Origin of the sequence: Rhizobium sp. Leaf453 (assembly GCF_001425605.1) — a bacterium.
In the GTDB taxonomy this organism is placed as follows: Bacteria; Pseudomonadota; Alphaproteobacteria; order Rhizobiales; family Rhizobiaceae; genus Pararhizobium.
Window position 1 is genome coordinate 57,672 of record NZ_LMRG01000007.1, and the last position, 56,528, is coordinate 114,199.

The following is a 56,528-nucleotide window of genomic DNA, read 5'->3' on the forward strand; positions in this document are numbered from 1 at the left end:
AGGTACGCCGGCCTATCCGCAGATCGTCTCCACCGAAAAGGACGGCGAACTGATCGGTTTCGGGGCTCTCTCGGGTCTTGCCCCGATCAAGGACAAGCCGGGCATGCTCGTTGCCGTCAACGATAGCTTCTATGCTTCGCAGCCGACGATCTTCACAATCGACGCCACGCAGAAGCCGGCGAAAATCGTCGATGCGCTGCGGATCACCCGCAATGGTGCAGCGGCTCAGAAACTCGACAGCGAAGGCGTGACGCCGGATGGCGAAGGCGGTTACTGGCTCGCCAATGAAGGCGACGCCGACAAGCTCGTCGGCCATGGCATCATCCATGTCAACGAGAAGGGCGAGATCGAGAAGGAAATCGCCATTCCCGCCGAACTGCGCGCCCACGACAAGCGTTTCGGCTTCGAAGGCATCACCAGTGTCGGCGAAGGTGACGACAAGGTGCTCTGGATGGCCGTTCAGCGCGAATGGGGTGACGACGAGAAGGGCTTCGTCAAACTCGTCTCCTACAAGCCGTCTTCCGAAGAATGGGGCGCAGTACGCTACCCGCTTGAAAAGACGGAAAGCGGCTGGGTCGGTCTCTCCGAAATCACCGCTCACGGCGACTACGCCTATATCATCGAGCGCGACAACCTGATCGGCTCCGCTGCCAAGCTCAAGAAGATCTACCGCGTCGCTCTCGCCGACCTGAAGCCGGCCAAGCTCGGCGGCGAACTGCCTGTCGTCAAGAAGGAAGAAGTCCGCGACCTGCTGCCGGAACTCAAGGCGCTCGGTGGCTACGTCGTCGACAAGGTCGAAGGCTTCACGGTCGATGCCGCCGGCAACGGCTATGTCGTCACCGACAATGACGGCGTCGATGATTCCTCGGGCGAAACCCTGTTCTTCTCGATCGGTACGATGAACGCGATGTAAGCGTGAAAGTATCGGAACGGAAAAGGCCGGGACATGATGTCCCGGCCTTTTCTATTTATGGGGATACTAAGAGGAGCCTATTCAGCGGCGGCGTCTTCCGTACTGTCTTCTTTCCGCTTGCGGATTTCTTCGGCCTTCGCCACCAGCCGGCTGACGATGTCGTGCATCTGGTCCAACTGCTGATCGTCCAGCGCCGAGAAGATTTCCTCGATTAACTGCTTGCGGGGATGTTCGGCGGCTTCGAGAACGACGCGGCCGACATCCGTGATCGAGACGATCTTGGCGCGGCGATCCTCCGGATCTGGCTTGCGCACGACCAGCTTGTCCCGCTCCAGCCCGTCGATGGCTTCGGTGACCGTGCGCGGCGCGAAATTCAAGGCGCCGGCAATATCGGTGGACCGACAGGGACCGAGTTTGCTCAAAAAAAACAGAAACTTGCTGCGCGCCAGGGACACGCCTTCCTCGGTCATCGACTCGTTGATGAGGCGGTGAACGCGATGATAGAGCTCAAAGAGCTTGTCCGAGACTTCGAATGTGGATTTCATGGGTTTTATATGGATATTCCGTGCTTCGCTGTCAAATGGCGATGTTAGCGCTGCCATTGTCAAGTACCGACTGCATTTGTTCTGATGTAATATTTCGAATAGCGAAATCCCGCACTGCAAAACCTGAAATCGCCACGTGGAAATAGAGATGGGGTTAGGGCTTCTCCAGCATTGACGGAGGCCCAAACCAAGGGCCATGGTCGGGCATGCCGTTCCGCTTTGTCCACACCGCCGACCTCCATCTCGATTCACCGCTGCGAAGCCTCGCCTTGAAAAATGCCGAGCTTGCAGACCTGGTACGCGGCGCGACCCGCACGGCGCTGACACGGATCATCGATCTGTGCATTGCGGAGAGTGTCGACGCACTGCTCATCGCCGGTGACCTCTATGATGGTTCGCAGACATCGATGAACACGGCCCTTTTCCTTGCGGCCGAGATGCGCCGATTGGAGACGGCCGGCATTCGGGTGTTCATCATTCGCGGCAACCACGATTCGCAATCGACGATGACGCGAGAACTGACCTTCCCGGACAATGTCCATGTCTTTTCCGGCCGGGCAAAATCCGTTCTTGCGAAACATCTGCCGGATGGCCGTGCGGTGCATATCCACGGAATCAGCTTCGCCCATCCGCATGCGCCTGACAGCCTTCTGCCGTCGTTCCAGGCTCCGGTCTCTGATGCCGTCAATATCGGCATGCTGCACACGAGCCTCGCCGGCACGCCCGGCCACGATCCCTATGCGCCGACCAGTGCGGCCGATCTGGCGAGTCATGGTTTCGATTATTGGGCGCTCGGCCATGTGCATCTCAGGCAGGTACACTCACAGAGCCCGCTGATCGTCATGCCCGGCATGCCGCAGGGGCGCGATATCAACGAGGCTGGTCCGAAGACCGTGACACTGGTGACGGTGGGCGACGATGGCGTCCTGACCCCAGTCGAACATGCAATCGGGCAGGCGGTCTTCGAGCGCCTGAACGTTGATCTCGTCGGTATCGAGGATTGGCGGCAGATGCTTGATGCAGTAGGTCACAGCTTGACCTCGTTGCGGAGCGAAGCGGTCGGGGACCATCTGATCGTTCGTCTGAGGCTCACGGGGGCAACACTCCTTGCCTGGAAGCTTCGGCGCGATCCCGATTTCCTGCTGGCGGAATTGAGCAATCTTGCCGCCGGCCTCAATGGCTGCTGGATCGAGAAGATCGACATCGAATGCAGCGGGATCGAGACGAATGCCGCGCTCTCCGGTCCCGACCCCGTCGAGGAACTGGCCAGTTTGATCCGTACGGACGTCCTGACCTCGCACGCCTTTCGTCAGGAAACCGCCGTTATCATGGACGAATTACTGCTGCGATTGCCGCGTGACCTGCGCGACAGCCTGGCCGGTGATGAACAGGCTGCCGAGGTGCTGGCAGAATCGATGGCGCGTGCCGGCAGCGACGATATCCTCGCCTATCTGCATGGCGGCGACGTGGAGGCGGATCGCTGATGCGTCTCAGCCGTCTTGATCTCGTGCGTTATGGCAAGTTCACCGGCCGCAGCCTGGATTTCGGCGAAGCACGCACCGGCAGCCCCGATTTCCACCTCGTCTACGGGCCGAACGAGGCCGGTAAGTCGACGCTGTTTTCGGCTTTCCTCGACCTGCTGTTCGGCATCGAACGGCTGAGCAGTTACGGCTTCCTGCATCCCTATGCGACGATGCGGATCGGCGGCGCCATCGAGACCGGGGGCAGGGTGAATATCGTCTCACGGGTGAAACGCAACCAGAATTCGCTGCTGGACGCCGATGAGCAGGCCTTGCCGGACAATCTCTTTTCCGCAGCGCTCGGCTCTATCGACCGCGCCACCTACCAGATGATGTTCTCGCTCGATGACGACAGCATCGAGAAGGGCGGCGAAAGCATCCTGAAGAGCGAGGGGGAGCTCGGTGCCCTTCTGTTTTCTGCAAGTTCAGGCCTTCCGGACAGTGCCGCGATCCTGTCGGGCCTCAAGGCAAAGGCCGACGCCTTCTACAAGTCGCAGGGCCGCAAGCACCGGCTGTCGGAACTGAAGGCCGAGCTTGATGCTTTGAAGGATGAAAAGGCCGCGATCGACGTCAATGCCCGCGAATTTGCCGGTCTGCGCAAGACGCGGGATGTGGCGACCGAGCGCCATGAGGCGGCGGTCAAAACGCGTGCCGAACTACGCGTGTCCTTCGATCAGACCCGCAGCCGCATCGATGGCTTGCCGCTTCTGGCCAGACTGCGGAGCCTGCGCTCCGATCTTGCCGCCTTCGCGGACCTGCCGGAGCCGCCGGTCGTCTGGCACGGCTTGCTGCCGCAATTGCTGCGGGATGAGACGGACATCGAGGCAAGGCTTGGCCAGTTGCAGGCCGATATCGAGCGCAGGGCGAGCGAACTTGCCAGCGTCGAGCGGGACGGTGTGGTGATCGGCCTTATCGACGATATCCGCGATCTTGAACGATCCGAACTCGAAGCCCGTCACCGGACGGCCGCCCGCGACATGCCGACCCGTCTCGACGAGCGGGCGAAAATTGCTGCCGATATTACGGCGCGTCTGGAGCGGCTCGATCGCGCGGATGTTTCCGATGCTGCGACTCTTATTCTTCCTGCAGCGGTGGCTGGCCGCCTTCAAGAATTGACACAGCAACATTCCGCCCTTCAAGAACGCCTGCAGGCTGCCGCTCAGGAAAAGGCACGGGCGGAGGAGGAGAGCGGCGAGGCTGTCCGAATGCAGGGCACACTGATCGTTACAGACGGCGTGGCCGATCCAGCCTTGCTGGCGAATGTGTTGCAACACCTTCGGCAGAATGACTGCCTGTTGCGCCAGCAGGCGGCCAGGCGGCAGCTATTGATCCTGAATGACCAGCTTACCGACAAACTCGCTGGCTTGGCACCATTCGCAGCCGACGCGGATCGTCTCGCTGCGCTTGCTATCCCTGATGAAACCGAGATCGCAGAGTGGACGACACGGCGGTCGGCCCTGTCGGAACAGTTGAAGCGGCTCGATGACCGGATTGCCGAAGACGTTGCGCTGGTTGCCGCCGACGAGGCAAAGCTGGAAGAGCTGACGCGGACTGGTGGTTTCGCTGCAGATGACGCCGCGCTGACGCTGCGGAAGGAACGCGAAGGCGCCTGGCAGCAACACGTTGAAAAACTCGATGGTGAGTCTGCGCGGGTTTTCGAGACTTTGCTGAGAAAAGACGACGAGGCAGCGGCTTTGCGGTTGGCGCGATCGCAGGATCTTGCGCAGTCGAGGGGGCTGTCGCTCTCCATCGCCGAGCGGAACGGCCGGCTTTCGGCGCATCGAAAGCAGCATGAGGCCGTCATGGCCGAGATTGCTGAACTCAGGAGCGATATCTCGACCGCCGCCGTCCGATGCGGTCTACCTGAAGAGACGAAGCTCAATCAGCTTGTCGCTTGGCTCGCTCGGCGCACGGCGGCGCTGGAGGTTCGCACCCAGCTTCGCACCGTGCAGCAGGACATGCGTCTCGCCGTCGCGGACGAGGAGAAAGCGCTGGAGAGGTTGGCCGGAGTTCTGGCAACCAGCGGCGTGACGGAAACCATGCCGCCGCGACTGGACGATGCGGTCGCCTTTGCCAGCCGGATCACCGAGGAGTTTCAATCGGGTCATCGCGCGCGCGCTGCGGCGGCTGAGGCAGTCGAACGCTCAGAAAAGGCGCTGCGCGCACGAAGCGCCGCATGGACATCGGCCCGGGCGGATATGGACAACTGGACCCTGCGATGGAACGATGCGGTCAGCGGCACATGGTTGGCTGCAGGCGAGGGCGCGGCAGTGTCGCCGCAGGAAATCGGTCCGGTTCTGGCGGTGCTGCAGGATTTGGACAAGCTGATCCAGCGTCAGGCTGACCTTGACCATCGCATTGAGGGCATGCGCAGGGATCAGGCGGCTTTCGCATCCGGTGTCGAAAAACTTGCTGTGCAGTTGGACTTGGCTCCAATTGACGATCCTCTGGCGACCTTCCAGTCGATCCGCGAACGTCTGCTCCGGGCCGAAAGGCAGGAGACGCTGTTCGAGCGCCTCTCCCAGGAAAGAAATGCGCGCCTGTCGGAGAGCCGGGCCTTGATCGACGCGCGCGAACGTCATGAGGCGCAGAAGCGCGGCATGCTCGACCTGTTCGGATGCAACACGTTGCTGGAGGTTGCTTCCCATCTGGAGACGGCAAAGGCGCGCGAGCGGCTGCGGGAACGGATCACCGAAACCGAGGCCGATCTTGCCGGTCGCCTTGGTGTCGAGCGTGCGGACGAGGCCGAAATGCTGCTCAGCGCCGTCGATACGGATGGACTGAAGCTGGACATGGCGGCGCTGCAGTCACGGCTGGAGGAGGCAGACCGCGAGGCGGACGAACTGAATGGCGAGCGTCGGGATGCCGAAAAGGCGCTGGCGGCGATCGGCGGGGGGGATGCGGCGGCTCATATCGACGAGAAGCGCCGTACCGTCTTGGCCGAAATCGAGGAGCGGGCGACCGCGTATCTGCGGCTGCGCATGGGCATTCTGGCCGGCGAAACGGCGCTGCGTCTTTATCGCGAGCGCCATCGCAGCGCCATGATGCGCCGGGCATCCACGGCCTTCAGCGTCATTAGCGGCGGCGAATATAGTGGACTGGCGACGCAGGCGGAGAAAGGCGAGGAATTCCTGATCGCCAATGCTGCAGCCGGCGGATCGAAACTGGCACGCGACCTTTCGAAAGGCACGCGCTTCCAGCTTTATCTGGCACTGCGCATGGCCGGGTATCATGAGATCGCCGCAACCCGCGAATCCCTGCCTTTCATCGCCGATGACATCATGGAGACCTTCGACGACGGCCGTGCCGGGCATGCCTTCTCGCTGATGGCGGACATGGCGCGTGTCGGGCAGGTGATCTACCTGACCCATCACCAGCATCTCTGTGACATCGCCCGTCAGGCTTGCCCGGATGTGACCATCCATACGTTATAGTCGGGTTGGCCGCCGCGAAATCGAGTCACGTCAGGACGAGACATTCGCCGGCATCCCGCTATGTTGTGTTTTCCAATCGAGTTGCTGCCTCGGCAGCTATTGCCGCCATGCCAAGGAGCCAGAACCATGGAAATCAAAGCCTGCGGATCCCGCTCGTCGCTTCGCCCGCCTGCCGATTATTTCACCGGCAGGGTTCGCCAGGATCCGATCTTCGATGCGCCGGAACCCGCCCGTCTTCGCAGCGTGTCCGTGACCTTCGAGCCGGGAGCGCGGACGGCCTGGCATACACATCCGCTCGGCCAGACCCTGATCATCACATCCGGTTGCGGATTGGCGCAGAGCTGGGGAGGTCCGATCCGCGAAATCCGCGCCGGTGATGTCGTCTGGTTTCCGCCGGGCGAAAAGCACTGGCACGGCGCTTCGCCGACTACGGCCATGACCCATATCGCCATTCAGGAAGCGCTTGATGGCAAGGCGGTCGATTGGCTGGAGCAGGTGACCGAGGAACAGTATCAGGGGCAGTGAGGCCGATTGGCCGCTGCCAGATGTCCGGCACCCGTGTTTGCCGGTTGCAATACCGGCGGCAAGACCGCTATCTGATGTTATCGAATTTGCCGGTCTCCGCAAGGCGGAGACTGCTGCCCAGAGGTTTGACTGATGTACAATTTCCATGTCGGACAAAAGGTCGTCTGTATCGACGACAAGTTCAAACATGTCTCGATCGACCAGGGAATCCGCAAAGGCCAAGTTTACACGATCCGCTGGGTAGGGCCTTACAAGCACTACATCGACGGCGAATTCATCGGCGTCAAGCTGGCGGAAATCCATCGCGGCAATGACGATGGTCCGGAAGGCTATGGCGCAGCAGACATGCCGTATCGCGCTACACGCTTTCGGCCACTTCTGAGAGACCGGCTATCGGCCTTAAAGAGCCTGCTGGTGCCGACGCCGAAGGGAGAGAAGTCCGTTATTCCGACGGCTCCGGAAGAGCCGAAACGCGCGGCGCCGGTCCGGAAGAAGGAAGATGTCCGCGAAAAGGAAGACGTCTGATCCTTCCCGCTCAGTTCGGATCAACGATCTGCTCGCGGCGCACCAGCCTCAAAGTCCGGTCGGGCTGGATGATGTAGGTTTCCTCGGCCGGGCGGCCGTATTCGTCGTTCAGGCGGTGATGAAAGGTGCTGCCCGCCGGCGCCTTGACCAGCTTCGTAGTGGGCTGGCCCTTGTAGGTGATGCTGCCCGGAATGGGCTCGATTTCGGGGATGGAACAGGCGGCAAGGCCGGAAGCAACAAGGATTACGGCCAAAATTGCAAGTCTCATGTCTGTCCCCTGTTCCGGTCGATAAGCAGGCACTTTTTTTCGCCTGCATCACATGGCGATGTGGCGGCCGAATGGCAAGAGGCAATGGCCGTCGTCAACACGACTCTCGACTCGCCGATCCGCAAGGCTATGGCGTCTGGCGAACCTTCAGCGGCCCGACCGACTGGCGCACGATCATCTCGCATTCCAGCTTCATCTTGTGATTGTCGTGCCGCGCGCGCGGTGCGGCGATGATTTCCGCGAGCTTTTCGACGGCATAGCGCGCCATGTCGGCGTGGGGCAACTGCATGGTGGTCAGCGGCGGCAGCATGTCGCCGGAATAGGATTCGTTGTCGAAGCCGATCACGGACAGATCCTGCGGGATTTTTAGACCCACTTCCTTCGCTGCCTCATAGACGCCCATGGCGATCCGGTCGCAGAAACAGCAGATCGCCGTCGGCGGTTCTTCCAGCGTCTGCAGCCGCTTGAAGGCGGCATATCCGCCCTGGATGGTCCAGCGTCCCTTGATGATGAGGTGATTGTCCACCGGAATGTCGTGCATCGTCAGCGCCCGGCGATAGCCCTTGATGCGCTCACGCGAGGCCTCGATGGAATCCTCGCCGCCGATATAGGCGATGCGCGTATGTCCGGCTTCGATCAGCGAAAGAGTCGCGTTCATAACCGCCGACAAATCACCGGGCACGACGCTTGGCAGCGGCTTGTCGATGGCATAGCAGTTCAAGAGCACGGTGGGGCGATCACCCAGTTGCGGTGGCGGTGTGACCTGCTGTGTGATCAGTCGCGCGTAGATGACGCCGGCGACCGACAATGTCGCTAGGTTCTCTAAGGCCGATTGTTCCGCCTCTTCGTCCGCAGCGGTCGGCATCACCGAAAGAAGATATCCCAGTTCGTTTGCCGCTTCCGCGGCGCCGTCGATCAGGCCGGCGACATGCGGTGAACTCGTCACCTCGTTGATGATCATGGCCAGAAGCGGCCGCCGGTCGATATGGCGGGCCGGCGTGCTGTAGCCCATTTTCGCGGCAGCGTTCAGTACGGCCTCGCGCGTCGTCGCCGATATCCGCGTCCCCGGCGCATTGTTGAGGACGAGCGACACCGTTGCCTGCGAGACGCCGCAGGCGGTGGCGATGTCGGACATGGTCGGCTTCTTCAACACGCGAACCCCTTGGAAGACTGGGTTTTCCGATTAGCACGAAGTTTTGTGAACGTAAAAGCCCGGATGAGGACTTGCGCGCTAATAATTTTAGTTATAATTGGTAATTTATAACTAATCACTCTGGGAGGAGTGCATGGCAGGGGTATCGCTCGCAGGAGTGTCGAAGAACTATGGTGCGGTGAATGTCATTCGTGACGTGTCGCTGACCATTAATGACGGCGAGTTCGTCGTCTTTGTCGGGCCGTCCGGCTGCGGCAAGTCCACGCTCTTGCGGATGATCGCTGGTTTCGAGGGCATTACCGGCGGCGACGTGCTGATCGGCGGCAACCGCGTCAATGAAATGGCCGCCCGCGACCGCGGCGTCGCCATGGTCTTCCAGAACTATGCGCTCTATCCCCACATGACAGCGCGCGAAAACATGGCGTTCGGCCTGAAGAATATCGGTACGCCCAGGGCAGAAATCACGGCGCGGATCGACAAGGCGGCCGGCATTCTGCAACTCGAACCCTACCTTGATCGCAAGCCGCGCGCCTTGTCCGGCGGCCAGCGTCAGCGCGTCGCCATCGGTCGCGCCATCATGCGGGAGCCGGATGTCTTCCTGTTCGATGAGCCGCTCTCCAATCTCGACGCTGCGCTACGTGTTTCCATGCGCACCGAGATCGCCAAGCTGCATCACCGCCTCGGCGCCACCATGATCTATGTCACCCACGACCAAACGGAGGCCATGACCATGGCCGATCGCATCGTGGTGCTGAGGGCAGGGCAGATCGAGCAGGTCGGTGCGCCGATCGAACTTTACGAGCGGCCGGCCAATGCCTTCGTCGCAGGCTTTCTCGGCGCACCGCGCATCAACCTGATCCCGGCGACCGTCTCTACCGTCGATGGTGAGACTGTCGAATTGGTTTGCCCGGGTGACGCAAGGCTGATGGCGAAGGTTCGCGTAGGCTCCGCCAACGTCGGTGACAAGGTGACGCTCGGTCTCCGACCGGAAATCCTGTCTCCCGCCGACGAGGGCGCGTTGAGCGGCACCGTCGATGTCGTCGAGCAACTGGGCTCGATGCAACTGGTCTACGCGACGCTCGCGGATGGGACGTCGATTGTCTCCGAATTGCGCGGTGGTACGGCACCGGCGATCGGATCGGTCGGCCGTTTCTCCATAGGCAACGGCACGCGCCATGTCTTCAATGCCGAAAAGCTGTCGATCACCCTGCATTCGGGAGGCGGGGCATGAGCGCCAACAGCCTGATCGCCGCCCGCAGGCGCGACGCGCTTGCCGCTTATCTCTTCCTAGCTCCCTTCGGCCTGATCTACATCACCTTTCTCGTCTATCCCCTCTTCAAGGGGCTGTGGATCAGTTTGCATGACTGGGAACTTGCCGGTAGCTACCGCGAATATATCGGCTTTCTGAACTACGAGGATCTTTGGACCGATACGATCTTCTGGAAGGCCGTCGGTAATACGCTGACTTTCGTCGCCATGACCGTGCCGACCATGACAGCCTTGGCACTGGTCCTGGCGCTCGCCGTGTTCGGGCAGGGGCGGCTAAAAGGCGTGCTCCGCTCCATCTTCTTCATGTCGAGCGTGTTTTCGGTCTCGGTGGTGACGCTGGTCTGGTCGATGGTGCTGTCTGCCGACAATGGGCTGCTGGTGCCGTTCTTCCATTTCATCGGCATGAAGCCGGTCAATTTTCTCGGCCATCCCACGCTCGCCATGCCGTCGATCGCGCTCACCACCCTCTGGTGGGGCGTCGGCCTGCCGATGGCCCTGTTCCTCGCGGCACTCAGCCAGATTCCCGGTGAACTGTATGAAGCGGCGGAACTCGACCACGCCAGCCGGTTCACCGTGCTGAGACGCATAACGCTGCCCTCGATCCGGCACACGGTTCTCTTGGTGTTGGTGCTGCAGATCGTCGGCCAGTTCCAGATTTTCGGTCAGGCGCACCTGATGACGCAGGGCGGGCCGGCCAACCGGACGCGCACTCTGGTTCAGTACATCTATGAAACGAGCTTCCGCGACTGGCAGGTGGGTTACGCGACGGCCATGTCCTTCGGTCTCTTCCTCCTGATGCTCGGTTTCACCATGCTGCAGCTCTGGCTCGGCCGGAAGGGAGACGAGTGATGGCAAGCGCACGCACAAGCGGCCTGCGCCGCGTCACCGATCTCCTGATCCTCGGGGCAACCGTCGCCTTCGCGATCCTTTGGCTTCTGCCCGTCATCTGGGTGGTCGCCATGTCCCTGAAGCCGAATGCCGAGCTGATGCGATCGACAGCGGGTTTCCTGCCGGTGCCGTTCACGCTCGACAATTATATCGGGCTTCTGAAGCTCGATACCGTGCCGCGCTGGCTGATGCACAGCCTGATCGTCTCGGTGACCATGACCTGCCTGGTGCTCGTCGTCTCGTCCATGGCGGGCTACGCCTTCGCCCGGCTGGAATTCCCTTTCAAGAAGACGCTGTTCCTGCTGATGGTTGCCGGCCTGATGGTGCCGGAGCAGGCGGTGTTCATCCCGCTGCACACAATGGTGTCGGGCTGGGGACTGCACAATACGCATTTCGCGCTGGTCATGCCACGCGTGGCGGTGCCGATCGGCGTGTTCCTGATGATGCAGTTCTTCCGCAGCGTTCCGAAGGAACTCGAGGAGGCAGCCGCCATCGATCATGCCTCGCGGCTGACGATCTTCCTGAAGATCATGCTGCCGCTGTCTGTTCCGGCGGTGACGACGCTTGGCCTGTTCACCTTCATCTTCGCCTGGAACGACTTTCTCTGGCCGCTCGTCTCGGCGACCAAGGCCGACATGTACACGGTGACGGTCGGCCTTGCCTCGATCCAGAGCAATTTCGCCTTCTCCGAGGGGCTCGGCGCGGTCATGGCATCGGCGGTCTTCGCCAGCCTGCCCATCGTTCTTCTCTTTCTGATCTTCCAGCGTTTCATCGTGGCGGGCGTCGCGATGAGTGCCGGCAAGTAGACGACGACGCCCCGGCGGCAAGCCGGGACGGCATGAGAATACCCGCATCGACAAGGAGGATATGATGCACAAGACGAAAACGTTGCAACGCCTGGCCCTTGCCACGGCTCTGATGACCACGCTCTGGGGAGGTTCCGCCCACGCCGTCGATATTTCGTTCTTCCGCTTCTTCGGCGATTGCAAGACCGAGTTCGGCGATGTGACGGATATGGCCAAGGCCAATGGCGAGTGCGGCATCATCACGGCGCTGACCAACAAGTTCAACGCCGAAAACACGATCGGCGCCAAGGTCGTCACCCAGACGGTGGATTGGGGTGCTTATTATGACCTTCTGACCGCGACCTATTCCACTGGCAATATCCCTGATGTCGCCGTCATGCATGCCTCGGTCATGCCGAACTTTTCCGATCGTGATCTCTTGACCCCGCTGACGAAGCCGATGGCCGATCTGGGCATCGACACAGCCGATTTCGTGCCGGCGGCATTGAAGAATGCTTCCGCCAAGGGCGAGGTCTACGCGCTCCCCTACGACCTTCATGCCTTGTTGTTCCACGTCAATATGGACCTGATGAAGAAGGCCGGTCTCGTTAATGCCGATGGTTCGCCGATCCTGCCGAAGTCGCCCGAGGAACTGCTCGAGCAGGGCAAGAAGTTCAAGGAAGTCACCGGTAAGTATTACATCGGCTCGGAATCGCAGAGTTCCGAAGGCATGATGGTTCGCGTCTTCGATACGCTGACCTGGCAGCAGGGCGTCGACGTCCTGTCCGCCGACGGCAAGACCGCCAGCATCAGCACGCCGGAAGGCCTGAATGCCGCCAAGTTGATCTCGTCGCTCTATTCCGAAGGCCTCGTCAACTCGGCGCTCGACTATCCCGGTTCCGAACAGGCGTTCCTGAATGGTGAAACCGGCATCCTGATCAACGGCACCTGGGGTGTCGACAACTACGACACACAAGCCAAGAGCGGCAAGGTGGCGCTCAAGGACTACCGTGTCGCCAATGTCCCGCAGATTTATTCCAAGCCAGCTGTCTGGGCTGACAGCCATATGTGGGTGATCCCGAAGGATGACGGCCGCAGCGCCGAGAAGACCGAGGCTGCATTGGCGTTCCTGAAGTTCCTCAACGACAACAATTTCCAGTGGTCGCGCACCGGTCACCTTTCGGTCCGTCAGTCGGTCCTGAATTCGGAAGAGTTCAAGGCGCTGCCGCACCGCGCGGAGTTTGCCGACACGACCAAGAATGCCACGGCGCTGCCGCAGATCCAGAACCAGCGTGCCGTTTATAACGCGATGACCACAGACCTCAACGCCATGTGGCTGACCGGCACCGATCCGCAGACGGCGGTCGATGCCATGCAGGCCGGCGTCGAGCGCATTTTGCGTCGCAATCGCTAAGACCTCCACCCAGCCCCTCGGGGCTGGCCTCCCACCGGGATACGCGCTTGGCGGCGCGTATCCCGGACCCTGAAATATTGCCCAATTGATCCATACGAACCGCTCCCATACGAACCGATCCAAGGACGATCCGATGAATGCGCATTCCCGCACGTCAGCCACTTCCAGCACGCCGCTTCGCGCAGCGCATTCTCTCGATGGCCTCTGGCAGTTTCGCCATGAAAGCGACGGGACGTGGCGGGAAGCGAAAGTACCGGCGCACTGGCAATCCTGCTTCGAGGACCTCGCCGTCAGCTTCGGTACCGCGACCTATCGCCGGAATTTTACCCTGCCGGCCGGCTGGAACGACCGGGAAGTCGCCCTCTGCTTCGGCGCAGTCAGCGATTTCGCCATCGTTTCCGTCAACGGCACTGAGCTTGGTCGCCATGACGGCGGTTACCTTCCCTTTGAATTCGTGATTCCTGCCGGCCTGCTCGGGGCGGACAACACGATCGAGGTCGTCGCCATCCTGCCGGATGCGCTTCGCAACGAGCACGATACCGATTTCGCCGAAATCCCCCACGGCAAGCAGAGCTGGTATGGTCCGCAGGGCGGCATCTGGCAGTCGGTGAGGCTGGAGGCGCGGGATCTACGGCATATTTCGTCGCTTCGGCTCGATCCGATCTGGCCCGAAGGCCGGCTGTATGTGAAGGCCGGCTTTGCAACTGCTGTCACAGGCACCTTGCGGATCGAAATCACGGGACCCGGCGATACGCCCGTCTTTTCCGGCACGGTGCCTGTCACCGGCGCAAAACTTGAACATTCCATTCAGTTCGAAACAGTGAAGGCATGGTCGCCGGACAGCCCGAACCTCTATTCGATCCGCGCAACTCTGGTTTCCGATGCGCACGAGACCGACAGCCGCCAGGAGACATTCGGGTTCCGCCGTTTCGAGGCCAAGGACGGCTTCCTGCACCTCAATGGCCAGCCGCTCTATCTGCGCGCAGCACTTGACCAGGATTATTATCCCGACGGTTTTGGCGCGCCGCCCTCGCTCGAACTGCTGGAAGACCAGCTCCTAAAAGGCAAGGCGATGGGGCTGAACTGCCTGCGTTGCCACATCAAGGTTCCGGACCCGCGCTATTACGAGGTCGCCGACCGTCTGGGCATGCTGATCTGGACCGAGATCCCCAATATCGAGACCTTCACCGCAAAATCCGCCGAGCGGCTGCGCACGACGATGGAAGGCATTCTTGCCCGTGACCGCAACCATCCGTCGATCGTTATCTGGACGCTGATCAACGAAGACTGGGGGACACGGCTACGTGAGGCGGCCGAGCAGCGCCAGTGGATTTCCAACATGGTCGACTGGCTCAAGGCGGAAGACCCGTTGCGCCTCGTCGTCGATAATTCCGCGTGCTTCCCGAATGTCCACGTCAAGACGGATATCAACGACTATCACTTCTATCGCACCGCAGTGGATCGCCGCGAGGAGTGGGACACGCTCTGCCGGGAATTCGCCGATAATGCCGACTGGACGTTCTCGACGGAGAAGGAAGCCGTCCGGACCCGCAAGGAGCCGCTGATTCTCTCCGAGTTCGGCGTCTGGGGCTTGCCCGATCCCGCGCGGCTTCGCGATGAAGCCGGTCGTGATCCCTGGTGGATGCCCTATGGCGCGACCTGGGCGGATGGCACGGCCCTGCCGCAGGGCATCGAGGCGCGGTTCCGCGAGCTTGGCCTGGGGCAGGTGTTCGGCACCGTTGGCCAGTTCATCGAGCAGGTGCAGTGGTATCAGTACATGAACCTCAAGTATGAGCTCGAGGTCATCCGCAGCCATGCGCCGATCGGCGGCTATGTCATCACTGAATTCACCGACGTCCATTGGGAAGGTAACGGCCTGATGGACATGGCTCGCAATCCCCGGCCGTTCGCGCAGGCGCTGCCGGCCGTCAATTCCGATATCGTGATCGCGCCCGGTGCCGCCCGCCATTCAGTCTATGGCGGTGAGGAGGTGCGGTTCGATATCAAACTCTCGACAGGTGGCGCGACCGTGCCTAAAGGGAGCCGGCTTGTCTGGGAAATGGGGGATGAGAAGGGCGACATTAGCCTGCCCGCCATCGGGCCAATGCAGGCTCATGACATCGCTGTCACCTCTGCTACAAAAGCGGCGGCCTCGTCTGAAATCCGCAAGGCGGGTTTTAGCCTTCTCGCGCCCGATGGCACCGTGTTGTCAGGCAATTCCGAAAACATCGCCGTCTACGGCAAACGTGATTCCCTGCAGCCCGTCCGATTCGCGTCTGATGACGAGAATCTTTCGCAGCGCCTGACTGTGCTTGGTCACATCAGTGTCGCTCGCAGTGAGGCCGATGTGTTCGTGACGCATGATCTCGACGCCGAGCGAGTCGAAGCGATCCATTCCGGCGAGCGCATCCTGCAGATCGTCGCCAAGGAACCGGGGCGCTTGCGGGATGATACGTCGCCGCGTGACGGTCCGATGTCGATCGAAATCGATCCGGGGGCAGGGGGCATGACGTCCGGCCCCTATTTCAGCTTTCCCGGCTACAATCTCGTCAACCGCCACAAATCGATCTGGCGCGGCGACTGGGTCGGCAATTTCTCCTGGCTCAGGCGCGACGGCGTTTTCGCTCATGTGCCCGGTGGCCCGTTGTTCGATCTGTCGTTTACCGATGTCGTGCCGCTGCAGGTCATGAGTGGCTTCCGGCCATGGGAGTTCCAGGGGCGCGTCCACGCCGGTGTCGTCATCGGCTGGGTTCACAAGCCCGCCGCCTTCATCATCGAGAAGCGGCTTGGTCGGGGCAAGCTGGTCGCGACGACGTTCAGGCTGAATCAGCAGGCGCCCGACGCCGATCCTTTGGCGACAGCCCTCTATGACGGCTTGCTGGCGCTGGCCGAGCGCCCCTGATTCGGCCCTTCTTTTCCGCAATCATAAATGCCGCGCAAAACTTATCTTTTGCGCGGTTTTGGCGCTGCGATGTTGATCGTCGTCGAGCCGCAACCGGCGGTGTCGTTATCAAAAACACTCAATGAAAAACATGAGTTTATGCTTAAAGGCTATTTAACCTTGTGATTGCATCTTCGATTTGAAGGGACTGCGCGGACGAACCTGCGGCGATCCCAACAGGGTATCTCCCGGCCCTGGATATGAAACGACGAACGCAAGGATGACTTCCGTATGCCGACCCTCCCTCAATTTGGCTTTGACGCGAAAGCCGTTCTCTCAGCGCTCGGCCGCTCACAGGCAATCATCGAATTCGATCTGACCGGAAAGATCCTGAGCGCCAACGAGAATTTCTGCAAAGCTGTCGGCTACGAAGCCTCCGAGATCATCGGCCGCCACCACAGCATGTTCGTGCTGCCGGAGCATGTGACAAGCGAAGAATACAAGTCCTTCTGGGCAAGGCTTGCCAAGGGCGAATACGACCAGCGCCAGTACAAGCGTGTCGGCAAGGGCGGCAGGGAAATCTGGATCGAGGCTTCCTACAATCCGGTTTTCCGTCGCGGCAAGCCTTACAAGGTTATCAAGATCGCAACGGACATCACTGCGGCCAAGGCAAAGAGCGCCGAGGATAACGGCAAGCTCGCAGCCCTGTCGCGCGCGCAGGCTGTCATCGAATTCACCCCGGATGGGCGCATTCTTCAGGCCAATGAGAATTTTCTGTCGGTTCTTGGCTACACGATCGAGGAAATTGTCGGCAAGCATCATGCGATGTTCTGCGAGCCCGGCTATGCCAATTCACCGGAATATCAGGCCTTCTGGAAGGACCTGCGCAACGGCAAATTCGTCACGGATCAGTTCATGCGGCTCGGCAAGGGCGGCAAACGCGTATTCATCCAGGCCTCCTACAATCCCATCCTCGACGACAAGGGCACTGTCTTCAAGGTCGTCAAGTTTGCAACCGACGTAACCGAGCGCATGCATGCCGTCGAGGAACTCGGTGCTGCCCTCGAGCGTCTGTCCCAGTGCAACATCCGAATCACGCTCGACCATCCCTTCGTCGGCGAGTTCGAACGGTTGCGGCTCGACTTCAACGCCTCGATCGGTGAATTCCAGAAAACGCTCACCAACGTGCTGGGCCAGACCGGCGACCTGACACAGAGCAGCCAGGATATGCGTCAGGCTTCCCTGCAACTGTCGGAGCGCTCGCAGCAGCAGGCGGCAGCTCTTGAGGAAACCTCGGCGGCGCTCGACGAAATCACCGCGACGGTGAAGTCATCGACGGATAACACCGAGGCGACACGCAAACTGGTCCAGACGGCGCGTACTTCGACAACCACTTCGACAGCGGTTGTCCAGGAAACGGTGGCCGCGATGAACAGCATCGAGGTCGCCTCGCAGGAGATCAGCCAGATCATTGGCGTCATCGACGAGATCGCCTTCCAGACGAACCTGTTGGCACTGAACGCCGGGGTCGAGGCGGCGCGGGCAGGGGAAGCCGGCAAGGGATTTGCCGTCGTTGCCCAGGAGGTTCGTGAACTGGCGCAGCGTTCGGCGACGGCGGCCAAGGAGATCAAGACGCTCATCAGCAATTCCGGCGAGCGTGTCCTCGACGGTGTCCGGCTGGTCGGCAGGACCGGCACGGCGCTCCAGGAGATCGAAACGCTGGTCAAGGCGATCGACGAGAACGTCAACGCCATCGCAACGGCCGCACAGGAGCAGACTGTCGGCTTGCGCGAAATCAGCAAGGCCGTCAATGAACTCGATCGGATGACGCAGGAAAACGCGGCGATGAGCGAACGCACGGCAGAGATCAGCGCGACTCTTGAGCACGGTGCCGACGCACTGGCCGAACTCGTCCATCTGTTCAAGCTCAATCGCCGCCAGACTCAACGCGACGGCTCGTCCTTTCCCACAGGCCAGGCAAACTCGGCGCATCTCGACACGAAGCGGGGTCGTGCCGCTTAAAGTGTACGGATCAAGGCTGTTCAGGTTGCATCGAGCCGAGCGCTGATTCTGCAGCGCTCGGCTCGATGCGTTTGGGACAGCTTATCGGCTTCTGTTCAACGGAATAGAAACTGCGTCCGGCGCAAAGCGCTTCGATGGAAAATGAAACAGTGGGAAAAAAAGGGATGGTGGGCGATGACGGACTCGAACCGCCGACATCCTCGGTGTAAACGAGGCGCTCTACCAACTGAGCTAATCGCCCTTCGCGAAGCAGAAGCAATGTCCGCCGCGTCGGTGGCCGTGATCTATGCGTATCGGTGAAAAACCGCAAGAGCGGAAACTCAGATTTTTTTGATTTTTTTGCAAAGCGCCGGTGGCGCCGATGATGGCGAGTAAAATCGGATGTGGAAAAATGATGTGTGCCGCACGGGAAACTGCCTGTCCTTGAGTCAGGCGAAGCCGGGGTAGGGGAGATGACGCCGAGTCAGCCGTTGGACTTTTCCTCGTGTTCTTTCAGGCCTGTGGAAACAATTCGACGACTGTCACGGTTTTGTCTCCAAACCTGCTTGACACCCAAAGATGAACCTCGTAGTTAGCCGCTCATCGAAGCGGCCAGCCCGGTTCGAACGGATGCCAAGGCATCCGGATCACTTGAAATGCAATGCGCGGGTGTAGCTCAGTCGGTTAGAGTGCCGGCCTGTCACGCCGGAGGTCGCGGGTTCGAGCCCCGTCACTCGCGCCATTTCAAGATGGGCAATTTGCCTAGGTCCGGAGTTTTCGTCCTAGTGCGCGGGTGTAGCTCAGTCGGTTAGAGTGCCGGCCTGTCACGCCGGAGGTCGCGGGTTCGAGCCCCGTCACTCGCGCCATTTCCTTCTCCAGAAAATGTACTCTATCTGTGATGCGTTGCTGCTCAGCCGGGTCGCTGAAGCGGTTATTCTGTTATTTCAATCCGTGGCGTTCGTAGTCATCGCATGCGCAATACGCGATTCGATGCCGCACGAGGTCAGGCGTGGAGAACCTTGTCGAACCGATACCCGGACTGTCCGGAATCATCTCCAAGTTCGCAGCTTCCGGTTTCTTCGACCTGACGACAGACAAAGTCGATCCGGGCCTCATCCGCGTCGAGTGCCAGAATCAGCGTTTCGCGCAAATCGCTCGCTGTCATGTATTGAGGCGGGTATTCGTCACTTCCAGGATGAAGGGTCGAGATGCGCACCATGATAGGCATGAAGGTGATTCCCGTCCCGCCGTGCCAGATATCATCGTGGAGAATGTCCCGCGGGACCGGCGACCGCGTTCGTGAGGGGAGGGCGTGTCGATGGTGAGCGATCCGTTTCATGGCATGCTACCTCTTTGCTGATCTTTTCGCACGGTAACTGCTCGCGGCAAGCTGCGCCGTATCCCGGGTCACTGGCTTTCGCCGTTGGCGGGCATCCTGTCAGTCTTCTGTGTCTGGCATGCGTCAGGTATTGGCGGGTTACACCTTGACGTAGATATGCGCCTCGATCGCAGCTGCGATCAGATCTTGCCGAACGAGTTCGGGCGGCTGTTTTCCTCTGAATGAATCGAGGCAGGTCATGACGGCGAGTTTGTAGCTCGGCCCTCGCTTCTTCGGCCACTGATGCAGCAGCAGATCGGCGGCCTGGAGAGAACTGGAAACGGTCACGACATCTTGGCGACCGTTGAACTCGAGTAGCAGGCTCTCATGCCAGGGAATGTCATCCATCAGTTCGCCCTCTATTAGGCGCACTTTACGTAAGCAAGCTTGCGTCGCGGTTGCGCCTCCGTCAGCCATGCAAATTCCGGATGCTGGCCATGCAGCGATGCGACATCTCGCGGGCTCTGCCCATGTCTCAAGTCCAGGACTTGCCGAGTGCAATTCAATCGATTTGAAAGGGCGCGACCATATGTCCTTGGGTGCGACGATCAGGCGGCTTGCCTGTTGTTCCGCTTGCCTTTGCAACGGTTTCCTGCGATTTGCGCCCGGCTGCCGGAGATGCTAGCTTTTGCCCGGTCTTCATTCCTGCCACACAAGGGGGTGAAAACCGTTCTGAAGGCTTGCACAGCGGCGCTGGCTGCGCTAACCACTTTGGCGTTGCAACATATTTTTCGGCCTGTGAGCCTTGTTTTCTGCGCTTCTCCAGCGCGCCTCGCAGGCAGGGACGGATACAATGACAGACCTTCTCGGTTCCTACATCCCGATCGCGATTTTCATCGGTATCTCGCTGGTTATTGGCCTTGCGCTCCTGATCGCGCCGTTCGCCGTCGCCTACAAGGCGCCCGACGATGAAAAGCTTTCCGCCTACGAGTGCGGCTTTAACGCCTTCGACGACGCCCGCATGAAGTTCGACATCCGATTCTATCTCGTGTCGATTCTCTTCATCATCTTCGACCTCGAAGTGGCGTTCCTGTTCCCATGGGCTGTTTCCTTCAAGGAAATGGGCTGGTTCGGTTTCTGGTCGATGATGGCGTTCCTCGGAGTGCTGACCATCGGCTTCATCTATGAATGGAAGAAGGGAGCGCTCGAATGGGAGTAGCAACCAATATGCCTGCCGTATCCCAGGCGCCGAAGGGGATCATCGATCCCTCGACCGGCAAGCCCATCGGCAGCAACGACAAGTTCTTCGGCGAGATCAACAACGAACTCGCTGACAAGGGTTTTCTGGTCACCTCGACGGATGAACTGATCAACTGGGCTCGTACCGGTTCGCTGATGTGGATGACCTTTGGTCTGGCCTGCTGCGCCGTCGAAATGATGCAGATGTCCATGCCGCGCTATGACGCCGAGCGCTTCGGTTTCGCGCCGCGCGCGTCACCGCGTCAGTCCGACGTGATGATCGTCGCCGGCACGCTGACCAACAAGATGGCACCCGCTCTGCGCAAGGTTTACGACCAGATGCCTGAGCCGCGTTACGTCATCTCGATGGGATCGTGCGCCAATGGCGGCGGTTACTATCACTATTCCTATTCGGTGGTGCGCGGCTGCGACCGCGTCGTGCCGGTTGATATCTATGTGCCGGGCTGTCCTCCCACGGCAGAAGCGCTCCTTTACGGCGTGCTCCTGCTGCAGAAGAAGATCCGCCGCACAGGCACGATCGAACGGTAAGGGCAGGGGACCTGAGCAATGAGTGAAGCCCTGAACGACCTTTCAACCTACCTGCGCGAGACGCGCGGTGCGCTGATTGCCGATGCTGCCGTGAGTTTCGGCGAACTGACATTGACCGCGACCGCCGACAACGTGATCGAACTGCTGACGTTCCTGCGCGACGACGCCCGCTGCGGTTTCGTCAATTTCACCGACATCTGTGGTGTGGACTGGCCCAAGCGCGCCGAGCGCTTCGATGTCGTCTATCACCTGCTGTCGCCGAAGCAGAACCTGCGCATTCGCGTCAAGGTGGCGACGGGCGAAGACCAGCCGGTTCCGTCGGCCTGCGCCGTCTATCCGGGCGCCGACTGGTTCGAGCGCGAAGCCTACGACATGTACGGCATCCTCTTCACCGGCCATCCGGACCTGCGCCGCATTCTGACCGATTACGGTTTCGAAGGTTACCCGCTGCGCAAGGACTTCCCGACGACCGGTTTCGTCGAGGTTCGCTATGACGACGAAGCCAAGCGAGTCGTGTACGAGCCGGTGGAACTGAAGCAGGAATTCCGAAACTTCGATTTCATGTCGCCCTGGGAAGGAACGGACTACGTTCTGCCGGGTGATGAAAAGGCGAAGCAGTAAGAGCAAGGAAGGCCGACACAGTCGCAAGGGCGAAGGTGCTGTCGGCTCGGAGTAAGCGGCATGAACGAACATAACGTCCGGAATTTCAATATCAATTTCGGCCCGCAGCATCCGGCGGCGCACGGGGTTCTCCGTCTTGTGCTTGAACTCGACGGTGAAATCGTCGAGCGCGTCGATCCGCATATCGGTCTGCTGCATCGCGGCACCGAAAAGCTGATCGAGACGAAGACCTATCTGCAGGCCGTGCCCTATTTCGACCGGCTCGACTATGTCGCGCCGATGAACCAGGAGCATGCCTATGCGCTGGCCGTCGAAAAGCTGACGAAGACGGAAGTTCCGATCCGCGGCCAGTTGATCCGTGTGCTCTATTCGGAAATCGGCCGTATCCTGTCGCATCTCTTGAACGTCACTACGCAGGCCATGGACGTCGGTGCGCTGACGCCGCCGCTCTGGGGCTTCGAAGAGCGCGAAAAACTGATGGTGTTTTATGAGCGTGCTTGCGGCGCGCGCATGCACTCGGCCTATTTCCGTCCGGGTGGCGTCCACCAGGACCTGCCGCACGAACTCGTCGAGGATATCGGCAAGTGGATCGACCCGTTCCTCAAGACCGTTGATGATATCGACGAGCTTTTGACTGGTAACCGCATCTTCAAGCAGCGCAACGTCGATATCGGCGTCGTCAGTCTGGCGGATGCCTGGGCCTGGGGTTTCTCCGGTGTCATGGTGCGCGGTTCGGGTGCTGCATGGGATTTGCGCAAGTCGCAGCCTTACGAATGCTACGCCGACATGGATTTCGACATTCCGATCGGCAAGAACGGCGACTGCTACGATCGATACCTGATCCGCATGATCGAGATGCGGGAATCGGCAAAGATCATGCGCCAGTGCGTCAATCGCCTGCTGGGCGATGCCAAGATTGGTCCGGTTTCGTCGCTGGACGGCAAGATCGTGCCGCCGAAGCGAGGCGAGATGAAGCGTTCGATGGAAGCGCTGATTCACCACTTCAAGCTCTACACCGAAGGCTATCACGTGCCGGAAGGCGAAGTGTATGCCGCCGTTGAAGCGCCGAAGGGCGAGTTCGGCGTCTATCTCATCTCCGACGGTACCAACAAGCCTTATCGCTGCAAGATCCGCGCGCCGGGTTATGCGCATCTGCAGGCCATGGACTACATCTGTCGCGGCCATCAGTTGGCGGACGTTTCCGCAATTCTCGGCTCGCTCGATATCGTGTTCGGCGAGGTAGACCGTTGATGCGCGCGACCGCCCTTGCAGTGTTGGGATTGCTGGCAGCGTTCGGGCCGGCTTTGGCGCAGGAAGCCGAGCCGAAGTCCGATGATCAGAATCTCGCGGGCGGTTCGTCGGGCGGTACCTTGGGGCAACTCCTGTCCCGGGGCTATGAAATCAAGGCTGCAGTGCCGAATGGCACGCGCTACATCGTATTTGTGCAAAAAGACCAGTCGGCCTTTGCCTGCGAATTCGTCTCCCTGGCGAAATCGCGGTGCGGGTCGATTAACTGATAAGGTGCGGGAAGAATGTCCGTTCGTCGACTAGCCGATGAAAATGTCCAGCCAGCGGCCTTTGCCTTCAACAAGGACAACGCCGTCTGGGCCAAAGCCACGATCAAGAAATATCCGAAGGGTCGCGAGCAATCCGCGGTCATTCCGCTGTTGATGCGGGCACAGGAGCAGGATGGCTGGGTCACCAAGGCTGCGATCGAATCCGTCGCCGACATGCTGGCCATGCCGTATATCCGCGTATTGGAAGTAGCGACCTTCTACACCCAGTTCCAGCTGAAGCCGGTGGGCACGCGTGCGCACGTCCAGGTTTGCGGCACGACCCCCTGCATGCTGCGCGGTTCGGAAGACTTGATCAGCCTCTGCAAGAAGCGCATCCATCCCGACCCGCTGACGCCGAACGAAGCCGGCACGCTGTCCTGGGAAGAGGTTGAGTGTCAGGGGACCTGCGTCAACGCGCCGATGGTGATGATCTTCAAGGATACCTATGAAGACCTGACGGTTCCGCAGTTGGAATACATCATCGACCGTTTCGACGCAGGCAAGGGTGCCGACGTCAAGCCGGGTCCTCAGATCGACCGTATCTTCTCCGCTCCGGTCGGTGGCCTGACCACGCTGCTGACGCCGGAAAAGAAGCCGGTCGCGCCGCGCGCCAAAAAGGTTGCCGAAGACGCCGCTGTCAGCGTGCCGCCGTCGAATGCCGGCCGACCGAAGACGGATGCTCCGGAAACCGACCCGACCCTGAAGACGCCGGTGACTGCCAAGGCTGCCTCCGCAGCCAACGACAAGGCCGCGGGCGAGACGAAGGCCGAAGGTGGAAATGTCGCGAAGGTCGAGACCGGTGCAGCAACGCCTGCCGCGCTCGTGAGCAAGCCGGCCGCTGCGGCTGCCAAGCCCTCGCTTGAGGACAAGAACCGTCCTGCCGGCATCGAACGCCCGGCTGCACCTGACGATCTCAAGCTGATCTCGGGCGTCGGTCCGAAGATCGAAGGCATTCTGCACGAACTCGGCATCTTCACCTTCGCGCAGGTCGCGGGCTGGAAGAAGGCCGAACGCGAATGGGTCGACGGCTATCTGAATTTCAAGGGCCGCATCGAGCGCGACGACTGGATCAAGCAGGCCAAGGCCTTGGCCAAGGGCGGCGAAGCCGAATACATCAAAGTTTTCGGCAAGAAGCCGCGATAGGACAGATGAACCATGCTGGACGATAAAGACCGCATTTTTACGAATATCTACGGCATTCATGACAAGTCGCTGAAAGGCGCGATGAGCCGTGGCCATTGGGATGGCACCAAGCAGATCCTGGAAAAGGGCCGAGACTGGATCATCAACGAGATGAAGGCTTCGGGTCTTCGTGGTCGTGGCGGCGCAGGCTTCCCAACCGGTCTCAAGTGGTCCTTCATGCCGAAGGAATCGGACGGCCGTCCGCATTACCTCGTCGTCAATGCCGACGAATCCGAGCCCGGTACCTGCAAGGACCGTGACATCATGCGCCACGACCCGCATACGCTGATCGAAGGCTGCCTGATTGCGAGTTTCGCCATGGGCGCGCACACCGCCTATATCTACGTTCGCGGCGAATATATCCGCGAGCGTGAGGCGCTGCAGGCCGCGATCGATGAATGTTACGATGCCGGCCTTCTCGGCGCTAACAACAAGCACGGCTGGGACATGGACATCTTCGTCCATCACGGCGCCGGCGCCTATATCTGCGGCGAGGAAACCGCGCTGCTCGAAAGCCTGGAAGGCAAGAAGGGCCAGCCGCGCCTGAAGCCTCCGTTCCCAGCCAATATGGGCCTCTACGGCTGCCCGACGACTGTCAACAATGTCGAGTCGATCGCCGTTGCCCCGACCATCCTGCGCCGTGGCGCCAGCTGGTTTTCGGCCATCGGCCGTCCGAACAATGTCGGCACCAAGCTGTTCATGGTCTCCGGCCACGTCAATCGCCCTGCCACATTCGAAGACGCGATGGGTACGCCGTTCCGCGAGATGATCGAGCGTCATTGCGGCGGTATCCGTGGCGGTTGGGATAACCTTCTCGCTGTCATCCCGGGCGGCTCGTCCTGCCCGGTCGTGAAGGCGGAACACATCATCGACGCCCCGATGGATTTCGACGGCATGCGCGACGTGAAGTCGTCGTTCGGCACTGCAGCGATCATCGTCATGGACCGCTCGACCGACATCATCAAGGCCATCTGGCGCCTCGCTGCCTTCTACAAGCACGAGAGCTGCGGCCAGTGCACGCCGTGCCGTGAAGGCACCGGCTGGATGATGCGCGTCATGGAGCGCATGGTTCAGGGCCGCGCCCAGAAGCGCGAGATCGACATGCTGTTCGATGTCACCAAGCAGGTCGAAGGTCATACGATCTGCGCGCTCGGTGACGCGGCGGCATGGCCGATCCAGGGCCTGATCCGCAACTTCCGCCCGGAGATGGAGGCGCGGATCGATCAGTACACCCGCAATTCCACCTCGCATGGCGCGGTGCTGCAGGCAGCGGAGTAGCACAATGATCAAGTCCGATCACGGAACGAACAAGGACAAAGAGGCAGGCACTGCCGGTCCGGGCTTCGCTTCCGGGGTTGGCAGCGGTGAAGACCCGTTCGGCATGGCCGAGTGGTTGAAGGAATTGCCGAAGGTGCCGCTGCATCCGCTGATGCAGCATCCGGCGGCGGCGTTTGCGGCAGCCACCGCGATTGGGATCGGCATGACCAGCCATGTGGCGGGCTTCATGCTTGGCGCGATGCAGGGCATGGCGGAACGGGCTCAGGCGGTAGCGCCGGCTGAAGAGGCAAAGGCTGAAACGGCAGGGCAGGCGCCCGCCGAAAAGCCAGAGCCAAAGGCCGCATCGGAGGCTAGGCCAGCTGCGAAGGTCGAGAGACCGAAGCGGCTGAAGGCGGCGGCCCGGGTGGTGGAAGCCAAGGCGGACGACTTGAAGAAGATTTCGGGCATCGGCCCGAAGCTGGAGCAGGTTTTGAACGGAATGGGCATCCACCGTTATGCGGATGTCGCGCTGTGGACCGATAAGGATGTGCAGCGCTTTGACGAGCAGTTGGGTTTTGCCGGACGGATCGTCCGCGATGGCTGGGTCGAGCAGGCAAAGGCCCTGATGAAGGGCAAGAATTGAAAGTTTCGGATGGCGCCGCAAGGGCGTCGTTCAAAGATTGGCGTGCCTAATAATATTGGTCTGCCGCTGATGCTGGCAGACGAAGGACAGGATTGAGACTACGATGGCAAAGCTGAAAGTCGACGGAAAAGAAATCGAAGTTCCGGATCATTTCACGCTGCTTCAAGCATGCGAAGAAGCCGGCGCCGAAGTTCCGCGCTTCTGTTTCCATGAACGGCTGTCGGTCGCCGGCAACTGCCGCATGTGTCTGATCGAGGTGAAGGGCGGACCGCCGAAACCGGCTGCGTCCTGCGCCATGGGCGTGCGCGACCTGCGTCCCGGCCCGAACGGCGAAGCCCCGGAAGTCTTCACGACCACGCCGATGGTCAAGAAGGCCCGCGAAGGCGTCATGGAATTCCTGCTGATCAACCATCCGCTGGACTGCCCGATCTGCGACCAGGGCGGCGAATGCGACCTGCAGGACCAGGCCATGGCCTTCGGTGTCGATTCGACCCGCTACAACGAGAACAAGCGCGCCGTCGAAGACAAATATATCGGCCCGCTGGTCAAGACTGTGATGAACCGCTGCATTCACTGCACGCGCTGCGTCCGCTTCACCACCGAAGTCGCCGGCATTGCCGAACTTGGCCTGATCGGCCGTGGCGAGGACGCCGAGATCACCACCTACCTCGAACAGGCCATGACCTCCGAGCTGCAGGGCAATGTCGTTGACCTCTGCCCGGTCGGTGCGCTGACCTCCAAGCCCTATGCCTTCAATGCCCGTCCTTGGGAACTCGGCAAGACCGAATCCGTCGACGTGATGGACGCTGTCGGCTCGGCCATCCGCGTCGATACCCGTGGCCGCGAAGTCATGCGTGTCATGCCGCGCGTCAATGAGGAGATCAACGAAGAATGGATCTCCGACAAGACCCGCTTCATCTGGGATGGCTTGAAAACCCAACGTCTGGACCGTCCGTATGTGAAGAAGAACGGCCGCCTGCAGCCGGCGACCTGGAACGAGGCCTTCGGCGCCATCAAGGCAGCCGTTGCCAAGACCAGCGCTGACCGGATCGGCGCGATCGCCGGCGATCTCGCTTCCGTCGAAGAAATGTATGCGCTGAAGGAACTGATCACCGCGCTCGGCTCGAAGAATATCGACTGCCGCCAGGATGGCTCAGCTCTCGACCCGTCGCTCGGCCGCTCCAGCTACCTGTTCAACCCCACGATCCAGGGTATTGAAAGTGCCGACGCCCTGCTGATCATTGGCTCGAACCCGCGTTTTGAAGCATCAGTTCTCAACGCCCGTATCCGCAAGCGCTTCCGCATGGCCAACTTCCCGATCGCCGTGATCGGCGAGCAGGCCGAACTGCGTTACTCCTACGAATATCTCGGTGCTGGCACGGATTCGCTGGTCGAACTGGTTGCCGGCAAGGGCAAGTTCCTGAGCGTTCTGAAGAAAGCCGAACGTCCGATGATCATCATCGGTCAGGGGGCAATCTCCGGCGACAACGGCGCTTCGGTTCTGGCTGCTGCTGCGAAGCTTGCAGGTGCTGTCGGCGCTGTCACTGCAGACTGGAACGGCTTTGCCGTTCTTCACACCGCCGCCTCGCGCGTCGGTGGCCTCGATCTCGGCTTCGTGCCGGGCGAGGGGGGCAAGACCGCAACAGAGATGCTGACGGCCACCGACGTCCTCTTCCTGCTCGGCGCGGACGAAATGGACTTCTCCGGCAAGACCGCCGGTTTCACCGTCTATATCGGTTCGCACGGCGATGAAGGCGCGCATGGCGCCGACGTCATCCTGCCGGCTGCGACTTACACCGAAAAGTCGGGCACCTGGGTCAACACCGAAGGCCGCGTCCAGATGGGCAATCGCGCCGGCTTCGCGCCGGGCGATGCACGCGAAGACTGGGCGATCATCCGCGCCTTGTCGGACGTTCTCGGGAAGAAGCTGCCGTTTGATTCGCTTGGCGAACTGCGCGGCAAGCTCTACGCGGCGCACCCGCATTTCGCCGATGTCGATACAATCGCAGCAGGCGCAAGCGGTGAAATTGCCGCACTTGCACAAAAAGCCGGTGAGATGGCCAAATCGGTATTTGCGTCTCCGGTCAAAGACTTCTATTTGACGAACCCGATAGCACGCGCATCCGCCGTCATGGCCGAATGTTCGGCTTTGGCACGCAACAATTTCAAAGCTGCGGCGGAATGAGAGCGAAGGAATAAGACGACAATGGACGCTTTCATTTCGACCTATGTCTGGCCAACGGCCATCATCATCGGCCAGTCGCTGCTGCTTCTGGTCGCGCTCCTGATCTTTATTGCCTACATCCTGCTTGCCGACCGCAAGGTCTGGGCTGCGGTTCAGCTGCGCCGTGGACCGAATGTGGTAGGTCCGTGGGGACTTTTCCAGTCCTTCGCCGACCTTTTGAAGTTCGTCTTCAAGGAGCCGGTCATTCCGGCCGGCGCCAACAAGGCGCTGTTCCTGCTGGCACCACTGGTTTCGGTGACGCTGGCGCTGGCGGCCTGGGCCGTCGTTCCGCTCAACGAAAACTGGGTGATGGCCAATATCAATGTCGGCATCCTCTATGTCCTCGCCATATCTTCACTGGAAGTTTATGGCGTCATCATGGGCGGCTGGGCATCGAACTCGAAATATCCGTTCCTGTCCGCGCTTCGCTCCGCGGCCCAGATGGTCTCGTATGAAGTCTCGATCGGTTTCGTCATCGTCACCGTCCTGCTCTGCGTCGGATCGCTGAACCTGACGGACATCGTCAATTCGCAGAAGGACGGCCTCGGCACGATGATGGGCCTTCCGGGATCTTTCCTGGATTGGTACTGGCTGCCGCTGTTCCCGATGTTCATCGTCTTCTTCATTTCGGCGCTGGCCGAGACCAATCGTCCGCCCTTCGACCTCGTCGAAGCGGAATCGGAACTGGTCGCCGGCTTCATGGTCGAATACGGCTCCACCCCGTACATGATGTTCATGCTCGGCGAATATGCCGCCATCTGCCTGATGTGCGCGCTGACGACGATCCTGTTCCTCGGCGGCTGGCTGCCTCCGGTCGACGTCTGGTTCCTCAACTGGGTCCCGGGCATCATCTGGTTCGTCCTCAAGGCTTCGATGGTGTTCTTCATGTTCGCCATGGTGAAGGCCTTCGTGCCACGCTATCGCTATGACCAACTGATGCGTCTCGGCTGGAAGGTCTTCCTTCCGCTGTCGCTCGCCATGGTCTTCATTGTTGCAATTACGCTGAAACTGGTGGTGTGGGCCTGATGTTCGCAAACCGTTTCACACAGTCAGCCGGCGCCTCCCAGGCCGGCACGTATGGAGGTTGATGATGGCAAGTATCTCGCAAGCCGTCAGTTCGCTGTTCCTCAAGGAATTCGTGGGCGCGTTCTTTCTGTCGATGCGCTATTTCTTCGCGCCGAAGGCGACGCTGAACTATCCGTTCGAGAAGGGGCCGGTTAGCCCGCGCTTCCGTGGCGAGCATGCGCTGCGCCGTTATCCGAATGGCGAGGAGCGTTGCATCGCGTGCAAGCTGTGCGAGGCGATCTGTCCTGCTCAGGCGATCACCATCGAAGCCGGCCCGCGCCGCAACGATGGCACGCGCCGCACGGTGCGTTACGACATCGACATGGTGAAGTGCATCTATTGCGGTTTCTGCCAGGAAGCCTGTCCGGTAGACGCGATCGTCGAAGGTCCGAATTTCGAATTCGCCACCGAGACGCGCGAAGAACTCTACTACGACAAGGAGCGGCTGCTCTCCAACGGCGACCGTTGGGAACGTGAAATCGCCCGCAACATCGCAATCGACTCGCCTTACCGCTGAGACTTTTGCACCGGGACGACGTCCGCCGCCGAGGCGGGCAGTATTCAGATTGAGGCGTTGGCCGGGCACTCCGGTACGCCAGCGGGCAGGGTGGTTCTGGCCATGCCCGCCCGGGGAAGACGAAAAAGGCACCGATCATGGGTCTGCAGGCTCTTTTTTTCTATCTATTTTCGTTCGTCGCGGTCGCGTCGGCGTTCATGGTCATTTCTGCGCGCAACCCGGTTTACTCCGTGCTGTTCCTGATCCTGACCTTCTTCAATTCGGCGGGGCTGTTCCTGCTGACGGGCGCCGAGTTTCTGGCGATGATCCTGCTGGTGGTCTACATCGGCGCGGTTGCCGTTCTCTTCCTCTTCGTCGTCATGATGCTCGACATCGACTTCACGCAGCTGCGGTCGGGCGTGCTTGAATATGCGCCGGTCGGCGCGCTGATCGGCCTCATTCTGGCAGCTGAACTCATCATCGTGATCGGTGGCAGCACGCTTTCGCCTGAGATCGCCAAGACGATCTCGATGCCGATCCCGGCAATCGCCGATCGCACGAACACGGCCGCGCTCGGCGACGTGCTCTACACCCACTATGTCTATTTCTTCCAGATCGCCGGCCTTGTGCTGCTGGTGGCGATGATCGGCGCAATCGTGCTGACGCTGCGCCATCGCGAGAACATCAAGCGCCAGGACATTCCCACGCAGGTTGCCCGTTCGCCCAAGACCGCTGTCGAAGTGGTCAAGGTGAAGTCGGGGCAGGGCTTATAAGACGGACGCGAGGTCAAGGAACATCATCATGGAAATCGGTATTTCCCATTATCTGACCGTCAGCGCCATCCTGTTCACACTGGGCGTCTTCGGCATCTTCCTCAACCGGAAGAACGTCATCGTCATCCTGATGTCGGTGGAACTCATCCTGCTTGCCGTCAACATCAACATGGTCGCCTTCTCGTCGTTCCTGAACGACATCACCGGCCAGGTGTTCGCGCTGTTCATTCTGACCGTCGCGGCTGCGGAAGCCGCCATCGGTCTTGCAATTCTCGTCGTCTTCTACCGCAACCGCGGCTCCATCGCCGTGGAAGACGTCAACATGATGAAGGGCTGATCGGGCTATGAATACGATTATTCAAGCTATCGTTTTCCTGCCGCTGATCGGCTTCCTGATCGCGGGTCTGTTCGGCACCTCGATCGGCGCCAAGGCTTCGGAATACGTTACCAGCGGTTTCATGATCATCGTCGCGGTTCTGTCCTGGATCGTGTTCTTCAACGTCGCGCTCGGCGAGACGGAGATGATCAAGGTCACGGTGATGCGCTGGATCCAGTCCGGCAGCTTCGACACCGAATGGGCCTTCCGCGTCGATACGCTGACGGCTGTCATGTTCGTCGTCGTCAACTCGGTCTCCTGCCTGGTTCACATCTATTCGATCGGGTACATGCACCACGATCCGCATCGGCCGCGCTTCTTCGCCTACCTGTCGCTGTTCACCTTTGCGATGCTGATGCTGATCACCTCCGACAACCTGCTGCAGATGTTCTTCGGCTGGGAAGGCGTGGGTCTGGCGTCCTATCTGCTGATCGGTTTCTGGTACAAGAAGCCGTCCGCGTCGGCCGCTGCCATGAAGGCCTTCATCGTCAACCGCGTCGGCGACTTCGGTTTCGCGCTCGGCATCTTCGGCGTTTTCGTTCTGTTCGGCTCGATCAGCTTCGAGACGATCTTCGCCGCTGCCTCGACCTATCTGCCGGCTGGCGAAGCCCATGGTGCCGCCACGGATGGCGCCCATGCAGCGGCTGAAGCCGTGATCAATCTCTTCGGCATGCATCTCGACAAGGCCCATGCGATCACGGCCGTCTGCCTGCTGCTCTTCATGGGCGCGATGGGCAAGTCTGCGCAGTTCCTGCTGCACACCTGGCTGCCGGACGCGATGGAAGGCCCGACGCCTGTTTCGGCGCTGATCCATGCCGCAACCATGGTCACCGCCGGCGTCTTCCTCGTCGCTCGCATGTCGCCGCTGTTCGAACTGTCGCACACGGCCCTGATCGTCGTGACGCTGGTCGGCGCTATCACCGCCTTCTTCGCGGCGACCGTCGGCCTCGTGCAGAACGACATCAAGCGCGTCATCGCCTATTCGACCTGTTCGCAGCTCGGCTACATGTTCGTGGCGCTCGGCGTCGGCGCCTATGGCGCGGCGATCTTCCACCTGTTCACGCACGCCTTCTTCAAGGCACTGCTGTTCCTTTGCGCCGGCTCGGTCATCCATGCCGTCGATGGCGAGCAGGACATGCGCTACATGGGCGGCCTGCGCTCGCACATCAAGCTGACGTTCTGGATGATGATGATCGGTACACTGGCCATCACCGGTGTTGGTATTCCGTTCCTGGGCTGGGGCTTTGCCGGCTTCATCTCTAAGGACATCATCATCGAAAGCGCCTATGCGGCCCATTCCCCGCTGGCCGGTTTCGCCTTCACGATGCTGGTCATCGGCGCCTGCTTCACCAGCTTCTATTCCTGGCGCCTGATCTTCATGACCTTCTACGGCAAGCCGCGCGCTTCCCATGAAGTCATGCATCACGTCCATGAATCGCCGATGGTCATGCTCGTGCCGCTGTTCATCCTCGGCGTTGGGGCTATTGCGGCCGGTATGGCGTTCGAAAGCCGCTTCTTCGGTCACCACTATGCCGAGTTCTGGCAGGGGGCGCTCTATACGGGACCGGAAAACGAGATTCTCGAGCACTTCCATCACGTTCCCGCACTGGTAAAGCTCAGCCCGTTCATCGCCATGCTGCTTGGTTTTGCGACCGCATGGTACATGTATATCCGGTCGCCTGGCACGCCGCGTTACCTCGCCGAGCAGCATCGAGGTCTCTACCAGTTCCTGCTCAACAAGTGGTACTTTGACGAACTCTACGACTTCCTGTTCGTCCGTCCGGCCAAGCGCATCGGTACCTTCCTGTGGAAGGAAGGTGACGGTCGCGTCATCGATGGCTTCGGCCCGAACGGCATTGCCGCCCGCGTCATGGATGTCACCGACCGCGTCGTTCGCCTGCAGAGCGGTTACCTCTATCACTACGCCTTCGCGATGCTGATCGGCATTGCCGCACTTGTTACCTGGATGATGCTCGGGAGTTCCCTCTGATGACCGACTGGCCTATTCTTTCGTTGGTCACCTTCCTGCCTCTCGCAGGTGTCCTTCTGCTACTCCTGACGCGTGAAGACAGCGCGTCGGGCCGCCGCAACATTCTCAACATTTCGCTTGCTACGACGATCGTGACCTTCTTCGTGTCGGTCTGGGTCTGGGCGAGCTTCGACTATGCCAATCCAGGCTTCCAGATGGTGGAAAAGCATGCCTGGCTCGGCACCGGAATTTCCTATCATCTCGGCGTCGACGGCATTTCGATGCTGTTCGTCGTGCTGTCCGCCTTCCTGATGCCGTTCTGCATTCTGGCAAGCTGGGTGACGATCGAAAAGCGCCTGAAGTCCTACATGATCGCCTTCCTGCTTCTGGAAGTGTTCATGATCGGCGTCTTCGTCTCGCTCGACATCGTTCTGTTCTACGTCTTCTTCGAAGCCGGCCTGATCCCGATGTTCATCATCATCGGCGTCTGGGGTGGCAAGGACCGCGTCTACGCGTCCTACAAGTTCTTCCTCTACACGCTGCTCGGCTCGGTGCTGATGCTGCTCGCCATCATGGCGATGTACTGGCAGGCCGGAACGACCGATATCGCCGAACTGCTGGCCTATCAGTTCCCGCGCCAGATGCAGACTTGGCTATGGCTCGCCTTCTTCGCCTCGTTCGCGGTGAAGATGCCGATGTGGCCGGTCCATACCTGGCTTCCGGATGCGCACGTTCAGGCGCCGACGGCTGGCTCCGTCATCCTGGCGGGCGTTCTCTTGAAGCTCGGCGGTTACGGTTTCCTGCGCTTCTCGCTGCCGATGTTCCCGCTGGCCTCGGATTATTTCGCGCCGTTCGTGTTCACGCTCTCCGTAGTCGCTATCATCTACACCTCGCTTGTGGCGATGATGCAGACCGACATCAAGAAACTGATCGCCTATTCCTCGGTTGCCCATATGGGTTACGTGACGATGGGTATCTTCGCTGCCAATACGCAGGGCGTGCAGGGTGCGATCTTCCAGATGCTGTCGCACGGTATCGTCTCCGGCGCGCTCTTCCTTTGCGTCGGCGTCGTCTATGACCGTCTGCATACCCGCGAAATCAGCGCCTATGGCGGTCTGGTCAACAACATGCCGAAATACGCGGTGGTCTTCATGATCCTGACCATGGCCAATGTCGGTCTACCGGGAACTTCGGGCTTCGTCGGTGAAATCACGACGCTGCTCGGCGCCTTCCGGGCTAACACCTGGGTTGCCTTCTTCGCCACGACCGGCGTCATCTTCTCTGCCTGCTATGCGCTCTGGCTTTATCGCCGGGTCATCTTCGGTGCACTGGAGAAGGAAAATCTGAAGTCGATGCTCGATCTTTCGGGCCGGGAAAAGGTGCTTCTCTATCCGCTGATCGTGCTCACCATCTTTTTCGGCGTCTATCCGGCTCCGGTGTTCGATGCGACGGCAGCCTCGGTGGATGTACTGGTCAACAACTACACTGCAGCCGTGCAGGCGGCGCATGATGTCGCGCTTCACGCGGAATGACGACGGGACGGGATTGAAATGACTGCTGAAACATTCCTCGCAAGCCTGCACCTGTCGACGCCGGAACTCATTCTTGCGGTCGGCGCCCTGGTTCTGCTGATGATCGGTGTCTTCTCGGGAGAGAAGGCGTCTGGGCTGGTGACAACGCTCGCGGTCATCCTTCTCGCCGTGGCCGGCGCCGTTGTCTGGCAGACCGGTGATGGCCAGGCCTATAACGGCGCATTCCTGTCGGATGCCTTCGGCCGGTTCATGAAGACCCTGACGTTGATCGGCTCGATCGTCGCGCTGATCATGTCGGCGGGCGAGGCGCGATCGGCCGGGATCAACCGTTTCGAATTCCCGGTCCTGATCGTCCTTGCGACACTCGGCATGCTGCTGATGATTTCGGCCAACGACCTGATCTCGGTCTATCTGGCGCTCGAACTGCAGTCGCTCGCTCTCTACGTCGTCGCCGCGATGAACCGCGACAATCTGCGCTCGACGGAAGCCGGCCTGAAATATTTTGTTCTCGGCGCCCTGTCTTCGGGCATGTTGCTCTACGGCATGTCGCTGGTCTACGGTTTCACCGGCCATACCGGCTTTGAAGGCATTGCCACGGCTCTCTCGGCGGAAACCCGTTCGCTCGGGCTCGTCTTCGGTCTCGTCTTCATTCTAGCTGGCGTTGCCTTCAAAATCTCGGCCGTGCCGTTCCACATGTGGACGCCGGACGTATACGAAGGCGCGCCGACCCCGGTCACCGCCTTTTTCGCGGCCGCTCCGAAGGTCGCTGCGATGGCGATGCTGATCCGCCTGGTGATCACGCCGTTCCAGCCGATCGTCCATGACTGGCAGCAGGTCATCGTCTTCATCTCGATCGCCTCCATGGTGCTTGGCGCGTTTGCGGCGATTGGCCAGACCAACATCAAGCGACTGATGGCCTATTCGTCGATCGGTCACATGGGCTATGCGCTCGTCGGTATTTCGGCGGGCTCGATGGCCGGCGTTCGCGGCGTGCTGATCTACATGCTGGTCTATATGGTCATGACGCTCGGTACCTTCGCCTGCATCATGGCGATGAAGCGCAAGGACGGCAATCACGTCGAGAATGTCGATGATCTCGCCGGCCTGTCGCAGACCAACCCGCTGATGGCGACCGTGCTGACCGTGATGATGTTCTCGCTGGCCGGCATCCCGCCGCTCGCAGGCTTCTTTGCAAAGTACTTTGTGTTCATGGCGGCGATCGAGGCGCATCTGTACGCGCTGGCCATCATCGGTGTTCTCGCTTCCGTTGTCGGCGCCTACTACTACCTGCGCGTCGTCAAGCTGATGTGGTTCGATGATCCGAAGGGTGAATTTGCTCGTCCGTCCGGCGTCCTGAGGCTCGTTTATGGTCTGTCCGGCCTGTTCGTGCTGGCCTATGTCCTGGTTGGCGGCTGGATCGGTACCGCGGCGGAAGTCGCTGCCCGGACCTTCTTTTGACCGGAGGAAACCGGATTTCGCTCGATGATTTCCGGCACACAGCGCTAGGTGACGTCGGGTCGACGAATACAGAATGCCTGAACCGTGCGCGCGCCGGCGACCCGGGCCTGCACTGGATCACGGCAACACGACAGATTGCCGGTCGGGGACGTCGGGGCAGGTCCTGGGTTTCGGAAGCCGGCAATCTCTATGCGTCGCTGTTGCTGATCGACCCGGCCCCCATGGACAGGCTGCATTCGCTGCCGCTTGCCGTGGCGGTGGCAGTGCAGAACGTGATCCAGTCGGTCATGCCAACGGGATCCGAGCCGGTCATGATCAAATGGCCGAACGATATTCTGATTGAAGGCAAGAAGTGCTGCGGTATCCTGCTTGAAGGTGAGGGCTTGCCAAACGGTCATCACGCCCTTGTCATCGGTATTGGCATCAATGTCGCGTTGGTACCGGATCACGGGCTTTATCCTGTCACGAGTTTGCATGCACAGGGGGCATCCGTCTCGCCCGAGGACCTGTTCGCCCGCCTGTTCGTCAGCATGGCGGAAGCGCTGCGGGTTTGGAACCATGGTCAAGGTATTGCCGAGATTATCGCGCAATGGCGGTCTGCGGCCGGCGGGATCGGACAGAAGATTACCGTCAACCTGCCGGACCACTCGCTTTCCGGCCGGTTTGAAGGCATAGATGAAGAAGGCCGGCTGATGCTTGATCTTGGAGCAGGCGCGGTTCAGCGTATCGCCGCCGGCGATGTATTTTTCGGATAAAAAGGCGCAATCTTTCAATGAGCAAACAAGACGAACTCGTCTTCCTGCCGCTGGGCGGTGTTGGGGAAATCGGCATGAACCTGGCCCTCTACGGCTATGGCGCGCCATCCCACCGCCAGTGGATCATGGTCGATTGCGGCGTGACCTTCCCGGGGCTTGATCTGCCTGGGGTCGATCTGGTGCTTCCCGATATCCGGTTCCTGGCGGAGGAGCGCAAGAACCTCAAGGGCATCATCATCACCCACGCCCACGAAGATCACTACGGTGCGCTTGCCGACCTGTGGCCGGGTCTCAATGTGCCGGTTTACGCCTCGCCGTTCACCGCCGGCATGCTGGAAGCCAAGCGTAGCTACGAGCGCAGCCGTGCCGATGTACCGATCACCATTTTCAAGGAAGGCGACCGCATTAATGTCGGTCCCTTTGAGATCGAGGCGGTTGGTGTCAACCATTCGATCCCCGAGCCGATGTCGCTGGTTATTCGTACGCCGCTCGGCAATGTCGTCCACACCGGCGACTGGAAGATCGATCACGCGCCGTCGCTCGGACCGTTCACCGACGAAGCCCGTTTCCGCGCAATCGGTGACGAAGGCGTTCTGGCGCTGATGTGCGACAGCACCAATGCGATGCGCGACGGCGTTTCTCCCTCGGAAGAGGAAGTTTCCGCCAGCCTCACCAAGATCATCGAGGATGCCGAAGGACGCGTTGCGATCACCACCTTCTCCTCCAATGTCGGCCGCATCCGCTCGATCGCCAAGGCGTCCGCTGCTGCGGGTCGTGAGGTCCTGCTTCTCGGCAGTTCCATGAAGCGCGTCTGCGATGTCGCGCGTGACGTCGGCCTGATGGAAGGGTTGAATCCGTTCATCGCCGAAGATGAATTCGGCTATATCCCGCGCGACAAGGTCGTCGTGATCCTGACGGGCAGCCAGGGCGAATCCCGCGCCGCTCTTGCTAAGATCGCGCGCGATGAGATGCGCAATGTTGCGCTGACCGCCGGCGACACGGTCGTTTTTTCCTCGCGTGCCATTCCCGGCAACGAGAAGGCGATCAACGACATCAAGAACGGCCTGGTGGAGCAGGGCATCCACATCGTCACCGATACCGAGGCGCTGGTGCATGTTTCCGGCCATCCACGCCGCAACGAATTGCAGCAGATGTATGCCTGGACGCGGCCGCAGATGCTGGTGCCGGTGCATGGAGAGGCTGCGCACCTGACCGCGCAGGCGGAGCTTGGCCTCCAGTCCGGCATCCAGACCGTTCCGCGTGTGCGTAATGGCGATATCCTGCGGCTGGCGCCAGGTCCGGCGACCGTGATCGGCGAAGCGCCGCATGGCCGCATCTACAAGGATGGCGGCCTGATCGGCGATTTCGACGAGATGGGAATTGGCGAGCGCCGCAAGCTCTCCTTCGCCGGTCATGTCTCCGTCAATGTGGTTCTCGACGAGCGCTACGATTTCGCGTCCGATCCGATCGTCGTCCCTATCGGTCTGCCGGAATTTGACGACGAGGGCGAGGACATGAACGACACGCTCTACGATGCCGTGCTCGGCGCCGTCGAAAGCATTCCGCGCGGCAAGCGCAAGGATCTTGCGATGGTGACGGAAGCCGTGCGCCGTGCCGTCCGCAGCATGGCGAACGAGGTCTGGGGTAAGAAACCCCTGGTGACAGTGTTCGTCAACAGGCTCTGAGACTGCCGGCGTCCTGTTGGCGGGTGTTGCGAAAACGAAAGCGCGAAAAGGCAAAGTCATGCTCGGACGTGTCAATCACATCGCTCTGGCTGTACCGGATCTCGCGGAGGCAGCGGAGCGGTATCGCTCGATGCTTGGTGCTTCGGTGACGGAGCCTGACAACTTGCCGGAGCATGGCGTCCGCGTCGTGTTCGTTACCCTCGAAAACACCAAGGTCGAACTGCTAGAGCCGCTCGGTGAGGATTCGCCGATCGCTGCTTTCCTGGCGAAAAACCCCTCCGGCGGCATGCACCACATCTGCTACGAGGTTGCCGACATCCTTGCGGCCCGCGACAGTCTGGTTGCAGCCGGGGGCAGGGTGCTGGGCAATGGGAAGCCAAAGATTGGTGCGCACGGCAAGCCGGTTCTCTTCCTGCATCCGAAAGACTTCTTCGGAACGCTGATCGAGCTGGAACAGGTGTGACAGAAAGGCGCGTTTGTGTGGCGCACCTGAAAGGGGTATAAGGCCGCACATTGTCGAGGGGGAGGTTTCGGCCACCTTTTACTGCGAGAACCAAGATGCCGCTTTTTTCCGTCTTCGCGATCTATTTCATCATCTGGTGGCTGTCGCTGTTCATCGTCCTGCCGATCGGACTGCGGACGCAGGCGGAGGAGAATGACGTGGTGCCTGGCAGTGTCGAAAGCGCACCGGCCCGGTTTCGACCGTTGAAGATTTTTGTGGCGACGTCGGTGCTCGCGGCGGTGATCCACATCGCCTGGTATATCCTCTCCGTTCGCCTCGGTTATGGCATCGACGTCATCCCGCAATTCGCTCCGAAATTCTATTGACAGCGTTGCAGGTGTTTCGCCTGCGACATCCACTAATGTGAACGACTTACGTAGAGTCAGTTTTTGGATGGTGATGTACGTGCCACATAATTGACACGATCGCGGAGTGCGACGGTTTCATGACTGATTTGCGCTGGAAAAAGCCAAAAAAAAACAAGGCTAAAAGCCTTGTTTTTTAAAGTATCGCGTGATCCTTATCCGTTTCCGGTGGCTGCGTGTGACCGCGCCTAAGATCTTATCCTCCCAAGACTTGACCGCGAAATCGACAAGAATTTAATCTCCCTGCCTCTTTTGTGAGCCAAAACTAGCTCAAACATTATGCGTTGTCATCTGATTTTTTTGCATTTTTGCTACAGTTCAGCAAAATTTTTCCGTTGACAACTTCTGTCGAAATCCTGTTACTACCGTGCCTTTTTGACGCATGCGTCACCGATTTCGATGCCCCGAAAATCCCGCTGCCGTAAGGTCTGGGGACCGCGAAGATGACGGGTTTTCTTCCTGCTGCGAAGCGTTTATGAACGCGTGAGCGCGGTACATCCTCCTAATGGAATCAACTGGCCGGATCATCGCGGCATTAAGTCAAACGGCAGTGTCCGGAATGCGCCGATAGGAAGCGTGACTGGACTGCAAGCTCAACGTTATTTCGCCCGATTCCAAAGATAGTGCGAAATGCTTCTCAGTTCTGGAACCCATTCATGCGCCTGTCCCGCTTTTTCATGCCCATTCTAAAGGAAAATCCCAAGGAAGCGGAGATCGTCTCGCATCGGCTGATGCTGCGCGCCGGCATGGTGCGGCAGCAGTCTGCCGGCATCTATAGCTGGCTGCCGCTCGGCAAGCGCGTTCTCGACAAGGTGAATGCGATCATCCGCGAGGAACAGAACCGCGCCGGCGCCATCGAGCTGCTGATGCCGACGCTGCAATCCGCCGAGCTCTGGCAGGAAAGCGGCCGCTATGAGGCCTATGGCAAGGAAATGCTGCGCATCAAGGACCGGCAGGACCGTCCGATGCTCTATGGTCCGACCAACGAGGAAATGGTCACCGACATTTTCCGGTCCTACGTCAAGTCCTACAAGGACCTGCCGCTGAACCTCTATCATATCCAGCTGAAGTTCCGCGACGAGATCCGTCCGCGCTTCGGCACGATGCGCTCGCGAGAATTCCTGATGAAGGACGCCTATTCCTTCGACCTGACGAAGGAGGGGGCGATCCACTCCTACAACAAGATGTTCGTGGCCTATCTGCGCACCTTCGATCGCCTCGGCCTTCGCGCCATTCCGATGCGCGCCGATACCGGCCCGATCGGCGGCAACCACAGCCATGAATTCATCATCCTCGCCGATACCGGCGAGTCCGAGGTTTTCTGCCACAAGGATTTCGTCGATTTCGACATTCCGGCCGTCGATACAGACTTCGACAACGTCAAGGGTCTGGAAGGCGTGTTCGACAAGTGGACGTCGCTCTATGCCGCAACGTCCGAAATGCATGACGAGGCAGCCTTCAACGCCATTCCGGAAGGCGATCGTCTTTCGGCGCGCGGCATCGAAGTCGGCCACATCTTCTATTTCGGCACGAAATATTCCGAGCCGATGGGCGGCAAGGTTCAGGGACCCGACGGCAAGGAGCACACCGTGCATATGGGCTCCTACGGTATCGGCCCGACGCGCCTGGTTCCGGCGATCATCGAAGCCTCGCATGACGAAAACGGCATTATCTGGCCGGCCTCCGTCGCGCCGTTCGATGCCGTGGTCATCAACATGAAGTCGGGTGACACTGCCTGCGACGCGGCCTGCGAGACGATCTATGCAGCCCTGAACAAGGCCGGTTTCGACACGCTGTACGACGATACGGACGATCGTGCCGGCGCCAAGTTCGCGCAGGCTGACCTGATCGGCGTGCCCGTGCAGATCATCGCCGGCCCACGTTCTGTCGCCAATGGCGAGGTTGAACTGAAGGATCGCAAGACCGGTGCGCGTGAAACATTGACCATCGAGGCCGCCATCAACAAGCTGACCGCCGCGAAATAAGGGGCCGAGAATGAGCGCCGCGACGCTAGAGCAGGAAAAGACGGTTGCTTCCCAGCCACCGTCGAGCCGTGCATTTTCGACATTCGAACGCATGGTGGCCTGGCGCTACCTGCGCTCGCGCCGCAAGGAGGCGTTCATTTCGGTGATCGCCGGCTTTTCCTTCATCGGCATCATGCTCGGTGTCGCGACGCTGATCATCGTCATGGCCGTCATGAACGGCTTTCGTACGGAACTGATTTCCCGCATCCTCGGCATCAACGGTCATATGATCGTCCAGACGACCGACGGTCCGCTCGACAATTATGCCGATCTGGCGACGAAGTTTTCCGGCATCCAGGGCGTCACCATGGCGATCCCGATGATCGAGGGGCAGACGCTGGCCTCCGGCCCGAGTGGTGCAGGCACCGGCGCCCTGGTTCGCGGCGTACGCGCTGATGACCTCACCAAGATGAAGGCGATCGCGGATCACGTCACCGCCGGCGACCTCGTCGGTTATGCGGCGGGCACCGGCGTTCTGGTCGGAAAGCGCATGGCCGAACAGCTCGGCATCACCGCCGGCGGCACGATCACGCTGGTCTCGCCTGAGGGCGATATCACACCGATGGGCGTCAATCCTCGGGTGAAGTCCTATACGGTCTCGGGTGTTTTCGAGCTTGGCATGTCGGAATATGATGCCTCGATCATCTTCATGCCGCTCGAAGAGGCGCAGCTCTATTTCAACGCACCGGGCATCGCGCAGTCGATCGAGCTGTTTGTGACCAATCCGGATCTGGTCGATGATCTGCGTGCGCCGGTGGAGGCCGCTGCCGCCGGCCGCCAGGTGTTTCTCACCGACTGGCGAGACCGCAACAAGACGTTCTTCTCGGCCCTGTCCGTCGAGCGCAACGTCATGTTCATGATCCTGACGCTGATCGTGCTGGTCGCGGCGCTCAACATCGTTTCCGGCCTGATCATGCTGGTGAAGGACAAGGGGCGCGATATCGCTATCCTGCGCACCATGGGCGCGACATCCGGGGCGATCATGCGCATCTTCTTCATGACGGGCGCGGCAATCGGCATTGTCGGAACGTTCGCCGGCGTGCTTCTCGGCGTCGTCGTCTGTCTCAACATCGAATCCATCCGCCAGTTCTTCTCCTGGCTCTCCGGGGAGACGCTGTTCAATCCCGAACTCTACTTCCTCAGCCAGCTGCCGGCCGACATGAACCCGGGCGAGACCATTTCCGTGGTCGCCATGGCCATCGGCCTTTCCTTCCTCGCCACGATCTTTCCGGCCTGGCGCGCTTCGCGCCTCGATCCGGTTCAGGCTCTGCGCTACGAATAACCAAGGATTACCGACACGATGAATGCGCGCGTGGCACTGCAGCTTACCGGCGTCGAACGGCATTACAGCCAGGGTGACGAAACCCTGACGATTCTGAAGGGTGCGAACTTTTCCCTTCACGGCGGCCAGACCGTCGCACTCGTGGCGCCGTCCGGCACCGGCAAGTCGACACTGCTTCATCTTGCGGGCCTTTTGGAGCGCCCGGATGCTGGCGAGGTCCTGATCAACGGCCAGTCCTGCGGCGAACTCAGCGACCAGCAGCGCACCTCGATTCGCCGTAACGAGATCGGTTTCGTCTACCAGTTCCACCACCTGCTGCCGGAGTTCACGGCAATTGAAAACATCATGATGCCGCAGCTGATCGCTGGTCTTGCTAAGGCCGAGGCGCGCGAACGGGCGGCCGCGCTGCTGGACTACATGAGGATCGGTCACCGCGCCGAGCATCGCCCGTCCGAACTGTCCGGCGGCGAGCAGCAGCGTGTCGCGATTGCCCGTGCCGTTGCCAATGCGCCCCTGGTTCTGCTGGCCGATGAACCGACCGGCAATCTCGACCCGGAAACCGCCGGCTACGTCTTCGAGGCGCTTGAGGCGCTGGTGCGCCAGTCCGGTCTTGCCGCGATGATCGCTACGCACAACTACGAGTTGGCCGCGCGCATGGACCGTCGCGTGACCATCGAGGACGGCAAGGTCGTCGAACTGTAGCCGTTTAAGCGGGGCCTGCTATTTCTGACAGGCTGTCTGTCCCACGTCGTCGTTCCAGTCCTTGAGGAAGATCAGCTTGCCGGTGACCGACACGGCTCGGCCATTGCTCTTTCCCTTGCCGGTGAGGACATTGAAATCGCATTCCGTCGTATTGTCCGGATCCAGCGTGTCGTACGACGTGTAGGTGTAGCCGGCGACGACAAAGTCGAAATTGCGATAGGCGACAGTCAGCTTCTGTTCCCAGCGATCGCGGCCAATCGCATCATTGTGCGAGGTAATCAGGATCGAGCCGTTGGGTAGGGCAGTCACCGACGGTACCTGTCCCGCCATTTCCAGGTTGCCCCATATCTTGTTGGGTGCGACCGTCTTCAGCACCAGCGCACCGGTGTCGCCGTTATTGAGATAGATGTAGACGGCGTTGTCCGCGTCGCTGTCGGCGCCGGGCGAGACCAGCATGGCGAGGTCCGCATTGCCGTCCTTGTCCCAGTCGCCCGTAGCAGCCGAGACGATGCGTTCCGGATCGATCGCGTCGGCCGCCGATACCACCTGCGCGCACAATCCAAACAGCGCCGTCATGACGGCCATCGACATCTTCATCCGTGATCTCCCTTTTGTGACGGCGGCAGACTAGTCGGCCGATTTACTGCCGTCCAGACGATTTAACCGGCGGTAGGCGCGCGTTGGAATTTGTTTACCATCTGCCCAGCCACGCAACCGTCCGTTCGAATTTGCTGCTTGACGAGTGAACATAAATAGAACATTAAAGGAACATAACGAAAAAGGAGCCCCGCAATGACCGACTTTATTCGTGACCTCGCAGCTTTCACCTCCGTCGCAATGTTCATCGCCAGCTTTTCCATCATCATGATGGGCATGTAATTCGGCTCTTTCGCCGCCAGTCTTTCAGGGCTTTGGCAAGAGCGTGAAGCGGCCTGTGGACAATCCGACGCGCGGGTGAAAAAGCCACGCATCGCCAGATGAATTCTGGACATCGGTGGACGGAAAAAGGATATCCTCGGGCCTTCACGGGAATCGAGGTGTGCCATGGCGGATGCGGTCAAAGACAAGCAGCAGGAGAGCGGCGCACCGGGCGAGGTTTCCCCGCAATTTGTCCATCTGCGCGTCCATTCGGCCTTTTCACTTCTTGAAGGGGCCTTGCCGGTCAAGAAGATCATCGGCAAGGCGGTGGCGGACGGTCAGCCGGCGATCGGCATCGCCGACACCAACAATCTGTTCGCCGCGCTCGAATTTTCGCAGAAATGCATGGACGACGGCCTGCAGCCGCTGATCGGCTGCCAGCTGTCGATCGACATGGGCGATGAGGGCGAGGGGGAGAAGCGTGGCCATGCGCAGCATCTGGCCAAGCTCCCGTCCATCGTCCTGATCGCCGCCACCGACGCCGGCTATGTGCGGCTTGTTGATATCGTCAGCCGAGCCTATCTCGGCGGCGAAGGCAACCAGTCTGTGCGCATCGCACTGTCTTGGCTGCAGGACGATGGAGCCGAAGGACTGATCGCGCTGACCGGCGCCTCCGGCGGCCCGATCGACATGCCGCTGAAGTCGGGACATCATGCGGTAGCGGAGGCGCGCCTGAAGTCACTCGCGGACGTGTTCGGCGACCGGCTTTATGTCGAGATCCAGCGTCACGGCAAATATGATCGCCGCCAGGAAAACCGGGTTGTCGATCTCGCATACAAGCTCGAATTGCCGATTGTCGCGACCAACGAACCGTTCTTCCCGTCGCCCGGCGAGTTCGAGGCCCACGATGCCCTCATGGCGGTCGCCCACAACGCCATGGTCTCCGACGACAGCCGTTTCCGCCTGACACCGGATCACTACCTGAAAAGTCGCAAGGATATGGCGGTGCTGTTTGCCGACCTGCCCGAGGCGCTGGAAAACACGATCGAGATCGCCAAGCGCTGTTCCTTTGTGCTCAAGACACGCGGGCCGATCCTGCCGCGCTTTACCGGCGCCTCCGATGATCCCAAGGAAGCCGAGCGCGCCGAAGAAGTGGAACTTCGCCGCCAGGCTGTCGAAGGCCTGGAGCAGCGCATGAGCAAGCTCGGCCTGTCTGCTGGTTACACCGAGACCGATTATCGTGAACGGCTCGATTTCGAGCTGAGCGTCATCGAGAAGATGAAGTTCCCGGGCTACTTCCTGATCGTTGCCGACTTCATCAAATGGGCGAAGCTGCAGGATATTCCGGTCGGCCCAGGACGTGGTTCGGGTGCGGGCTCGCTGGTCGCCTATGCGCTCACCATCACCGACGTCGATCCCTTGCGCTTCTCGCTGCTGTTCGAACGTTTCCTCAATCCGGATCGCGTTTCGATGCCCGACTTCGACATCGACTTCTGCCAGGACCGGCGCGAAGAAGTGATCCGCTATGTCCAGCGCAAATACGGGCGCGAGCAGGTGGCGCAGATCATCACCTTCGGATCGCTGCAGGCGCGCGCCGCTCTGCGCGACGTCGGCCGCGTGCTGGAAATGCCCTATGGCCAGGTCGACAAGATCTGCAAGCTTGTGCCGAACAACCCCGCCAATCCGACGCCGCTCTCCAAGGCGATCGAGGAGGAGCCGCGCTTCCAGGAAGAGGTCGACAAGGAACCGGTGATCGGCCGGCTGCTCGATATCGCCCAGAAGATCGAAGGGCTTTATCGCCACGCCTCGACGCATGCCGCTGGTATCGTCATCGGCGACCGCCCGCTGTCGCAGCTGGTGCCGATGTATCGCGATCCGCGCTCGGACATGCCGGTCACCCAGTTCAACATGAAATGGGTCGAGCAGGCCGGGCTGGTGAAGTTCGACTTCCTCGGCCTGAAGACGCTGACGGTTCTGAAGGTTGCTGTCGATTTCATCCGCAAGCGCAATATCGAGGTCAATCTCGAAGCTCTGCCGCTCGACGACCAGAAGACCTACGAGATGCTCTCCAAGGGCGACACGGTCGGCGTGTTCCAGGTGGAAAGTGCCGGCATGCGCAAGGCGCTGATCGGCATGCGGCCCGACTGCATCGAGGACATCATCGCGCTTGTGGCGCTCTATCGCCCCGGCCCGATGGAAAACATCCCGGTCTACAACGCCCGCAAGCACGGCGAGGAAGAGATCGAATCGATCCATCCGAAGATCGATTATCTGCTCAAGGAAACGCAGGGCGTTATCGTCTATCAGGAACAGGTCATGCAGATCGCTCAGGTTCTGTCAGGCTATTCGCTCGGCGAAGCCGACCTTCTGCGCCGCGCCATGGGCAAGAAGATCAAGGAGGAAATGGACAAGCAGCGCGCCCGTTTCGTCACCGGTGCGGTCGATAATGGCGTATCGAAGCCGCAATCCGATCTGATCTTCGATCTGCTTGCGAAGTTCGCCAATTACGGATTCAACAAGAGCCACGCGGCCGCCTATGCGATCGTCTCCTACCAGACGGCCTATCTGAAGGCGCATTTCCCTGTCGAGTTCCTGGCGGCGTCGATGACGCTCGATATGTCGAACACGGACAAGATCAACGACTTCCGCCAGGATGCGATGCGGCTCGGTATCGCCATCATCCCGCCGTCTGTACAGACCTCGTTCCGTCGCTTCGAGACAGGCGAAAACCGGATCTACTATTCGCTCGCCGCCATCAAGGGCGTGGGCGAAGCGGCGGTCGATCACATCGTCGCCGTGCGCGGTGACGAGCCGTTTACCGATCTCGAGGATTTTTGCCTCCGGATCGATCCGAAGCTGCTCAACCGCCGCGTCTTCGAAAGCCTGATCTGCGCCGGCGCCTTCGATTGTTTCGGGCTGGATCGTGCCGAACTGGTCGGCGGTCTCGATCGCATTCTCGGCTTTGCCCAGATCGCCCAGGCCAACAAGGTCAGCGGCCAAAGCGACATGTTCGGGGCAGGGGCTGCGACAGGTCCGGAGAAGATCAGCCTGCCGCCCTATTCACCCTGGCTGGCATCCGAAAAGCTGCACCGTGAATTCCAGGTCCTCGGCTTCTATCTCTCGGCCCATCCGCTCGATACCTATAACGAGCTGCTGAACAAGATCCGGGTCCAGACCTTCGGTGATTTTGCCGCATCAGTGAAGAAGGGCGCGACCGCCGGGCGCCTTGCCGGCACGGTGACCTCGAAGCAGGAGCGCAAGACCCGTACCGGCAACAAGATGGGCATTATCGCTTTTTCCGATTCCTCCGGCCAGTTCGAAGCCGTGCTGTTTTCGGAGGCCTTGAACCAGTATCGCGACCTGCTGGAGCCCGGCAAATCGCTGGTGATGACCGTGCAGGCGGAAGAGCGGCCGGAAGGCATCGGCCTGCGTATCCAGACGCTGCAATCGCTGGAGGAGCGGTCTCTACAGATGCAGAAGGCGCTGCGGGTCTACGTGCGCGACAGCGGCCCGTTGCGCTCGGTCGCCACGCATCTGAACACGCGCGGGGATGGCCTGGTGTCCTTTATCGTCATTAAGGACAACGGCCAGCGCGAGATCGAGGTCGAGCTAAACGAGAAATACCGCATCTCACCAGAAATCGCCGCCGCGCTGAGGACCGCGCCGGGTGTAATCGACGTCGAACTGGTTTGACCGCGATCGTCGATGGTCTCAGGATTTCGGACCCGCGTGGGTGATCGTCACGAAATCGGTGCCATCGCCGGTTTCTGGGCCGAGACCCATGTCGGTAATGGTGAGAGACGAGCCTTCTGAGAGAAGGCTTTCGATGCGCTGGCGGACATCGTCGGGAATGTGGATGCGTGCGAGCGTGCGCTGCGTGACGTCGAACGCCATTGCATCCTCTTCGAGCGTAATGCCGAGCCGCTTCTTCATCGGGCCGGGCAGGCGGTTGTCGAGCGCCATGCCGAACCATTCACCCTTGCCGGTTGCTGCATCGACATTCTGGAATTGCAGGAAATGTGTTCCCAGCGCGTTTTCCGGCTTGTCGATGATGACGGATGTCCCGAACAAGGGTTGGAAGTCTTGACGGACGAGCAGCTGGCCATTCGGCGGCTTGCCCTTGCCGGCCTTGAGGTAGAGCGCTTCAACGAAAGCCGGCGTGACCTTGCCGTCCACGGTCAGTTTCTCCGCCGTCTGAAAGGCCCTGACGGCCTCCATCGTCTGCGCGCCGGCATAGCCGTCGGCCACGCCTGCCGCATAACCAAGCTGGTTGAGTATTTGCTGGATATCCATGGTCACCTCACGCTGCCCGCGATGGGTGATCAGGATCCGGATCGGTGGCTTCTGCTCGATTTCGACGGCTGCGGTCTTGGTCGGTTCGGTTTCGTTGGTCGCCACCTCAACGGTTTGCGAATGGATCTGGGAGACGCTCGGCCGCAAGGTCGCGTCCGAGAGCAGGGCGGGTTCTTCGACTTTCGGCTGGAAAAGGAAGGGGTCTGAAATCATCACCGGCGTCACCTGCCGGTCCGAGATCACCACATGCAGCCCGCGTCCGGTCATCTTGAACAGTTGTTTCGCGAACGCGTCGGGCATGCGCACGCAGCCGTGTGATGCCGGATAGCTCGGCACGTGGTTGGAGGCGTGTAGCGCGATCCCGGACCAGGTCAGCCGCTGCATGAAAGGCATCGGCGCGTTCGAATAGATGTTCGACTTGTGGAAGCGGCGCTTTTCGAGAATGGAAAAGATGCCCGTCGGCGTCGAATGACCCGCCTTTCCCGTCGAGACGTTCGAGGTCGCTATCACCGTATTGCCATCATAGACGACGAGCGATTGCTGGTCCTTGGATACGATGATCTGCAGGGGCGCCTGGTCGCTGGCCGCAAGCGCAGTGCTTGCGTGGAGGGCGAGGGAAAGGCCGATACCGAAAGCGAAGCGCAAAACCATGGGAATATCCGGACGCAAAACATAAAACGGAAATTGAAGTCGAGGGTAAACTGTGAGTTTTAACGAAGCTTTGCTGTTCCGGCGGGAACACAAGAACGTGAAGCAAGCTCGTGAAGTCGGCTACTTTCGCCGGCCCTTGCCGAACGTGTAGCCAGTCTCGACCGTCGCCTTGCCGAATTTGTCGCGCAGTGTGTTGATCGCGGCTTCGGCGGCGGCGCGACGGGTTGCCTGGGCGTCGACCAGGTCGGGCGGGTCGGCGAGGTCGGGATCGGAGAGGTCGGAGACACCGATGCCGATCAGACGGAATTTCGTGCCGTCGGTTTCCTTGTCGAGAAGCTGCATGCCGGTGCGGAAGATGCGGTCGGCAAGACGCGTCGGGCTGTCGAGCTTGCGGTTGCGCGTCCGGGTCTTGAAATCGGCGGTCTTCAGCTTCAGGACGACCGTCTGCCCGGCGATATCGGCCTTGCGCAGGCGGTGCGCCACCTGCTCGCTCAGACGGCGCAAATGGGTGACCAGATCGTCATAGTCGCAGAGGTCGTCGTTGAAGGTCGTTTCGGAGGAGACGCTTTTCGCTTCGCCATTGATCTCCACCGCGCGTTCATCCTGTCCGCGTGACAGGCGATAGAGGCGCTGTCCCATCGTGCCATAGCGCTTCATCAGATCGGTTTCCTCCATCATCTGGAGTTGGCCTATGGTGCGGATGCCATCGCGCTCCAGCGTCGCGGCAAAGGCCTTGCCGACGCCCCAGATCAGCGTCACCGGCCGCTCCTTCAGAAAGTCCCGTGCCTCGGCTTCTCCGATGACCGAAAAACCACGCGGCTTCTGGAGGTCGGAGGCGACCTTGGCGAGGAACTTGCAATAGGAGAGACCGACCGACACGGTGATGCCGATCTCCTGTTCGACGCGGCGGGCGAATTTCGCCAGCGTCCGGGCAGGCGGGTCATGATGCAGGCGTTCCGTGCCTTTCAACTCCAGAAAGGCCTCGTCGATCGACAGGGGCTGCACCAGCGGTGTCAGTTCCTGCATCAGGGCGCGAACCTGGCGGCCGACGCGCACATATTTCTCCATGTCCGGCTTGATGACGACGGCCTGTGGGCAGGCTTCCAGCGCCTTGAACATCGGCATGGCCGAGCGCACACCGTGGATGCGGGCAATGTAGCAGGCGGTGGAGACGACCCCGCGCTTGCCGCCGCCGATGATCACCGGCTTGTCGGCGAGTTCCGGATTGTCGCGTTTTTCCACCGAGGCATAGAAGGCGTCGCAATCGATATGGGCAAGCGTGAGCTGATAGAGTTCGTCGTGATAGAGCAGGCGGGGGCTGCCGCAGGCGCGGCAACGACGGATAGCGGCCGGCTGCCCCTTCAGGCAATCCCTGCAAAAGCCCGGATAGTGCTGCGCGTCTGTCTGCATCGCCTGGAACAAAAGTTGAACATAGGCACGTTACGCCCTAACATGCCGAGTCTCAAGGCGTGCGATCGTCAATCTCGCGCGCTGTCCCGGGAAAGGTGCGCTTGAACGACATTTACACTCATCGATCAGTTGAAAGGGGCGCGTCAGCGAAAAAGATGCTCGCGGATGATCTCGGCGGTCTGCGTCCAGCCATTTGCCGACATGATGCCGTCACCGGGATGCGGCGCCATCGCGCGAAACTCCGCATTCGCCATCAGGTTGATCAGCAGGCAATCCGGTGCGCAGGCTTGCACCGATTGCAGATTGCGCAGGATATCGTCGATAAAGACCAGCGGCACGTCCCGTGCATCGTGCAGGCGCTGAATGATCGGTCCCTTCGGCTCTTCGCTCGCCAGCAGCGGATAATGAAGCCCGTAGCGGTCGAGAAGGGTCCGCCGCGTACCGGCATGGCGTGGCGCCATCGCTGTGAGAAAGACAATATCAGCATCGTTGGCGAGATCGGCGAGCGTTTCGACCACACGATCGGCCGGTGTTTGCCACCGATCCTGCAATGCAAAGAATTCCTCCAGAAACGCGCTGGTCCGGACGTCGCTGACCGGTTCGCCGCTGTCGATGGCGACGATATTCCCATGCAGCTTGAAAGAGCGGGGCAGGAGATCGTGGCCGGACGAATTGAGGAAGTTGCGCAGCGGTGTGAGGAATTCGAGCACCACTTCATCGATGTCGCAGACGATCAGAGGGCGTTCAGACAGGCATATATGGCCGAAGTCGAGCATCTCGCCCACGCTCAGAAGTCTCCGGGATTGTCTGGACCCGACAGCACCATATGCGCCCGCACAACCGCTTCTGGCTTCGTTCCCGTCGCTTCGCAGAAGGCAAGCAATGTCGGTTCATGGCCCATCAGGAAATCGACGACACCGGCGAGAAAACCCGGATCGGCAGCAGCGTTTCGCAGAGATGAGGGATCGGTGCCGGTGAGCGCCAGAAAACGTCCAATCAGTTCCGGTTCGTTGGCCAGCCAGGCGAGAATGGAAATGGCGGTTTCTTCGGCCTGGGTCACGCTCGTTTCATCCTTGTCGCATTGCGGCGAATTTTTCGCTGAATATTACCTGTTTTTCAACCAAATAGCTTTAGCGTCGAGTCTCCGGCACTCGATGAAAACATCCGCGCGCAACTTATAGGGAAGTGCTTGGCTTGCAAGCCGGAACCGTGAACAAGGGAACGAAATGCCCAAGCAGGTTATGATTGTTGAAGACAACGAGCTGAACATGAAGCTCTTTCGTGACCTGATCGAGGCATCCGGTTACACCACCATCCAGACCCGCAACGGTATGGAAGCCCTTGATCTTGCGCGCAAACACCGGCCGGACCTGATCCTGATGGACATCCAGCTTCCGGAGGTTTCCGGGCTGGAGGTGACCAAGTGGCTGAAGGAAGACGATGAATTGCATGTCATTCCGGTGATCGCTGTCACGGCGTTCGCCATGAAGGGCGACGAGGAACGGATACGGCAGGGCGGGTGTGAGGCCTATGTGTCCAAGCCGATCTCCGTTCCGAAGTTTATTGAAACGATAAAGACATATCTGGGCGACGCATGACGTGTCGCCGGGGCGGCGTTGTGCCGCTTGGAAACCACGTTTTGCGCATGAGGCGATTGTGAAGGCTGAACACGCTTTCTGCCTCATGTGCGTTTTGGCAGGATAGATTGCATGACCGCGCGTATTCTTGTCGTCGATGACATACCGGCCAACGTGAAGCTGCTTGAAGCGCGGCTTGTCGCGGAATATTTCGACGTGCTGACCGCCGCCGACGGCTATGAGGCTCTGGCGATCTGCGAAAAGCAGCCGCTGGACCTGATTCTGCTGGATATCATGATGCCCGGCATCGATGGTTTCGAGGTCTGCGAACGCCTGAAGGCGAACCCGCGTACCGCCCATATCCCGGTTGTCATGGTGACCGCACTCGACCAGCCGTCCGACCGGGTGAGGGGGCTGAAGGCCGGTGCCGACGACTTCCTCACGAAGCCCGTCAACGACATGCAGCTTATGTCGCGCGTCAAGAGCTTGGTTCGCCTGAAGAATGTCAGTGACGAACTGCGTCTGCGCTCGGAAACGGCGCACAGCGTCGGCCTGCAGGATCTCGCCACCAGTGACCGGCCCGATGAATACGGCAACGTTCTGCTGGTCGATGGCCGTGGCAGTTCGCAGGAGCGCATCATGCGTGCCCTGAAGCCGATCGCCGACGTGACTGCCATGTCGGATCCGCAGGCCGCCTTGTTCGAGGCGGCGGAAAACAGTTTCGATCTTGTCATCGTCAATTCGAATTTCGACGATTACGATCCCTTGCGTCTTTGCTCGCAACTCCGCTCGCTGGAACGGACCCGTTACATCCCGCTGTTGATCATTGCCGAACAGGGCCAGGACGACATGGTTGTGCGCGCGCTCGATCTCGGCGTCACGGACTATCTGATGCGGCCGATCGATCCCAACGAACTGGTTGCCCGCAGCCTGACGCAGATCCGCCGCAAGCACTGCAACGACCGTCTGCGCGCCAGCGTCAAGCAGACGATCGAGCTTGCCGTCACTGATGGTCTGACAGGCCTGCACAATCGCCGATATCTCGACAATCATCTCAAGTTGCTGATCGATCGCGCCGTGGCGCGGGGGCGGCCGTTGTCCATCTGCATCACCGATATCGATCGGTTCAAGAGCGTCAACGACACCTATGGTCATGATGCCGGGGATGAGGTCCTGCGCGACTTTGCCCATCGCGTCCGCTCCACAGTACGTGGTGCCGATCTTGCCTGCCGATTCGGTGGTGAAGAATTTGTCGTCGTTATGCCGGACACCCCTGCGGATGCTGCCGCGGCGATTGCCGAGCGTCTGCGGACCATCGTCGAGGATCGGCCGTTCGCTCTTCCGAACTCAGACACAAAACTCTTGATTACGGCCTCTTTGGGTTTGGCAACCCTCAACCTGAGTGGCGATACGCCAGAGGCGCTGCTGAAGCGCGCCGACACCGCGCTATATCAGGCTAAGAATAACGGCAGGAATCAGGTGGTCGCTGCGGCCGCGTGAGCCGAACAGAGCTTAAACGCGCGTGGAGACAGAGTTTTTCCACAGGCCGCCGGCAGTTGATTTTGGCGGTGCCAGATTTTGCCCGTATGAGGCGCACGGCGCCGGAGTTCCCTCTATCGATCGCGGATCGATTGACTGTGCCGATTTCAAACACGCAAGAAACGGCAGGGAACTGCAAAAAATAATAGAAGAGAATCAATAGTCTAATATTTTTTATAAATTTGTTCGGCTTTGCTTGCTTTGGTATTTGAAATTTTAGCCGAACAATAATATGACTTTTTTGGGGCAGTCATTTGGGGGACTGATCCGGCTAAAAGCAGTTCCGAATGTGTATGAGACAATGGTTAAATTAACCATGTCGCTGGCTTGCTGCGCCCCTTGGTTAAGAATTCATTGATTTTTTTTTAGTTTTAGTCAATTCTCATCCGCAAGGGAGAATTGAACTCCCGCGTGTTACCCCACGATGCTCAGGTCCGCCGCATCTCCTGGGTTGTGGGGTTTGTCGGCTGATTTGTAACCAATGCGGTTCCTCGTGCCGCGGTTTCGATCAGCCGACGCCCATTGAAACGTCGTCCCTGCGAGGGGGCGACGTTTTTTGATTCTGGATACCCAAAGCCCGGCCTCTCGCTCGAACAGCCGCAGAATTCAACCGTGCATGAAAAAGGCGCCGAGCTTTTCAGCCGGCGCCTTTAAATTCCGGAAAAGACCAGATCTTACTTGATCTTGGTTTCCTTGAATTCGACGTGCTTGCGTACGACCGGGTCGTACTTCGTGAAGGACAGCTTGTCCGTCTTGGTACGGCTGTTCTTGGTCGTCACGTAGAAGGTACCTGTGTCGGCCGTCGACAGCAGCTTGATCTTGATTTTTGCAGCTTTCGCCATGGTCGTCCTGCCTTTATAAAAAAACAAAGCCGCGGACGTCCGTGAAAGGGTCCCGGCAAACTTGGCGCGAAACTACGTATCGCGCCCGAAAAGTCAAGCGACTTTTGCCCCAAAAACCTTTCGCCCTATGGCAATCACGAGATAAAAGGCGAAGAAGCCGGTGATCGCCCAGGCAAAGCCATTGTTTCCAAACACGTCCATCGATGTTCCGATCACCTGCGGCCCCGCTACGGATCCGAGTGCGTAGCAGAAGATGAAGGCAGCGTTGGCCGCCACCAGATCCGGTCCGTGCAGGCGCGAGCCGAGATGGCTGAGACCGATGGTGTAGAGGCCGGAAACGACGCCGCCGAGCACGAGAAGGGTGATCGAGACCGCGACCCAGTAATGCACCAGGACCGGCATGAAGGCGGTGCCTAGAAACCCCACGACCGTCAGCGCGATCAGCAGATGGCGGCGGTTGCGGATACGGTCGGACAACAGGCCGAGCGGAATCTGGAAGATGAGGTTGCCGACGCCCATGAGGGTGAGAAGCAGCGCCGCCTGCGATTCGCTGAAGCCGACCCGCGTGCCGTAGATCGGAAACAGCGACAGCCCCCCGTATTCGACCGCGCCGAAGACGAACACTGCGGCTGTCGCCATCGGCACCATGAAGATGTAACGGACGAAATGCTGTTGCGGCATCTCGTCGATATTCGGGCTTTCCTTGCTGGCGATCAGAATGGGAATCGCAGCGGCAAGGATGATTCCGGCGCCCACTGCGAAGGGGAGGAGGCCCTCGCTTCCGAGAAACGAGAAGATGAGGGGGCCGACGGCAAAACCAAGGGATAGAACCGTGCCGTAGATGCCGAAGACGAATCCCCGCTTGGAGGACGGAGCCGTGGCGTTGATCCAGAACTCCGACAGGATGAAGAGGATGGTGATCGCGCTCTGGAAGACGATTCGCAGCGGAAACCACATCCAAAAATCCGGCAGGTAATGAAACCCGACTGCCGAAAGTGCTGCAAAGATCACCGCGCATGTCATGACCTGAGCGACGCCGTACTGGTGTGCTATACGCGTCGTAAAGGATGCGGCAACCATCGATGCGATGCCCGCGACGGTGGAGTTGAGACCGATCATAGTTGCCGAGATGCCCCGGTTCTCCATGATCATGCTCAAGAGCGGCACGCCGAGCCCGATCGCGATGCCGACCGTGCCGACGGCGGCGAGTGCCGCGATCAGCGACAGCCAGTGTATCTCCTCAACCGGCGCTGGCGTGCCGGACGGCGGCTGTGACATGCAGCAAGTTTCCTCAGAGAAGGTCGCGGACGAAACGTCCATGACGGGTAGAGTAGAACGGCACCGGTCCGCCAAACGGCAGGGACGCATCCGCCTGAAGGCTCGCCCTCAAATCACCGAGAATGATCCCGGTAATATCCGGCATGGTCACGGCCGAAGCGTCGTTGACATCGATCCATCGCAAATCCTCAAGCTCCCGGCTGTCGCGGATATCCGTCGGCTCGATACCCGCCTCGTCCGTGAAAACGGCGAAGAAATGGGTGTCGAACCGGCGCGGATGGCCCGGCGGCGTTATCGCCCGTGCCATATAGCGCAAGTTTGTGAGATCGGGAAGAAAAGGTAACAGACTGTTTCCGGAGGTTTTCGGGCCGCCAATGGCGATGTTG

General features: G+C 60.1%; 52 protein-coding genes and 3 tRNA genes (2 of these 55 cut by a window edge). 40 read left to right on the forward strand and 15 right to left on the reverse strand.

The window, feature by feature from the left end; all coding sequences use genetic code 11:
- Positions 1 to 913: the end of an esterase-like activity of phytase family protein gene (locus ASG68_RS10565; RefSeq protein ID WP_062609713.1), read on the forward strand. It extends 1,277 nt beyond the left edge of the window; only the last 913 of its 2,190 coding nucleotides appear in the window; its start codon lies off the left edge, out of view; it ends in the stop codon at positions 911 to 913.
- Between the two features lie 77 nt (positions 914 to 990).
- Here ASG68_RS10565 and ASG68_RS10570 read toward each other — a convergent pair whose 3' ends face one another.
- Positions 991 to 1,458 (reverse strand): MarR family winged helix-turn-helix transcriptional regulator, encoded by a 468-nt coding sequence (locus ASG68_RS10570; protein ID WP_062576375.1) that lies wholly within the window; start codon positions 1,456 to 1,458, stop codon positions 991 to 993.
- Positions 1,459 to 1,664: 206 nt separating this feature from the next.
- On the opposite strand from ASG68_RS10570, the gene ASG68_RS10575 reads away from it, so the two are divergent.
- The 4 genes from ASG68_RS10575 (at position 1,665) to ASG68_RS10590 (ending at position 7,462) form a co-directional block, all read left to right on the forward strand.
- On the forward strand, positions 1,665 to 2,942 hold the full coding sequence (locus ASG68_RS10575) for a metallophosphoesterase family protein (RefSeq protein ID WP_062576376.1): 1,278 nt from the start codon (positions 1,665 to 1,667) through the stop codon (positions 2,940 to 2,942).
- Positions 2,942 to 6,412 carry an AAA family ATPase gene (locus ASG68_RS10580; RefSeq protein WP_062603293.1) on the forward strand — a complete coding sequence of 1,157 codons (3,471 nt, stop codon included), beginning with the start codon at positions 2,942 to 2,944 and terminating at the stop codon, positions 6,410 to 6,412. The genes ASG68_RS10575 and ASG68_RS10580 overlap by 1 nt, the downstream gene beginning before the upstream one ends.
- 126 nt (positions 6,413 to 6,538) lie before the next feature.
- Positions 6,539 to 6,937: a cupin domain-containing protein gene (locus tag ASG68_RS10585; RefSeq protein WP_062576378.1), complete on the forward strand. Its 399-nt coding sequence runs from the start codon at positions 6,539 to 6,541 to the stop codon at positions 6,935 to 6,937.
- Positions 6,938 to 7,066: 129 nt separating this feature from the next.
- Complete coding sequence (locus tag ASG68_RS10590; RefSeq protein ID WP_062576379.1) at positions 7,067 to 7,462, forward strand: hypothetical protein; 396 nt, start codon at positions 7,067 to 7,069, stop codon at positions 7,460 to 7,462.
- A gap of 10 nt (positions 7,463 to 7,472) precedes the next feature.
- On the opposite strand, the gene ASG68_RS10595 is transcribed toward ASG68_RS10590, so the two are convergent.
- Together ASG68_RS10595 and ASG68_RS10600 are read right to left on the reverse strand one after the other, a co-directional pair.
- The gene (locus ASG68_RS10595) at positions 7,473 to 7,730 is read right to left on the reverse strand and encodes a hypothetical protein (RefSeq protein WP_062576380.1); all 258 of its coding nucleotides are present in this window, start codon (positions 7,728 to 7,730) and stop codon (positions 7,473 to 7,475) included.
- Between the two features lie 127 nt (positions 7,731 to 7,857).
- Positions 7,858 to 8,865 carry a LacI family DNA-binding transcriptional regulator gene (locus tag ASG68_RS10600; RefSeq protein ID WP_244484194.1) on the reverse strand — a complete coding sequence of 336 codons (1,008 nt, stop codon included), beginning with the start codon at positions 8,863 to 8,865 and terminating at the stop codon, positions 7,858 to 7,860.
- Positions 8,866 to 9,016: 151 nt separating this feature from the next.
- Between ASG68_RS10600 and ASG68_RS10605 the strand changes: the two genes are divergently transcribed.
- From ASG68_RS10605 to ASG68_RS10630, 7 genes are all read left to right on the forward strand, one after another.
- Entirely contained in the window at positions 9,017 to 10,114 is a 1,098-nt protein-coding gene (locus ASG68_RS10605) for an ABC transporter ATP-binding protein (RefSeq protein ID WP_062576382.1), read from the forward strand.
- Complete coding sequence (locus ASG68_RS10610; protein ID WP_062576383.1) at positions 10,111 to 11,001, forward strand: carbohydrate ABC transporter permease; 891 nt, start codon at positions 10,111 to 10,113, stop codon at positions 10,999 to 11,001. Before ASG68_RS10605 ends, ASG68_RS10610 begins: the two co-directional genes overlap by 4 nt.
- Positions 11,001 to 11,846, forward strand: coding sequence for a carbohydrate ABC transporter permease (locus ASG68_RS10615; RefSeq protein ID WP_062576384.1), 846 nt, complete (start codon positions 11,001 to 11,003; stop codon positions 11,844 to 11,846). Before ASG68_RS10610 ends, ASG68_RS10615 begins: the two co-directional genes overlap by 1 nt.
- 64 nt (positions 11,847 to 11,910) lie before the next feature.
- Positions 11,911 to 13,239: an extracellular solute-binding protein gene (locus tag ASG68_RS10620; protein WP_062576667.1), complete on the forward strand. Its 1,329-nt coding sequence runs from the start codon at positions 11,911 to 11,913 to the stop codon at positions 13,237 to 13,239.
- A gap of 133 nt (positions 13,240 to 13,372) precedes the next feature.
- On the forward strand, positions 13,373 to 16,141 hold the full coding sequence (locus ASG68_RS10625) for a glycoside hydrolase family 2 protein (RefSeq protein WP_062576669.1): 2,769 nt from the start codon (positions 13,373 to 13,375) through the stop codon (positions 16,139 to 16,141).
- A 27-nt stretch (positions 16,142 to 16,168) separates the two neighbouring features.
- Entirely contained in the window at positions 16,169 to 16,306 is a 138-nt protein-coding gene (locus ASG68_RS31330) for a hypothetical protein (RefSeq protein ID WP_156373872.1), read from the forward strand.
- A 105-nt stretch (positions 16,307 to 16,411) separates the two neighbouring features.
- Positions 16,412 to 18,142, forward strand: coding sequence for a methyl-accepting chemotaxis protein (locus tag ASG68_RS10630; RefSeq protein ID WP_062576385.1), 1,731 nt, complete (start codon positions 16,412 to 16,414; stop codon positions 18,140 to 18,142).
- Between the two features lie 165 nt (positions 18,143 to 18,307).
- On the opposite strand, the gene ASG68_RS10635 is transcribed toward ASG68_RS10630, so the two are convergent.
- Positions 18,308 to 18,383: transfer RNA gene (locus ASG68_RS10635), tRNA-Val, on the reverse strand.
- A gap of 403 nt (positions 18,384 to 18,786) precedes the next feature.
- Between ASG68_RS10635 and ASG68_RS10640 the strand changes: the two genes are divergently transcribed.
- A tRNA-Asp gene (locus ASG68_RS10640) sits at positions 18,787 to 18,863 on the forward strand.
- Positions 18,864 to 18,910: 47 nt separating this feature from the next.
- Positions 18,911 to 18,987 (forward strand) — tRNA-Asp (locus ASG68_RS10645).
- Positions 18,988 to 19,124: 137 nt separating this feature from the next.
- Here ASG68_RS10645 and ASG68_RS31335 read toward each other — a convergent pair.
- Positions 19,125 to 19,460: a hypothetical protein gene (locus tag ASG68_RS31335; RefSeq protein WP_113569435.1), complete on the reverse strand. Its 336-nt coding sequence runs from the start codon at positions 19,458 to 19,460 to the stop codon at positions 19,125 to 19,127.
- A gap of 138 nt (positions 19,461 to 19,598) precedes the next feature.
- Positions 19,599 to 19,916 carry a DUF982 domain-containing protein gene (locus ASG68_RS10650; protein WP_082478456.1) on the reverse strand — a complete coding sequence of 106 codons (318 nt, stop codon included), beginning with the start codon at positions 19,914 to 19,916 and terminating at the stop codon, positions 19,599 to 19,601.
- A gap of 376 nt (positions 19,917 to 20,292) precedes the next feature.
- Here ASG68_RS10650 and ASG68_RS10655 point away from each other — a divergent pair, with 376 nt between their 5' ends.
- The 23 genes from ASG68_RS10655 to ASG68_RS10765 all read left to right on the forward strand — a co-directional run bounded on the left by ASG68_RS10655 (position 20,293) and on the right by ASG68_RS10765 (position 43,694).
- Entirely contained in the window at positions 20,293 to 20,658 is a 366-nt protein-coding gene (locus ASG68_RS10655; protein ID WP_056331826.1) for an NADH-quinone oxidoreductase subunit A, read from the forward strand.
- Positions 20,649 to 21,227 (forward strand): NuoB/complex I 20 kDa subunit family protein, encoded by a 579-nt coding sequence (locus tag ASG68_RS10660; protein ID WP_062576388.1) that lies wholly within the window; start codon positions 20,649 to 20,651, stop codon positions 21,225 to 21,227. Before ASG68_RS10655 ends, ASG68_RS10660 begins: the two co-directional genes overlap by 10 nt.
- An 18-nt stretch (positions 21,228 to 21,245) precedes the next feature.
- A complete protein-coding gene (locus tag ASG68_RS10665; RefSeq protein ID WP_062576390.1) occupies positions 21,246 to 21,848 on the forward strand; it encodes an NADH-quinone oxidoreductase subunit C in 603 nt (200 codons plus the stop codon).
- A gap of 60 nt (positions 21,849 to 21,908) precedes the next feature.
- A complete protein-coding gene (locus ASG68_RS10670; RefSeq protein WP_062576392.1) occupies positions 21,909 to 23,099 on the forward strand; it encodes an NADH-quinone oxidoreductase subunit D in 1,191 nt (396 codons plus the stop codon).
- On the forward strand, positions 23,099 to 23,365 hold the full coding sequence (locus ASG68_RS10675) for a hypothetical protein (protein WP_062576394.1): 267 nt from the start codon (positions 23,099 to 23,101) through the stop codon (positions 23,363 to 23,365). Before ASG68_RS10670 ends, ASG68_RS10675 begins: the two co-directional genes overlap by 1 nt.
- A 15-nt stretch (positions 23,366 to 23,380) precedes the next feature.
- Positions 23,381 to 24,547, forward strand: coding sequence for an NADH-quinone oxidoreductase subunit E (locus ASG68_RS10680; RefSeq protein WP_062576396.1), 1,167 nt, complete (start codon positions 23,381 to 23,383; stop codon positions 24,545 to 24,547).
- 12 nt (positions 24,548 to 24,559) lie between these two features.
- The gene (gene nuoF, locus ASG68_RS10685; RefSeq protein WP_062576398.1) at positions 24,560 to 25,864 is read left to right on the forward strand and encodes an NADH-quinone oxidoreductase subunit NuoF; all 1,305 of its coding nucleotides are present in this window, start codon (positions 24,560 to 24,562) and stop codon (positions 25,862 to 25,864) included.
- 4 nt (positions 25,865 to 25,868) lie between these two features.
- Entirely contained in the window at positions 25,869 to 26,486 is a 618-nt protein-coding gene (locus ASG68_RS10690) for a hypothetical protein (protein ID WP_062576399.1), read from the forward strand.
- A gap of 103 nt (positions 26,487 to 26,589) precedes the next feature.
- A complete protein-coding gene (gene nuoG, locus ASG68_RS10695; protein WP_062576403.1) occupies positions 26,590 to 28,671 on the forward strand; it encodes an NADH-quinone oxidoreductase subunit NuoG in 2,082 nt (693 codons plus the stop codon).
- A gap of 21 nt (positions 28,672 to 28,692) precedes the next feature.
- Entirely contained in the window at positions 28,693 to 29,736 is a 1,044-nt protein-coding gene (gene nuoH, locus ASG68_RS10700; protein WP_062576405.1) for an NADH-quinone oxidoreductase subunit NuoH, read from the forward strand.
- Positions 29,737 to 29,800: 64 nt separating this feature from the next.
- Positions 29,801 to 30,292: an NADH-quinone oxidoreductase subunit NuoI gene (gene nuoI, locus ASG68_RS10705; RefSeq protein ID WP_062576406.1), complete on the forward strand. Its 492-nt coding sequence runs from the start codon at positions 29,801 to 29,803 to the stop codon at positions 30,290 to 30,292.
- Positions 30,293 to 30,429: 137 nt separating this feature from the next.
- On the forward strand, positions 30,430 to 31,044 hold the full coding sequence (locus ASG68_RS10710; RefSeq protein WP_062576408.1) for an NADH-quinone oxidoreductase subunit J: 615 nt from the start codon (positions 30,430 to 30,432) through the stop codon (positions 31,042 to 31,044).
- 28 nt (positions 31,045 to 31,072) lie between these two features.
- On the forward strand, positions 31,073 to 31,381 hold the full coding sequence (nuoK, locus tag ASG68_RS10715) for an NADH-quinone oxidoreductase subunit NuoK (protein ID WP_025426592.1): 309 nt from the start codon (positions 31,073 to 31,075) through the stop codon (positions 31,379 to 31,381).
- A gap of 7 nt (positions 31,382 to 31,388) precedes the next feature.
- Complete coding sequence (nuoL, locus tag ASG68_RS10720; protein ID WP_062576411.1) at positions 31,389 to 33,410, forward strand: NADH-quinone oxidoreductase subunit L; 2,022 nt, start codon at positions 31,389 to 31,391, stop codon at positions 33,408 to 33,410.
- The gene (locus tag ASG68_RS10725; protein WP_062576413.1) at positions 33,410 to 34,921 is read left to right on the forward strand and encodes an NADH-quinone oxidoreductase subunit M; all 1,512 of its coding nucleotides are present in this window, start codon (positions 33,410 to 33,412) and stop codon (positions 34,919 to 34,921) included. The genes nuoL and ASG68_RS10725 overlap by 1 nt, the downstream gene beginning before the upstream one ends.
- Positions 34,922 to 34,939: 18 nt before the next feature.
- Positions 34,940 to 36,379: an NADH-quinone oxidoreductase subunit NuoN gene (gene nuoN, locus ASG68_RS10730; protein WP_062576416.1), complete on the forward strand. Its 1,440-nt coding sequence runs from the start codon at positions 34,940 to 34,942 to the stop codon at positions 36,377 to 36,379.
- Entirely contained in the window at positions 36,376 to 37,134 is a 759-nt protein-coding gene (locus ASG68_RS10735; protein WP_062576418.1) for a biotin--[acetyl-CoA-carboxylase] ligase, read from the forward strand. Before nuoN ends, ASG68_RS10735 begins: the two co-directional genes overlap by 4 nt.
- A gap of 17 nt (positions 37,135 to 37,151) precedes the next feature.
- A complete protein-coding gene (locus tag ASG68_RS10740; protein WP_062576420.1) occupies positions 37,152 to 38,819 on the forward strand; it encodes a ribonuclease J in 1,668 nt (555 codons plus the stop codon).
- Between the two features lie 58 nt (positions 38,820 to 38,877).
- Positions 38,878 to 39,282 carry a methylmalonyl-CoA epimerase gene (mce, locus tag ASG68_RS10745; protein ID WP_062576422.1) on the forward strand — a complete coding sequence of 135 codons (405 nt, stop codon included), beginning with the start codon at positions 38,878 to 38,880 and terminating at the stop codon, positions 39,280 to 39,282.
- 95 nt (positions 39,283 to 39,377) lie between these two features.
- Positions 39,378 to 39,647, forward strand: coding sequence for a DUF1467 family protein (locus ASG68_RS10750; RefSeq protein WP_062576424.1), 270 nt, complete (start codon positions 39,378 to 39,380; stop codon positions 39,645 to 39,647).
- Positions 39,648 to 40,342: 695 nt separating this feature from the next.
- Positions 40,343 to 41,671: a proline--tRNA ligase gene (proS, locus tag ASG68_RS10755; RefSeq protein ID WP_062576426.1), complete on the forward strand. Its 1,329-nt coding sequence runs from the start codon at positions 40,343 to 40,345 to the stop codon at positions 41,669 to 41,671.
- A gap of 10 nt (positions 41,672 to 41,681) precedes the next feature.
- The gene (locus ASG68_RS10760; RefSeq protein ID WP_062576428.1) at positions 41,682 to 42,992 is read left to right on the forward strand and encodes a lipoprotein-releasing ABC transporter permease subunit; all 1,311 of its coding nucleotides are present in this window, start codon (positions 41,682 to 41,684) and stop codon (positions 42,990 to 42,992) included.
- An 18-nt stretch (positions 42,993 to 43,010) separates the two neighbouring features.
- A complete protein-coding gene (locus ASG68_RS10765) occupies positions 43,011 to 43,694 on the forward strand; it encodes an ABC transporter ATP-binding protein (RefSeq protein ID WP_062576430.1) in 684 nt (227 codons plus the stop codon).
- A gap of 18 nt (positions 43,695 to 43,712) precedes the next feature.
- Here ASG68_RS10765 and ASG68_RS10770 read toward each other — a convergent pair whose 3' ends face one another.
- Together ASG68_RS10770 and ASG68_RS31340 are read right to left on the reverse strand one after the other, a co-directional pair.
- Positions 43,713 to 44,291 (reverse strand): hypothetical protein, encoded by a 579-nt coding sequence (locus tag ASG68_RS10770; RefSeq protein WP_113567568.1) that lies wholly within the window; start codon positions 44,289 to 44,291, stop codon positions 43,713 to 43,715.
- A gap of 62 nt (positions 44,292 to 44,353) precedes the next feature.
- Entirely contained in the window at positions 44,354 to 44,740 is a 387-nt protein-coding gene (locus tag ASG68_RS31340) for a hypothetical protein (protein ID WP_156384862.1), read from the reverse strand.
- Between ASG68_RS31340 and dnaE the strand changes: the two genes are divergently transcribed.
- Complete coding sequence (gene dnaE, locus ASG68_RS10780; RefSeq protein ID WP_062576435.1) at positions 44,739 to 48,245, forward strand: DNA polymerase III subunit alpha; 3,507 nt, start codon at positions 44,739 to 44,741, stop codon at positions 48,243 to 48,245. The genes ASG68_RS31340 and dnaE overlap by 2 nt on opposite strands.
- Before the next feature lie 18 nt (positions 48,246 to 48,263).
- Here dnaE and ASG68_RS10785 read toward each other — a convergent pair whose 3' ends face one another.
- From ASG68_RS10785 to ASG68_RS10800, 4 genes are all read right to left on the reverse strand, one after another.
- On the reverse strand, positions 48,264 to 49,490 hold the full coding sequence (locus ASG68_RS10785) for a L,D-transpeptidase family protein (RefSeq protein ID WP_112406079.1): 1,227 nt from the start codon (positions 49,488 to 49,490) through the stop codon (positions 48,264 to 48,266).
- 126 nt (positions 49,491 to 49,616) lie between these two features.
- Complete coding sequence (locus ASG68_RS10790; RefSeq protein ID WP_062576440.1) at positions 49,617 to 50,906, reverse strand: DNA polymerase IV; 1,290 nt, start codon at positions 50,904 to 50,906, stop codon at positions 49,617 to 49,619.
- Between the two features lie 143 nt (positions 50,907 to 51,049).
- Positions 51,050 to 51,682, reverse strand: a complete 633-nt coding sequence (locus ASG68_RS10795) for a hypothetical protein (protein ID WP_062576673.1) — start codon at positions 51,680 to 51,682, stop codon at positions 51,050 to 51,052.
- An 11-nt stretch (positions 51,683 to 51,693) separates the two neighbouring features.
- Positions 51,694 to 51,966 carry a DUF3572 domain-containing protein gene (locus ASG68_RS10800; protein ID WP_062576442.1) on the reverse strand — a complete coding sequence of 91 codons (273 nt, stop codon included), beginning with the start codon at positions 51,964 to 51,966 and terminating at the stop codon, positions 51,694 to 51,696.
- Between the two features lie 166 nt (positions 51,967 to 52,132).
- Here ASG68_RS10800 and ASG68_RS10805 point away from each other — a divergent pair, with 166 nt between their 5' ends.
- On the forward strand, positions 52,133 to 52,504 hold the full coding sequence (locus tag ASG68_RS10805; RefSeq protein ID WP_003547430.1) for a response regulator: 372 nt from the start codon (positions 52,133 to 52,135) through the stop codon (positions 52,502 to 52,504).
- Positions 52,505 to 52,615: 111 nt separating this feature from the next.
- The gene (locus tag ASG68_RS10810) at positions 52,616 to 53,983 is read left to right on the forward strand and encodes a PleD family two-component system response regulator (RefSeq protein WP_062576444.1); all 1,368 of its coding nucleotides are present in this window, start codon (positions 52,616 to 52,618) and stop codon (positions 53,981 to 53,983) included.
- A gap of 713 nt (positions 53,984 to 54,696) precedes the next feature.
- On the opposite strand, the gene rpmG is transcribed toward ASG68_RS10810, so the two are convergent.
- The 3 genes from rpmG to ASG68_RS10825 all read right to left on the reverse strand — a co-directional run.
- Positions 54,697 to 54,864, reverse strand: coding sequence for a 50S ribosomal protein L33 (rpmG, locus tag ASG68_RS10815; protein ID WP_037169519.1), 168 nt, complete (start codon positions 54,862 to 54,864; stop codon positions 54,697 to 54,699).
- Positions 54,865 to 54,957: 93 nt separating this feature from the next.
- Complete coding sequence (locus tag ASG68_RS10820; protein ID WP_062576446.1) at positions 54,958 to 56,142, reverse strand: MFS transporter; 1,185 nt, start codon at positions 56,140 to 56,142, stop codon at positions 54,958 to 54,960.
- 13 nt (positions 56,143 to 56,155) lie between these two features.
- Positions 56,156 to 56,528, reverse strand: partial view of an NUDIX hydrolase gene (locus ASG68_RS10825; protein ID WP_062576449.1) — the 3' portion only. Its footprint extends 332 nt past the window's final position; the window shows 373 of its 705 coding nt (coding positions 333-705); its start codon lies off the right edge, out of view; its stop codon occupies positions 56,156 to 56,158.

What these genes read in the sequence shown, in the direction of transcription:
- ASG68_RS10570 (WP_062576375.1), bottom strand. Translation starts at nt 1,458, where the DNA reads ATGAAATCCACATTCGAAGTCTCGGACAAGCTCTTTGAGCTCTATCAT.
- ASG68_RS10575 (WP_062576376.1), top strand. Translation starts at nt 1,665, where the DNA reads ATGCCGTTCCGCTTTGTCCACACCGCCGACCTCCATCTCGATTCACCG.
- ASG68_RS10580 (WP_062603293.1), top strand. Translation starts at nt 2,942, where the DNA reads ATGCGTCTCAGCCGTCTTGATCTCGTGCGTTATGGCAAGTTCACCGGC.
- ASG68_RS10585 (WP_062576378.1), top strand. Translation starts at nt 6,539, where the DNA reads ATGGAAATCAAAGCCTGCGGATCCCGCTCGTCGCTTCGCCCGCCTGCC.
- ASG68_RS10595 (WP_062576380.1), bottom strand. Translation starts at nt 7,730, where the DNA reads ATGAGACTTGCAATTTTGGCCGTAATCCTTGTTGCTTCCGGCCTTGCC.
- ASG68_RS10600 (WP_244484194.1), bottom strand. Translation starts at nt 8,865, where the DNA reads ATGTCCGACATCGCCACCGCCTGCGGCGTCTCGCAGGCAACGGTGTCG.
- ASG68_RS10605 (WP_062576382.1), top strand. Translation starts at nt 9,017, where the DNA reads ATGGCAGGGGTATCGCTCGCAGGAGTGTCGAAGAACTATGGTGCGGTG.
- ASG68_RS10610 (WP_062576383.1), top strand. Translation starts at nt 10,111, where the DNA reads ATGAGCGCCAACAGCCTGATCGCCGCCCGCAGGCGCGACGCGCTTGCC.
- ASG68_RS10615 (WP_062576384.1), top strand. Translation starts at nt 11,001, where the DNA reads ATGGCAAGCGCACGCACAAGCGGCCTGCGCCGCGTCACCGATCTCCTG.
- ASG68_RS10620 (WP_062576667.1), top strand. Translation starts at nt 11,911, where the DNA reads ATGCACAAGACGAAAACGTTGCAACGCCTGGCCCTTGCCACGGCTCTG.
- ASG68_RS10625 (WP_062576669.1), top strand. Translation starts at nt 13,373, where the DNA reads ATGAATGCGCATTCCCGCACGTCAGCCACTTCCAGCACGCCGCTTCGC.
- ASG68_RS31330 (WP_156373872.1), top strand. Translation starts at nt 16,169, where the DNA reads ATGCCGCGCAAAACTTATCTTTTGCGCGGTTTTGGCGCTGCGATGTTG.
- ASG68_RS10630 (WP_062576385.1), top strand. Translation starts at nt 16,412, where the DNA reads ATGCCGACCCTCCCTCAATTTGGCTTTGACGCGAAAGCCGTTCTCTCA.
- ASG68_RS31335 (WP_113569435.1), bottom strand. Translation starts at nt 19,460, where the DNA reads ATGAAACGGATCGCTCACCATCGACACGCCCTCCCCTCACGAACGCGG.
- ASG68_RS10650 (WP_082478456.1), bottom strand. Translation starts at nt 19,916, where the DNA reads ATGGCTGACGGAGGCGCAACCGCGACGCAAGCTTGCTTACGTAAAGTG.
- ASG68_RS10655 (WP_056331826.1), top strand. Translation starts at nt 20,293, where the DNA reads ATGACAGACCTTCTCGGTTCCTACATCCCGATCGCGATTTTCATCGGT.
- ASG68_RS10660 (WP_062576388.1), top strand. Translation starts at nt 20,649, where the DNA reads ATGGGAGTAGCAACCAATATGCCTGCCGTATCCCAGGCGCCGAAGGGG.
- ASG68_RS10665 (WP_062576390.1), top strand. Translation starts at nt 21,246, where the DNA reads ATGAGTGAAGCCCTGAACGACCTTTCAACCTACCTGCGCGAGACGCGC.
- ASG68_RS10670 (WP_062576392.1), top strand. Translation starts at nt 21,909, where the DNA reads ATGAACGAACATAACGTCCGGAATTTCAATATCAATTTCGGCCCGCAG.
- ASG68_RS10675 (WP_062576394.1), top strand. Translation starts at nt 23,099, where the DNA reads ATGCGCGCGACCGCCCTTGCAGTGTTGGGATTGCTGGCAGCGTTCGGG.
- ASG68_RS10680 (WP_062576396.1), top strand. Translation starts at nt 23,381, where the DNA reads ATGTCCGTTCGTCGACTAGCCGATGAAAATGTCCAGCCAGCGGCCTTT.
- nuoF (WP_062576398.1), top strand. Translation starts at nt 24,560, where the DNA reads ATGCTGGACGATAAAGACCGCATTTTTACGAATATCTACGGCATTCAT.
- ASG68_RS10690 (WP_062576399.1), top strand. Translation starts at nt 25,869, where the DNA reads ATGATCAAGTCCGATCACGGAACGAACAAGGACAAAGAGGCAGGCACT.
- nuoG (WP_062576403.1), top strand. Translation starts at nt 26,590, where the DNA reads ATGGCAAAGCTGAAAGTCGACGGAAAAGAAATCGAAGTTCCGGATCAT.
- nuoH (WP_062576405.1), top strand. Translation starts at nt 28,693, where the DNA reads ATGGACGCTTTCATTTCGACCTATGTCTGGCCAACGGCCATCATCATC.
- nuoI (WP_062576406.1), top strand. Translation starts at nt 29,801, where the DNA reads ATGGCAAGTATCTCGCAAGCCGTCAGTTCGCTGTTCCTCAAGGAATTC.
- ASG68_RS10710 (WP_062576408.1), top strand. Translation starts at nt 30,430, where the DNA reads ATGGGTCTGCAGGCTCTTTTTTTCTATCTATTTTCGTTCGTCGCGGTC.
- nuoK (WP_025426592.1), top strand. Translation starts at nt 31,073, where the DNA reads ATGGAAATCGGTATTTCCCATTATCTGACCGTCAGCGCCATCCTGTTC.
- nuoL (WP_062576411.1), top strand. Translation starts at nt 31,389, where the DNA reads ATGAATACGATTATTCAAGCTATCGTTTTCCTGCCGCTGATCGGCTTC.
- ASG68_RS10725 (WP_062576413.1), top strand. Translation starts at nt 33,410, where the DNA reads ATGACCGACTGGCCTATTCTTTCGTTGGTCACCTTCCTGCCTCTCGCA.
- nuoN (WP_062576416.1), top strand. Translation starts at nt 34,940, where the DNA reads ATGACTGCTGAAACATTCCTCGCAAGCCTGCACCTGTCGACGCCGGAA.
- ASG68_RS10740 (WP_062576420.1), top strand. Translation starts at nt 37,152, where the DNA reads ATGAGCAAACAAGACGAACTCGTCTTCCTGCCGCTGGGCGGTGTTGGG.
- mce (WP_062576422.1), top strand. Translation starts at nt 38,878, where the DNA reads ATGCTCGGACGTGTCAATCACATCGCTCTGGCTGTACCGGATCTCGCG.
- ASG68_RS10750 (WP_062576424.1), top strand. Translation starts at nt 39,378, where the DNA reads ATGCCGCTTTTTTCCGTCTTCGCGATCTATTTCATCATCTGGTGGCTG.
- proS (WP_062576426.1), top strand. Translation starts at nt 40,343, where the DNA reads ATGCGCCTGTCCCGCTTTTTCATGCCCATTCTAAAGGAAAATCCCAAG.
- ASG68_RS10760 (WP_062576428.1), top strand. Translation starts at nt 41,682, where the DNA reads ATGAGCGCCGCGACGCTAGAGCAGGAAAAGACGGTTGCTTCCCAGCCA.
- ASG68_RS10765 (WP_062576430.1), top strand. Translation starts at nt 43,011, where the DNA reads ATGAATGCGCGCGTGGCACTGCAGCTTACCGGCGTCGAACGGCATTAC.
- ASG68_RS10770 (WP_113567568.1), bottom strand. Translation starts at nt 44,291, where the DNA reads ATGAAGATGTCGATGGCCGTCATGACGGCGCTGTTTGGATTGTGCGCG.
- dnaE (WP_062576435.1), top strand. Translation starts at nt 44,739, where the DNA reads ATGGCGGATGCGGTCAAAGACAAGCAGCAGGAGAGCGGCGCACCGGGC.
- ASG68_RS31340 (WP_156384862.1), bottom strand. Translation starts at nt 44,740, where the DNA reads ATGGCACACCTCGATTCCCGTGAAGGCCCGAGGATATCCTTTTTCCGT.
- ASG68_RS10790 (WP_062576440.1), bottom strand. Translation starts at nt 50,906, where the DNA reads ATGCAGACAGACGCGCAGCACTATCCGGGCTTTTGCAGGGATTGCCTG.
- ASG68_RS10795 (WP_062576673.1), bottom strand. Translation starts at nt 51,682, where the DNA reads ATGCTCGACTTCGGCCATATATGCCTGTCTGAACGCCCTCTGATCGTC.
- ASG68_RS10805 (WP_003547430.1), top strand. Translation starts at nt 52,133, where the DNA reads ATGCCCAAGCAGGTTATGATTGTTGAAGACAACGAGCTGAACATGAAG.
- ASG68_RS10810 (WP_062576444.1), top strand. Translation starts at nt 52,616, where the DNA reads ATGACCGCGCGTATTCTTGTCGTCGATGACATACCGGCCAACGTGAAG.
- rpmG (WP_037169519.1), bottom strand. Translation starts at nt 54,864, where the DNA reads ATGGCGAAAGCTGCAAAAATCAAGATCAAGCTGCTGTCGACGGCCGAC.
- ASG68_RS10820 (WP_062576446.1), bottom strand. Translation starts at nt 56,142, where the DNA reads ATGTCACAGCCGCCGTCCGGCACGCCAGCGCCGGTTGAGGAGATACAC.